52 protein-coding genes (2 of these 52 cut by a window edge) are annotated in these 57,671 nt (G+C 62.8%); 42 read left to right on the top strand and 10 right to left on the bottom strand.

Translation table 11 applies throughout. The annotated features are described in order from the left end of the window. The 7 genes from J2W46_RS23140 to J2W46_RS23110 all read left to right on the top strand — a co-directional run. A protein-coding gene (locus J2W46_RS23140; RefSeq protein WP_310356533.1) for an IclR family transcriptional regulator crosses the window boundary here: on the top strand, positions 1–698 show its 3' portion. The gene continues 205 nt to the left of window position 1, outside the view; the window shows 698 of its 903 coding nt (coding positions 206–903); its start codon lies beyond the left edge, outside the window; its stop codon occupies positions 696–698. Between the two features lie 61 nt (positions 699–759). Then, a complete protein-coding gene (locus tag J2W46_RS23135) occupies positions 760–2,034 on the top strand; it encodes a DUF3108 domain-containing protein (protein ID WP_310356531.1) in 1,275 nt (424 codons plus the stop codon). A 200-nt stretch (positions 2,035–2,234) separates the two neighbouring features. Then, positions 2,235–3,023, top strand: coding sequence for an alpha/beta fold hydrolase (locus J2W46_RS23130; protein WP_310356527.1), 789 nt, complete (start codon positions 2,235–2,237; stop codon positions 3,021–3,023). 118 nt (positions 3,024–3,141) lie between these two features. Next, on the top strand, positions 3,142–3,399 hold the full coding sequence (locus J2W46_RS23125; RefSeq protein ID WP_013337859.1) for a BTH_I0359 family protein: 258 nt from the start codon (positions 3,142–3,144) through the stop codon (positions 3,397–3,399). Between the two features lie 364 nt (positions 3,400–3,763). Then, positions 3,764–4,834, top strand: a complete 1,071-nt coding sequence (locus J2W46_RS23120) for a homocysteine S-methyltransferase family protein (protein WP_020067110.1) — start codon at positions 3,764–3,766, stop codon at positions 4,832–4,834. A 76-nt stretch (positions 4,835–4,910) separates the two neighbouring features. Next, positions 4,911–7,637, top strand: a complete 2,727-nt coding sequence (gene metH, locus J2W46_RS23115) for a methionine synthase (protein WP_310356820.1) — start codon at positions 4,911–4,913, stop codon at positions 7,635–7,637. 173 nt (positions 7,638–7,810) lie between these two features. Further along, entirely contained in the window at positions 7,811–8,017 is a 207-nt protein-coding gene (locus J2W46_RS23110; protein WP_020067112.1) for a hypothetical protein, read from the top strand. 175 nt (positions 8,018–8,192) lie between these two features. On the opposite strand, the gene J2W46_RS23105 is transcribed toward J2W46_RS23110, so the two are convergent. Then, positions 8,193–8,519, bottom strand: a complete 327-nt coding sequence (locus tag J2W46_RS23105; protein WP_020067113.1) for a DUF1840 domain-containing protein — start codon at positions 8,517–8,519, stop codon at positions 8,193–8,195. A gap of 432 nt (positions 8,520–8,951) precedes the next feature. Between J2W46_RS23105 and argS the strand changes: the two genes are divergently transcribed. From argS to J2W46_RS23075, 6 genes are all read left to right on the top strand, one after another. Continuing rightward, complete coding sequence (gene argS, locus J2W46_RS23100; RefSeq protein ID WP_310356521.1) at positions 8,952–10,754, top strand: arginine--tRNA ligase; 1,803 nt, start codon at positions 8,952–8,954, stop codon at positions 10,752–10,754. 61 nt (positions 10,755–10,815) lie between these two features. Then, positions 10,816–11,643, top strand: a complete 828-nt coding sequence (locus tag J2W46_RS23095; protein ID WP_310356518.1) for an SPOR domain-containing protein — start codon at positions 10,816–10,818, stop codon at positions 11,641–11,643. Between the two features lie 186 nt (positions 11,644–11,829). Next, positions 11,830–12,468: a thiol:disulfide interchange protein DsbA/DsbL gene (locus J2W46_RS23090; protein WP_020067117.1), complete on the top strand. Its 639-nt coding sequence runs from the start codon at positions 11,830–11,832 to the stop codon at positions 12,466–12,468. A 16-nt stretch (positions 12,469–12,484) separates the two neighbouring features. Then, positions 12,485–13,258, top strand: coding sequence for an SDR family oxidoreductase (locus J2W46_RS23085; RefSeq protein ID WP_310065880.1), 774 nt, complete (start codon positions 12,485–12,487; stop codon positions 13,256–13,258). Positions 13,259–13,261: 3 nt separating this feature from the next. Then, positions 13,262–14,080: a helical backbone metal receptor gene (locus tag J2W46_RS23080; protein ID WP_310356514.1), complete on the top strand. Its 819-nt coding sequence runs from the start codon at positions 13,262–13,264 to the stop codon at positions 14,078–14,080. A 256-nt stretch (positions 14,081–14,336) separates the two neighbouring features. Further along, entirely contained in the window at positions 14,337–15,923 is a 1,587-nt protein-coding gene (locus J2W46_RS23075) for an ABC transporter substrate-binding protein (RefSeq protein ID WP_310356511.1), read from the top strand. Between the two features lie 84 nt (positions 15,924–16,007). Here J2W46_RS23075 and J2W46_RS23070 read toward each other — a convergent pair whose 3' ends face one another. Continuing rightward, positions 16,008–17,078 carry an MBL fold metallo-hydrolase gene (locus tag J2W46_RS23070; protein WP_310356508.1) on the bottom strand — a complete coding sequence of 357 codons (1,071 nt, stop codon included), beginning with the start codon at positions 17,076–17,078 and terminating at the stop codon, positions 16,008–16,010. Positions 17,079–17,203: 125 nt separating this feature from the next. Here J2W46_RS23070 and J2W46_RS23065 point away from each other — a divergent pair, with 125 nt between their 5' ends. The 12 genes from J2W46_RS23065 to bioB all read left to right on the top strand — a co-directional run bounded on the left by J2W46_RS23065 (position 17,204) and on the right by bioB (position 31,119). After that, on the top strand, positions 17,204–17,617 hold the full coding sequence (locus J2W46_RS23065; RefSeq protein ID WP_020067122.1) for a MerR family transcriptional regulator: 414 nt from the start codon (positions 17,204–17,206) through the stop codon (positions 17,615–17,617). Positions 17,618–17,838: 221 nt separating this feature from the next. Then, positions 17,839–19,686: a bifunctional isocitrate dehydrogenase kinase/phosphatase gene (gene aceK, locus J2W46_RS23060; RefSeq protein WP_087751028.1), complete on the top strand. Its 1,848-nt coding sequence runs from the start codon at positions 17,839–17,841 to the stop codon at positions 19,684–19,686. A gap of 94 nt (positions 19,687–19,780) precedes the next feature. Then, positions 19,781–20,557, top strand: a complete 777-nt coding sequence (gene can, locus J2W46_RS23055) for a carbonate dehydratase (protein WP_020067124.1) — start codon at positions 19,781–19,783, stop codon at positions 20,555–20,557. Further along, a complete protein-coding gene (locus J2W46_RS23050) occupies positions 20,550–21,758 on the top strand; it encodes an acetyl-CoA C-acetyltransferase (RefSeq protein WP_027780079.1) in 1,209 nt (402 codons plus the stop codon). Before can ends, J2W46_RS23050 begins: the two co-directional genes overlap by 8 nt. Positions 21,759–21,804: 46 nt before the next feature. Continuing rightward, positions 21,805–22,482, top strand: coding sequence for an SDR family oxidoreductase (locus tag J2W46_RS23045; protein WP_020067126.1), 678 nt, complete (start codon positions 21,805–21,807; stop codon positions 22,480–22,482). 12 nt (positions 22,483–22,494) lie between these two features. After that, the gene (locus J2W46_RS23040) at positions 22,495–23,631 is read left to right on the top strand and encodes an acyl-CoA dehydrogenase family protein (protein ID WP_310356504.1); all 1,137 of its coding nucleotides are present in this window, start codon (positions 22,495–22,497) and stop codon (positions 23,629–23,631) included. 15 nt (positions 23,632–23,646) lie between these two features. After that, positions 23,647–24,114, top strand: a complete 468-nt coding sequence (locus J2W46_RS23035) for a YchJ family protein (RefSeq protein WP_310356817.1) — start codon at positions 23,647–23,649, stop codon at positions 24,112–24,114. Between the two features lie 651 nt (positions 24,115–24,765). Continuing rightward, positions 24,766–26,055, top strand: coding sequence for a dienelactone hydrolase family protein (locus tag J2W46_RS23030; protein WP_087751676.1), 1,290 nt, complete (start codon positions 24,766–24,768; stop codon positions 26,053–26,055). Positions 26,056–26,685: 630 nt separating this feature from the next. Then, positions 26,686–28,047 carry an adenosylmethionine--8-amino-7-oxononanoate transaminase gene (bioA, locus tag J2W46_RS23025; RefSeq protein WP_088173231.1) on the top strand — a complete coding sequence of 454 codons (1,362 nt, stop codon included), beginning with the start codon at positions 26,686–26,688 and terminating at the stop codon, positions 28,045–28,047. After that, complete coding sequence (gene bioF / locus J2W46_RS23020) at positions 28,047–29,231, top strand: 8-amino-7-oxononanoate synthase (protein ID WP_310356499.1); 1,185 nt, start codon at positions 28,047–28,049, stop codon at positions 29,229–29,231. Before bioA ends, bioF begins: the two co-directional genes overlap by 1 nt. After that, a complete protein-coding gene (gene bioD / locus J2W46_RS23015) occupies positions 29,228–29,956 on the top strand; it encodes a dethiobiotin synthase (protein ID WP_310356497.1) in 729 nt (242 codons plus the stop codon). Before bioF ends, bioD begins: the two co-directional genes overlap by 4 nt. A gap of 35 nt (positions 29,957–29,991) precedes the next feature. Further along, positions 29,992–31,119 carry a biotin synthase BioB gene (gene bioB / locus J2W46_RS23010; RefSeq protein ID WP_310356495.1) on the top strand — a complete coding sequence of 376 codons (1,128 nt, stop codon included), beginning with the start codon at positions 29,992–29,994 and terminating at the stop codon, positions 31,117–31,119. Between the two features lie 86 nt (positions 31,120–31,205). Here the strand turns inward: bioB and J2W46_RS23005 are convergent, their stop codons facing one another. Together J2W46_RS23005 and J2W46_RS23000 are read right to left on the bottom strand one after the other, a co-directional pair. Beyond that, positions 31,206–32,231, bottom strand: a complete 1,026-nt coding sequence (locus tag J2W46_RS23005; protein ID WP_310356493.1) for a sulfate ABC transporter substrate-binding protein — start codon at positions 32,229–32,231, stop codon at positions 31,206–31,208. Between the two features lie 190 nt (positions 32,232–32,421). After that, positions 32,422–33,024, bottom strand: a complete 603-nt coding sequence (locus J2W46_RS23000) for an RBBP9/YdeN family alpha/beta hydrolase (protein WP_088173236.1) — start codon at positions 33,022–33,024, stop codon at positions 32,422–32,424. 309 nt (positions 33,025–33,333) lie between these two features. On the opposite strand from J2W46_RS23000, the gene J2W46_RS22995 reads away from it, so the two are divergent. The 6 genes from J2W46_RS22995 to J2W46_RS22970 all read left to right on the top strand — a co-directional run bounded on the left by J2W46_RS22995 (position 33,334) and on the right by J2W46_RS22970 (position 37,510). Continuing rightward, positions 33,334–34,275 (top strand): 2-hydroxyacid dehydrogenase, encoded by a 942-nt coding sequence (locus tag J2W46_RS22995; protein ID WP_310356491.1) that lies wholly within the window; start codon positions 33,334–33,336, stop codon positions 34,273–34,275. A gap of 76 nt (positions 34,276–34,351) precedes the next feature. Further along, complete coding sequence (locus tag J2W46_RS22990) at positions 34,352–35,278, top strand: hydroxymethylglutaryl-CoA lyase (RefSeq protein ID WP_310356489.1); 927 nt, start codon at positions 34,352–34,354, stop codon at positions 35,276–35,278. Between the two features lie 61 nt (positions 35,279–35,339). Continuing rightward, a complete protein-coding gene (locus tag J2W46_RS22985; protein ID WP_087751682.1) occupies positions 35,340–35,861 on the top strand; it encodes a YbaK/EbsC family protein in 522 nt (173 codons plus the stop codon). Between the two features lie 4 nt (positions 35,862–35,865). Then, the gene (locus J2W46_RS22980; protein WP_020067141.1) at positions 35,866–36,093 is read left to right on the top strand and encodes a DUF1289 domain-containing protein; all 228 of its coding nucleotides are present in this window, start codon (positions 35,866–35,868) and stop codon (positions 36,091–36,093) included. Continuing rightward, positions 36,090–36,575 (top strand): MaoC family dehydratase, encoded by a 486-nt coding sequence (locus J2W46_RS22975; protein WP_087751683.1) that lies wholly within the window; start codon positions 36,090–36,092, stop codon positions 36,573–36,575. Before J2W46_RS22980 ends, J2W46_RS22975 begins: the two co-directional genes overlap by 4 nt. Before the next feature lie 5 nt (positions 36,576–36,580). Then, positions 36,581–37,510, top strand: a complete 930-nt coding sequence (locus J2W46_RS22970; protein ID WP_310356814.1) for an MBL fold metallo-hydrolase — start codon at positions 36,581–36,583, stop codon at positions 37,508–37,510. A 374-nt stretch (positions 37,511–37,884) separates the two neighbouring features. Here J2W46_RS22970 and J2W46_RS22965 read toward each other — a convergent pair whose 3' ends face one another. After that, entirely contained in the window at positions 37,885–38,784 is a 900-nt protein-coding gene (locus J2W46_RS22965) for a DMT family transporter (protein ID WP_310356485.1), read from the bottom strand. A 113-nt stretch (positions 38,785–38,897) separates the two neighbouring features. Between J2W46_RS22965 and J2W46_RS22960 the strand changes: the two genes are divergently transcribed. Next, a complete protein-coding gene (locus tag J2W46_RS22960) occupies positions 38,898–39,368 on the top strand; it encodes an Lrp/AsnC family transcriptional regulator (protein WP_020067145.1) in 471 nt (156 codons plus the stop codon). A gap of 10 nt (positions 39,369–39,378) precedes the next feature. Here J2W46_RS22960 and J2W46_RS22955 read toward each other — a convergent pair whose 3' ends face one another. Continuing rightward, positions 39,379–40,269: an alpha/beta fold hydrolase gene (locus J2W46_RS22955; protein ID WP_310356482.1), complete on the bottom strand. Its 891-nt coding sequence runs from the start codon at positions 40,267–40,269 to the stop codon at positions 39,379–39,381. 288 nt (positions 40,270–40,557) lie between these two features. Between J2W46_RS22955 and J2W46_RS22950 the strand changes: the two genes are divergently transcribed. Further along, positions 40,558–41,517: an NAD(P)H-dependent flavin oxidoreductase gene (locus J2W46_RS22950; RefSeq protein ID WP_020067147.1), complete on the top strand. Its 960-nt coding sequence runs from the start codon at positions 40,558–40,560 to the stop codon at positions 41,515–41,517. Positions 41,518–41,605: 88 nt separating this feature from the next. Here the strand turns inward: J2W46_RS22950 and icmF are convergent, their stop codons facing one another. From icmF to J2W46_RS22930, 4 genes are all read right to left on the bottom strand, one after another. Next, on the bottom strand, positions 41,606–45,004 hold the full coding sequence (gene icmF / locus J2W46_RS22945; protein ID WP_310356478.1) for a fused isobutyryl-CoA mutase/GTPase IcmF: 3,399 nt from the start codon (positions 45,002–45,004) through the stop codon (positions 41,606–41,608). A gap of 123 nt (positions 45,005–45,127) precedes the next feature. Further along, positions 45,128–46,063 carry a LysR family transcriptional regulator gene (locus J2W46_RS22940; protein ID WP_310356475.1) on the bottom strand — a complete coding sequence of 312 codons (936 nt, stop codon included), beginning with the start codon at positions 46,061–46,063 and terminating at the stop codon, positions 45,128–45,130. 206 nt (positions 46,064–46,269) lie between these two features. Then, on the bottom strand, positions 46,270–47,355 hold the full coding sequence (locus J2W46_RS22935) for a porin (RefSeq protein WP_020067150.1): 1,086 nt from the start codon (positions 47,353–47,355) through the stop codon (positions 46,270–46,272). Positions 47,356–47,934: 579 nt separating this feature from the next. Then, positions 47,935–48,390, bottom strand: coding sequence for a hypothetical protein (locus tag J2W46_RS22930; RefSeq protein ID WP_310356472.1), 456 nt, complete (start codon positions 48,388–48,390; stop codon positions 47,935–47,937). A 570-nt stretch (positions 48,391–48,960) separates the two neighbouring features. Between J2W46_RS22930 and J2W46_RS22925 the strand changes: the two genes are divergently transcribed. The 9 genes from J2W46_RS22925 to J2W46_RS22885 all read left to right on the top strand — a co-directional run. Beyond that, positions 48,961–49,986: a bile acid:sodium symporter family protein gene (locus J2W46_RS22925; protein ID WP_020067153.1), complete on the top strand. Its 1,026-nt coding sequence runs from the start codon at positions 48,961–48,963 to the stop codon at positions 49,984–49,986. A gap of 310 nt (positions 49,987–50,296) precedes the next feature. Then, positions 50,297–52,153 carry a phosphodiesterase gene (locus J2W46_RS22920; protein ID WP_310356469.1) on the top strand — a complete coding sequence of 619 codons (1,857 nt, stop codon included), beginning with the start codon at positions 50,297–50,299 and terminating at the stop codon, positions 52,151–52,153. A 259-nt stretch (positions 52,154–52,412) separates the two neighbouring features. Next, positions 52,413–53,399 (top strand): LacI family DNA-binding transcriptional regulator, encoded by a 987-nt coding sequence (locus J2W46_RS22915; RefSeq protein WP_020067155.1) that lies wholly within the window; start codon positions 52,413–52,415, stop codon positions 53,397–53,399. Beyond that, positions 53,396–54,679 (top strand): AGE family epimerase/isomerase, encoded by a 1,284-nt coding sequence (locus J2W46_RS22910; protein WP_310356466.1) that lies wholly within the window; start codon positions 53,396–53,398, stop codon positions 54,677–54,679. Before J2W46_RS22915 ends, J2W46_RS22910 begins: the two co-directional genes overlap by 4 nt. Further along, complete coding sequence (locus J2W46_RS22905) at positions 54,676–55,587, top strand: carbohydrate kinase family protein (RefSeq protein WP_020067157.1); 912 nt, start codon at positions 54,676–54,678, stop codon at positions 55,585–55,587. The genes J2W46_RS22910 and J2W46_RS22905 overlap by 4 nt, the downstream gene beginning before the upstream one ends. Positions 55,588–55,718: 131 nt before the next feature. Beyond that, positions 55,719–55,949, top strand: coding sequence for a hypothetical protein (locus J2W46_RS22900; RefSeq protein WP_020067158.1), 231 nt, complete (start codon positions 55,719–55,721; stop codon positions 55,947–55,949). A gap of 59 nt (positions 55,950–56,008) precedes the next feature. Further along, positions 56,009–56,254 (top strand): hypothetical protein, encoded by a 246-nt coding sequence (locus tag J2W46_RS22895; protein WP_020067159.1) that lies wholly within the window; start codon positions 56,009–56,011, stop codon positions 56,252–56,254. Between the two features lie 238 nt (positions 56,255–56,492). After that, a complete protein-coding gene (locus tag J2W46_RS22890) occupies positions 56,493–57,452 on the top strand; it encodes an ion channel (protein WP_310356462.1) in 960 nt (319 codons plus the stop codon). A gap of 122 nt (positions 57,453–57,574) precedes the next feature. Next, on the top strand, positions 57,575–57,671 hold the 5' end (the start) of the coding sequence (locus tag J2W46_RS22885; protein ID WP_310356459.1) for a ShlB/FhaC/HecB family hemolysin secretion/activation protein. It continues 1,619 nt past the right edge of the window; only the first 97 of its 1,716 coding nucleotides appear in the window; its start codon is at positions 57,575–57,577; its stop codon lies off the right edge, out of view.

Raw genomic sequence — 57,671 nt, 5'->3', positions numbered from 1 at the left:
GCGATCTCGCGCAGCGCGCCGGCATGAGCCCTGCGAAGGCCCACCGCTATCTGGTGAGCTTTCTACGTCTAGGCGTCGTCTCGCAAGACCCGCTCTCCGGTCGATACGAGCTGGGCGGCTTCGCGTTGCAACTCGGACTCGCGCGGCTTGCCCGCGTCGACGGCGTGAAGCTCGCGCGGATCGCGCTCGCCGAACTGCGCGACCGGCTCGACCTGACTGTGGGCATCGCCGTGTGGGGCAATCAGGGGCCGACCATGGTTCACTGGATGGAATCGAGCCATCCGGCGAAGGCGTCGTTGAAACTCGGCGACGTGATGCCGCTCCTCAGTTCCGCCACGGGCCTGCTCTTCGCGGCCTATCTGCCCGCGGGCAAGACCGGCGCAATGCTGGAGCGCGAACTGGCCGACACCCGCCGCTCGTCGCATCTGGGCGTGCCGCGTACCCGCGAGGAAGTCGAAAGGGTGCTGGCGGACGTGCGCGAACATGAAGCGGCGCGCGTCGAAGGCATGTTGCTGCCGACCATTCACGCGTTCTGCATGCCGGTGTTCGACTCGACGGGCGAACTGGCGCTCGGCCTCGTCGCGCTCGGTCACGAAGGCGCGTTCGACATTGGCTGGGGCGGCGAAATCGACACGGCGCTGCGTGAATGTGCGCAAAAGCTGTCGTACGAGCTGGGGTATAGTCCGACGCCGCGTTAAGGCTCGCCGCCGCATCCATTCATTCGCACTTTGCGCCCGCACTGCACGCATTCAATCGCCGATGGCTCTACCTTCCACCGCACGCCAGTCCGATCTGACGCTCGCTGACGAGCCGCGTGTCCGTTGGCGTACGTGGCGCTGGATCGCGGTCCTGCTCGTGGTCGGCGTTCTCCACTGGATCGCCGCGCAATGGGTCGAGCGCCACCGCGCGACGCTGAATCCATCCGGTGACGAACATGTCCCAGTGCAGGTTGCGCTTCTTAAACCGGAACGTATCGAACGCAATCCGGCTGCCACGGCCCCGGCTGCGCCCACGCCCGAGCGAAAACGCAAGCCCGTCGCCGGCAAGCCGCGCGAGCATGTGTTGACCGCGTTGCGACCGGCCGAAAAGCCCACAGTCGACGCCGCTATCGCCGCATCGGACACCGCCGCCAGCGCGCCTGTCGCAAACGTGGCATCAGCGAGCGCCGCAAACTCCACGCCCGCAAGCGCGACGGCAAGCGCAGCGCCGGTCGCGCCAGCGCCGCCGGGCGTCAAGTTCTCGGTCCCGCCGTCCGGCGAACTCCAGTACGACACGTTTTACAACGGCGTGCGAAACCAGCCGGGCACGATCCATTGGACCAGCAGCGCGCAAAGTTACGAAATGGTGGTTTCGGTGCCCTTACCTTTTGTCGGCACCTTCGTGTATTCGAGCCATGGCCGTATTGATGCATTCGGCCTCGCTCCCGAGCAATACGTGGAAAAGCGCGGTCGCCGCGTGGAAGATGTTTCCATCTTCAACCGCGCCGACAAAAAGATCGCCTTCACGCGAACACCCGCCACACTGCCATTGCCCGACGGCGCGCAAGACCGCTTCAGCATGATCATGCAACTGGCGAGCCTGGTGCGCGGCGACCCCGATGCCTACAAGCCGGGCGTGACGCGCCAGTTCTTCGTGGTAGACAGCGACAGTGGTGAAAACTGGCCAGTCGAAACTATTGGCGACGAAAGCATCCGCACCGCGCAGGGCTACCTGCAAACGCGCCATTTCAAGCGGCTGCCGCGCCGCCAGGGCGACCAGCGCCGCATCGACGTATGGCTCGCGCCTTCGCTCGGCTGGCTGCCCGCGCGACTCGTGCAGACGGAGCCGAACGGCACGCAGTTCGAACTGGTGTGGCGCGGCAAGATCAGTGTCGATAACCACGCAGGCTCGTCCGATATGTCGCCGGCTGCCTCCCCTTCAGCCGCGCCGACAGCCGCCTCCGACGCAGCGCCAGCCGCGCCGCTGGCATCTCCGCCAGGCCCGCCTGTCAATTCGACCGGTGCCGACGACACTTCCGGCAACATCAAGCCCTGATACAAAGCCCGCCGGCACCGGCGGCGATGCGGGCATGCACTCGAATAGTGCCTCGCACATACTCGCGAAACTTCCGTCTCGATGCCGACTCTGCATCATCTGATGCAACCGTTGGCGGGCCGCAGACGTATCTGCGTATATGCGCATACACGTCAGGCCTCGACCAATTCTTCCACTGCGATCCCCTTGAAGGAGCCCGCATGCAAGTGAACATCAACGGAATCGAGACGCGCTACGTGCTGAGCAATGAAGGCGGCGGCCCCTGGCTTACGTTCATTCATCAACTTGGCGGCGATCTGTCCGTGTGGGACCAGGTCGCAGGCTATTTTCGCGACGACTATACGGTTCTGCGCTACGACGTGCGGGGTCACGGCCAAACGGAATTGTCAAAAGAGCCGTTCTCGGTTGGCGATCTTGCCGGCGACCTTGCCGCGCTGCTCGATGCGCTGGGCGCCCCGAGCACGCACCTCGTAGGTATGTCGATGGGCGGCATGATCGCGCAGCAGTTCGCGCTTGACCACTCGTCCCGTGTGGACTCGCTCACCATTGCCGACAGCGTTGCCGCGAATCCGCCAGAGGCCCGCGCCACATGGGACCAACGCGCCGCCAGCGCCCGCCGGGACGGCATGGCGCCGCTTGCGGCCGCCACGCTCGAACGCTGGCTGACCGAGGATTTTCGGGTCGCGCATCCCGAAGCAGTGGAGCCGATCCACGAGGCGCTGACCCGCACGTTGCCAGAAGGCTACGCCATGGCGTGCGAAGCGCTGCGCGAGTTCGACGTACGCGGTAAGCTGGGAGCGATTCACTGTCCAACCCTGGTCGTGGCAGGGCGCCACGATACGGGCACGCGGCCTGCTGCTAGTCAGGAGATAGCAGATGCCATTGAAGGCGCTCACTTCGAATTGCTCGACGCCGCTCACCTTGCGCCAGTCGAGCAGTCTCAACGTTTTGCCGCACTGCTTGAAACGTTTCTTGAAAGGCCGGTCTAACCGGTAGGTTCGGAACTTTTACAAGCGTCAATCCGGACCCACCCCTTGAATTCCACACCATAAGCTCCACGTATGGCGCAGGAATGGCCAGGAGCCAACGGAAATAAGGAGTGTCGCCATGCAAATGATCTACAACAGCCCTAACTATTGTGTCGTCGAATTTCCGCCGCAAGAAGGCCCGCTGGCCATGAAATCGGGTGGCTACGAGATCGTCGACAAAAACATGCAGCGTGAAATTTACATTGACGGTGCAATGGCGGCGCGGTTTCGCGAGAACGTGCAAAAGCTGATCGAAGAAGAACCGTCGCTAGACGAAGTCGACGAATTCCTCGGCCAGTTCGACAGCCTGATGCATCAACCGGTAATCCTCCACTGACCTTAAGGTCACGCCGACGTTCTCGGCGGCAGGACCGTTTGTATAGTTTTCACGTATTTGGCGACATATATCGACCACGCCGTCCGGCACCGCCGGCGGCCTCTACAAGATGGTCGGCAATGATGAAAGCGGTTCAGCGGGCTCAGCCTGCTGAACCGTTTTTCTTTTTGTGGCGTGTTGCGGTGTCGTTCAGTGGGATTCGCGCGCAGTCGTGCGTTGCGCGGTGTCCCAGGCCTTTGTCCCGACCTGAATTGCGCCTCACGCGACATCCAGTCAGCGCCGCGCCGCCCGCGCCCGGCGAATTAGCCCGGCTACGGCTACAATGACTGGTTCCCGAAAAAGCCGGCGCAAGCCCTTGTCCGCCATGAACCAGCCTGCCCAAACTGCCAAGCCTGTCCGTCCCGAGCTCGCCTATACCCGTGGCACGGCGCTGCCCGCGCTGCTCAAGTCGCGCATTCTGATTCTGGACGGCGCAATGGGCACGATGATCCAGCGCTACAAGCTCGACGAAGCGCGCTATCGCGGCGAGCGTTTCAAGGACTACGGGCGCGACATCAAAGGCAACAACGAACTGCTGTCCATCACGCAGCCGCAGATCATCAGCGAGATTCACGAGCAGTATCTGGCTGCGGGCGCCGACATCATCGAGACGAACACGTTCGGCGCGACCACGGTCGCGCAGGCGGACTACGGCATGGAAGCGCTTGCAGTCGAAATGAACCTGCAGTCGGCAAAGCTCGCGCGCGCCGCATGCGACAAGTATTCGACGCCCGACAAGCCGCGCTTCGTAGCAGGCGCGATCGGACCGACGCCGAAGACCGCGAGCATTTCGCCCGACGTGAACGATCCCGGCGCACGCAACGTCACGTTCGACGAACTGCGCGCGGCCTATTACGAGCAGGCAAAGGCGCTGCTTGAAGGCGGCGCGGACCTGTTTCTCGTCGAAACGATCTTCGACACGCTCAATGCGAAGGCCGCGCTTTTCGCGCTCGACGAACTGTTCGAAAACACCGGCGAACGTTTGCCGATCATGATCTCCGGCACGGTCACCGACGCCTCGGGGCGCATTCTCTCGGGTCAGACCGTCGAGGCATTCTGGAATTCGCTGCGGCATGCAAAGCCGCTCACGTTCGGTTTGAACTGCGCGCTGGGCGCGGCGTTAATGCGCCCTTACATCGCCGAACTTGCAAAGCTCTGCGACACGTATGTGTCGTGCTATCCGAACGCGGGTTTGCCGAATCCAATGAGCGATACGGGATTCGACGAATTGCCGGCCGACACGTCCGGACTGCTCAAGGAATTCGCCGAAGCGGGTCTCGTGAACATCGCGGGCGGCTGCTGCGGTACGACGCCGGAGCACATCGCGGCGATAGCGAAGGCGCTCGCCGAAGTGAAGCCGCGCAAATGGCCGACGCAGTATCGCGACGCCGCTTGAGCGGCGTCCAGGCAGACGCAACGCAGACACACCGCAGACGCAACCGAGCCGCACCTAACGCACGCAATCGACTCGCATATACGCCATGACAGATCACACCATGCGCCTTGCCGGCCTAGAGCCGTTCAACGTCACGTCCGGGACGCTTTTCATCAACGTTGGTGAACGCACCAACGTGACAGGGTCGAAGGCGTTCGCACGAATGATCCTGAACGACCAGTTCGACGAAGCCATTGCCGTCGCGCGCCAGCAGGTGGAAAACGGCGCGCAGGTGATCGACGTGAACATGGACGAGGCGATGCTCGACTCCAAAGCGGCGATGGTCCGCTTCATGAATCTGATCGCGTCGGAGCCGGACATCGCGCGCGTGCCGATCATGATCGACTCATCGAAGTGGGAAGTGATCGAAGCGGGCCTGAAGTGCGTGCAAGGCAAGGCGATCGTCAACTCGATCTCGCTCAAGGAAGGCGAAGAAGCGTTCCGCCATCACGCGAACCTGATTCGCCGCTACGGCGCGGCCGCCGTCGTCATGGCTTTCGACGAGCAGGGCCAGGCCGACACGTTCGAGCGCAAGACGCAGATCTGCAAGCGCTCGTACGACTTCCTCGTGAACGAAGTGGGCTTTCCGCCGGAAGACATTATCTTCGACCCGAACATCTTCGCGATTGCCACCGGCATCGAGGAGCACAACAACTACGCGGTCGATTTCATCAACGCGACGCGCTGGATCAAGGAAAACCTGCCGTACGCGAAGGTGAGCGGCGGCGTGTCGAACGTGTCGTTCTCGTTTCGCGGCAACGATCCGGTGCGCGAGGCGATTCACACCGTGTTCCTGTATCACGCAATTCAGGCCGGCATGGACATGGGCATCGTCAACGCCGGGCAGCTCGGCGTGTATGCCGACCTCGATCCGGAACTGCGCGAACGCGTCGAAGACGTGGTCCTGAACCGTCGCCCGGACGGCACCGACCGCCTGCTCGAAATCGCCGACAAATTCAAGACCGGCGCGGCGAAGAAAGAAGAGAACCTGGAGTGGCGTAACCAGCCGGTCGAGAAGCGCCTGTCGCATGCGCTCGTGCACGGCATTACGAACTTCATTGTCGAAGATACCGAGGAAGTGCGCGCGAAGATCGCGGCCGCAGGCGGCCGTCCGATCAACGTGATCGAAGGCCCGCTGATGGACGGCATGAACATCGTCGGCGACCTGTTCGGTCAGGGCAAGATGTTCCTGCCGCAGGTCGTGAAGTCGGCCCGCGTAATGAAGCAGGCGGTTGCGCATCTGATCCCGTTCATCGAAGAAGAAAAGAAGCAACTTGCGGCCGCCGGCGGCGACGTGCGCGCGAAGGGCAAGATCGTCATTGCGACCGTCAAGGGCGACGTGCACGACATCGGCAAGAACATCGTGTCGGTGGTGCTTCAGTGCAATAACTTCGAAGTGGTCAACATGGGCGTGATGGTTCCATGCAACGACATTCTCGCGAAGGCGAAGGTCGAAGGCGCGGACATCATCGGGCTCTCGGGATTGATCACGCCGAGTCTCGAGGAAATGGCCTACGTCGCGTCGGAAATGCAGCGCGACGACTATTTCCGCGTGAAGAAGATTCCGCTGCTGATCGGCGGCGCGACCACCTCGCGCGTGCACACCGCAGTGAAGATCGCGCCGCATTACGAAGGCCCCGTGGTGTATGTGCCGGACGCGTCGCGTTCGGTGTCCGTCGCGTCGAGTTTGCTGTCTGACGAAGGCGCGACAAAGTATCTCGACGAATTGAAGTCCGACTACGAGCGCATTCGCAATCAGCACGCGAACAAAAAGGCGCTGCCGATGGTCTCGCTCGCCGAAGCCCGCGCGAACAAGACGCCGATCGACTGGAAAGGCTATCAGCCGGTCAAGCCGAAGTTCATCGGCCGGCGCGTGTTCAAGAACTTCGATCTGAACGAGCTGGCCAACTACATCGACTGGGGGCCGTTCTTCCAGACCTGGGACCTCGCCGGTCCTTATCCGGCGATTCTGAACGACGAGATCGTCGGCGAATCGGCGCGGCGCGTGTTTTCCGACGGCAAGTCGATGCTCGCGCGTCTGATCCAGGGTCGCTGGCTGCAGGCAAACGGCGTGATCGCGCTGCTGCCCGCCAACACGGTCAACGACGACGACATCGAAATCTACACGGACGAATCGCGCACCGAAGTCGCGCTCACCTGGCGCAACCTGCGGCAGCAAAGCGTGCGGCCGGTGGTAGACGGCGTGATGCGTCCGAACCGCTCGCTAGCCGACTTCATTGCGCCGAAAGACTCGGGCGTGGCGGACTACATCGGCATGTTCGCGGTCACGGCGGGTCTCGGCGTCGACGTGAAGGAAAAGCAGTTCGAAAAGGATCACGACGACTACAGCGCAATCATGCTGAAGGCGCTTGCCGACCGTTTCGCCGAAGCCTTTGCCGAAGCGCTGCATGCGCGGGTGCGGCGCGACCTGTGGGGTTACGCCAACACCGAAAACCTGTCCAGCGACGACCTGATCGCGGAAAAATATCGCGGCATTCGCCCGGCGCCCGGCTATCCGGCGTGCCCGGACCATCTGGTGAAGCGTGACATGTTCGAGGTGCTGCAAGCGGGCGACATCGGCATGAGCGTGACCGAATCGCTTGCCATGCTGCCGGCGGCCAGCGTCTCCGGCTTCTATCTCGCGCATCCGGACAGCACGTATTTCTCGGTGGGCAAGATCGGCCAGGACCAGCTGGAAGATTACGCACAGCGAATGTCTCTTTCGAAGGCGGATGCCGAGCGGGCGTTGGCGCCGTTGCTCTAAGCCGGTAAGAGCCGATCTGCCGGCGTGGCGGGAAACCCACTATATCCGGCGAGAAAGACTGAATATTTGCGGCAACGTAATTTTCGGCTTTGTAGACTGAGGCGGCTTGACCCGCCAGACGCGGCTAAAACGCGTCGGCTTAACTAATTGCAACCGTCGACGGAGAAAATCCTATGAAGAAGCTGGTGCTGTTATTGACTGCTGTTTCGCTTGCCGCGGGCGCTTCGGCGGCGCTCGCGCAAACTGCCGCTCCCGGCGGTTCGAGCGCGGTCAGCTCGTACTCCCCGCCCACGGTCAAACACGTCAAGAAACCGAAGAAGCAAAAAATGAAGAAAGGTGAGTCAGCTCCCGCAGCCGCTCCGGCAGCCGCCAGTCAGTAAGCAGGCTGCACGGCCATAGCGCTTTCGGCCTCGCAACGAAAAAGAGCCCGCGTCGAGCGGGCTCTTTTTTCATTCAGACATGAGGCGCGGGCCGCCGGGCATCAGGTCTACGGCAAATACAGCACGCGCATATCCCTCGCGACCCGATCGCAGTGGCGTGGCTCGCTTGCGAGAATCACAGTCCCCAGACAATGTCTGCGTTCTCTTTTTGCGCGGCGCGCAGCATGTCGAGGAACGGGTAAGCGCGCTGTGCGAGTCCGGGCGGAATCTCGTGATGCTCGTGGCCCTCTTCGCCTTCGTGGAAATGGCCGTCGTGCTCGGCGCGTTCCTGCTTGTCGAAGGTGATGGCCGCTTCGAGTTTGGTGATAGCGTCTGCGAGTTCGTCGTGAGTAATGACGCCTCGTTCACCTAGACGTTTGCCGACAATGCCGACCAGATGCTGTGCCAGATTATTGAGCATGATCACGTCTGGGCAAGCGCGACATTTGAAAGTAATCAGCATGACTGTTCCCTTTTTCGTTATGTTCGATTGACGCGCGAGCGGCGCTCAATGCAGCCGTCAGCGCGCGCTCCGTTAGCTCGCCAAAGAGACGCGGCGGCATCGGCCCTTGCTGGGCATCTGATTGAACATATTAGCACCTGCTAAAATCCGTCTGGACGGAAAAGCGCGCCTCGCGGCGCCGCGCGCACAGGTGCAAGCGGCGCAGCCAGCCCGGCCGGTTCGCGCCTGCATGCCGCCGCGCCCATGCCGTTGCAGGGCGCCGCGCAACGCGCTTATTGTGTTGCAGGCTGCGTGCCCGATGGCGCGTCCGTCATGCCGATGCGTTGACGAGCGAACCGCCGCTTTCCACGCTTCTGACGAATCGGCCGTGCCTGCCGCGCGGCCGGCGCCTCTTCCGCATCACCGGATTGCCTCACTGGACTCGCAACAAGCATGCTGCCCGCACATAAACATACTCTCGAAACACTGCTCGCCGACACGGTGAAGCAGGTAGCTCTTGCCACGCAAGGTGCGGCCGAAGCCGCGTTCGTGTCGCCCACCATCGCGCTGGAGCGACCCAAAGTCGCCGCCCACGGCGACGTCGCGTGCAATGTGGCGATGCAACTCGCCAAGCCGCTGCGCGCCAATCCGCGCCAGCTCGCACAGCAGATCGTCGACGCGCTGCTCGCGCACCCGCAAGCGCGCGGACTCATTGAAGCCGCGGAAGTCGCGGGTCCCGGCTTCATCAACCTGCGCCTCGCCGCCACGGCGAAGCAGGCCGTGATCGCCGCCGTGCTCGCCGAGAAAGAAACGTATGGCCGCTCGCAACGCGACGCCGGCAAGCACGTGCTCATCGAATTCGTGTCGGCGAACCCGACGGGACCGCTGCACGTCGGCCACGGCCGCCAGGCTGCGCTCGGCGACGCGCTGTCGAACGTGCTCGCGTCGCAAGGCTGGGACGTGCATCGCGAGTTCTACTACAACGACGCCGGCGTGCAGATCGCAACGCTCGCGCTATCCACCCAGGCGCGCGCACGCGGTCTCGCTCCGGGCGACGAAGGCTGGCCGGCTTCGGCGTACAACGGCGAGTACATTGCCGACATCGCGAAAGACTATATGAACGGCGTCACGGTATCGGCGAGCGACGGTGAACCCGTCACCGGCGCGGGCGACGTCGAAAACCTCGACGCGATCCGCCGTTTCGCGGTCGCGTACCTGCGCCGCGAGCAGGACATGGACTTGCAGGCGTTCGGCGTGAAGTTCGACCAGTACTATCTGGAGTCGTCGCTTTATACCGAAGGCCGCGTGGAGAAGACCGTGCAGGCGCTGATCGCCGCGGGCAAGACCTACGAGCAGGAAGGCGCCCTCTGGCTGCGCACGACCGACGACGGCGACGACAAAGACCGGGTCATGCGCAAAACCGACGGCACGTACACGTACTTCGTGCCTGACGTCGCGTATCACGTCGCGAAGTGGGAACGCGGCTTCACGAAGGTCATCAACATTCAGGGCTCCGATCACCACGGCACGATCGCGCGTGTGCGCGCCGGCCTGCAAGGTCTCGGCATCGGTATTCCGAAAGGCTACCCGGACTACGTGCTGCACAAGATGGTCACGGTCATGCGCAACGGCGAAGAGGTGAAGATCTCGAAGCGCGCGGGCAGCTATGTGACGGTGCGCGATCTGATCGAATGGTCGGGCGGCGCGACGCCGGGCTCCGAAGCCGCTGTCGATCTGATCGACGAAGAAACGATTCGCCGTGGCCGCGACGCTGTTCGCTTCTTCCTGATTTCGCGCAAGGCGGATACGGAGTTCGTCTTCGACATCGACCTCGCGTTGAAACAAAATGACGAAAACCCCGTGCACTACGTGCAGTATGCACATGCCCGGATCTGCTCCGTGATAGCCGAATGCAAGGCCCGCTACAGCGGCGATCAAAGTACTGACGAAAGCGCGCTTGCCGGCGTCGACCTCGCGCCGCTCACGAGCGAACGCTCAATGGCCTTGCTGAACAAGCTCGCCGAGTTCCCGGACATGCTTCAACATGCCGCCGACGAACTCGCGCCGCACGCGGTCGCGTTCTATCTGCGCGACCTCGCCGGGGAATTCCACTCGTTCTACAATGACAGAGCCGAGCGCGTGCTGGTCGACGATGCCGCCGAACGCAATGCACGCGTTGCGCTGCTGGCGGCCACGCGTCAGGTGCTCGCCAACGGTCTTGCGATCATCGGCGTCTCCGCTCCAGTCAAGATGTAAGTCCTCCGGCGCAACATGTATGCGGCCGTCGTTATAATCGGCGGCCGTTCCAGGATTCTTTTTGCAGGTAATTCGTACGATGGCAAAACCACGCCGCACAACAAAGCAATCGAAACAAACCGGGGGCACTTTTCTCGGCATCGTGCTGGGCCTGATCGTCGGCCTTGCGATCGCGGTAGTGGTGGCGCTTTATATCACCCGTGCGCCTACGCCGTTCGTCTCGAAGGTGGCGCCGCCTGCTGCATCCGATTCGAGCGCGAGCCAGGCGCAATACGATCCGAACCGTCCGCTGCAAGGCAAGACGCCGGGGCAGCCGGTGCCGCAAGCGGCACAACCCGCGCCGCCGAATACCGCGCCCGGCCAGACCAACTCGCAGACGCAGTCGGGCATGCTGGAGCAGCCTCAGATCATCGAAGTGCCGCCGACCATCGGCAATAGTCCGAACGCTAACGCGAACGGCACCGCGGTGGCTCCGAAGCCGGCTCAAGATAACGGCAGCAGCACCACCGCCGCCGCGCCCGCGAAGAAGCCGCAAGCCACCAGCGCGCCGGCAGCCACGGCTGCGGGTTCGGCGCCGAAAAGCACGTCGTCGGCCACGGCCGCAAACGGCAAACCGGGTTCGGGCGCAGCCCCGGCGCAGGGCGACGCGAACACCGGCTACTTCCTGCAAGTGGGCGCGTACAAGACCGCTGCCGACGCCGAACAGCAACGCGCGCGTCTCGCGTTCCAGGGATTCGAGTCGAAGGTCACGCAGCGCGATGCGGGCGGCGTCACGTACTATCGCGTACGTATCGGACCGTTTTCGAAGTTCGAGGACATGAACGCGAACCGTCAGCGCCTGTCGGACGCGGGCGTGGACACAGCGGTCATCCGTTTCACCAAACAATAAACAGCGAGCGATCCGCCGGCTGCGCCGCCGCCGAACTATCGGTGTGCGGCGCCTGTCACAGGAATCGCAAGCAAGATAAGCATGATTGAGCACGACGGACGATAGAACCGTCGAACGCCGATTTTAAAAACGGTGACGGGCATTTGCGTGGCGCCACTGTTTTACGCCTACCTGGGTCAACAAAACATGAAAAAACTGCTGAGCATTCTGTTCCTCTCGCTTGGGCTCGTTGCAGCCACGGCGCACGCATCGCCGACGGCGCCGGTCGCGGGCAAGGACTACACGGTGTTGCCGAGCGCGCAGCCCACCGACGTGCCCGCCGGCAAGATCGAAGTCACCGAATTCTTCTGGTACGGCTGCCCGCACTGCAACGAATTCAACCCGTACCTCGAAGCATGGGTGAAGAAGCAAGGTGCCGACGTGGTGTTCAAGCGCGTGCCAGTTGCTTTCCGCGACGACTTCATTCCGCACTCCAAGATGTATCACGCGCTCGACGCACTAGGTCTCGCCACGCAACTCACGCCGAAAGTCTTCAACGAAATCCACGTCAATAAAAACTATCTGCTGACGCCCGAAGACCAGGCCAAATTCCTCGCGAAGAACGGCGTCGATCCGAAGAAGTACATGGACGCGTACAACTCTTTCTCGACGCAAAGCGCGTTGCAGAAAGACAAGAAGCTGCTTGAGGACTACAAGATCGACGGCGTGCCGACTATCGCAGTCCAGGGCAAGTATGAAACCGGCCCGGCCGCCACCAATAGCCTGCCCGGCACCGTGCAGGTGCTCGACTACCTGGTCCAGCAGGTTCGCGCAAAGAAGATGTAAAACCCGAGGCGCCGGAATGAGTTCACCGTTGAAAGTTTTCATTACCGGCGCGTCAAGTGGAATCGGCCTCGCGCTCGCCGCCGAATATGCGCGGCGCGGCGCGATTCTCGGCCTCGTTGCCCGCCGCGGCGACGCCCTTGCTGCCTTCCAGCGGTCTCATCCGCAGAACCCCATTTCCATCTATTCCGTCGACGTCCGTGACGCCGAGGCGCTCGCCGATGCCGCCGCGCAATTCATCGCGCAGCACGGCGTGCCGGACATCGTGATCGCCAATGCAGGCGTGAGCCGCGGCGCGGTCACCGGACAAGGCGATCTGCGCACGTTCCGCGAAGTGATGGACGTCAACTACTTCGGCGTAGTTGCCACCTTCGAGCCGTTCGCGGCGCCCATGATCGCGGCCAGGCGCGGAACGCTGGTCGGCATTGCCAGCGTAGCAGGCGTGCGCGGCTTGCCCGGCTCGGGTGCGTACAGCGCGTCGAAAACCGCGGCGGCGAAGTATCTCGAAGCGCTGCGCGTCGAGATGCGTCCGCTCGGCGTTGGCGTGGTCACGATCGCGCCTGGCTATGTCCGCACGCCGATGACCGCGCACAATCCGTACAGCATGCCCTTCCTGATGGACGCCGATCGTTTTGCAGCCAAGGCCGCGCGTGCGATCGAGCGTCGCACGGCTTACGCTGTGTTCCCCTGGCAGATGCGCGTGGTGGCGATGCTGCTGCACATAGCGCCACGCTGGCTCTATGACCGCGTGTTCGAACGCGCGCCGCGCAAGCCGCGCGCCGTCGCCGAGTAAATCATGTCACTGCGTGCGGTCGATGCAACCGGCGTCGCGCACGAGAAAGCGGGTGCCGGCGCGCGCATCGTCTCGCTGGTGCCGAGCATCACCGAACTGCTGTTTGCTCTCGGCCTCGAACGGGAGATCGTCGGGCGTACCGGCTTTTGCGTGCATCCGCGCGACCAGGTTCGCAACGTGCACAAGATCGGCGGCACGAAAGCGGTGAATATCGAAACGATTCGCGCGCTGCAACCTACGCATCTGATCGTCAATATCGACGAGAACGAGCGCGACACCGTCGAGCAGTTGCGCGCGATCGTGCCGCATGTCGTCGTCACGCATCCGCAGACACCGCACGACAACCTTTCGCTCTACGCGCTGCTGGGCGCGATTTTCGATCGGGATAAAGAAGCGCAGCGTCTCGCCGCAATGCTTGAAGCGCGTCTGCGCGAGGCCGCCTCACGCGCGTTTGCTGCGCAGAACGTGCTGTATCTGATCTGGCGCGAACCATGGATGACCGTCGCGCGCGACACTTACATTTCCGCGATGCTGCGCCTCGTGAACTGGCACACGCTGCCCGACGTGCAAGGCGGAGCCGCGGGCGCGGCCCGCTATCCGGCGTTCGATTTCGACCGCTCGCCGTGGCTTGCCGGCGTCGACCGTATTCTGCTTTCAAGCGAGCCATATCGCTTCACGCAAGCGCATTGCGATGCGCTCAAAAGCGATCCGCGTATGGCCGGCAAGCGCATTGAGTTGATCGATGGCGAGATGGTGTCGTGGTACGGCGTGCGCGCTATCGACGGTATCGCTTATCTAATGAAGCAGGCCGCGTCTGAGTGAACCCGCGGCGCTGATTCCATATGAATATGCGGATTATGTTGTTGTCGTCGCAACGGCCCTTCGATAAGCTTTCGCGAAGGCCGGCGCGCGCCTGGTCCGTCAGTTGCTCACCAGGTTGATCCCGACTGATGCCGGTCATGCGGGAGCGCTGGAAACGTATCAAAATGAAGTCGACGGCCACGCCGCCGTCGCCCGTCAACGGAACATAACCAGAAACCAGACGCACTGCCTGACTGCGCTTGTTATGGGAGATCTTATGCGCTTCAAACTGCTCGCAGCCGCCGTACTGTTCACAGCGCCCGCGCTCGTGCTCGCCAAACCGCTGACCGTCTGCACCGAGTCGAGCCCCGACGGTTTCGATGTCGTGCAGTTCAACTCGCTGGTCACGACGAATGCGTCGGCTGACGTGATTTTCAATTCGCTGGTCTCATACGACGAGGCCGCAAAGAAAGTGGTGCCGTCGCTGGCCGACAAATGGGACGTGAGCGCGGACGGCCTCACCTACACGTTCCACCTGCGCCCGAACGTGCAGTTTCAGACCACCGACTACTTCAAACCGAGCCGGCCGCTGAACGCCGACGACGTCGTCTTCACGTTCGACCGCATGCTGAACGACAGTAACCCGTGGCACAAGGTGGCGGGCGCGAGCGGCTTCCCGCATGCTCAGTCGATGGGATTGCCGAAGCTCATCAAGTCGATCAGCAAGGTCGACGACAACACCGTCAAGTTCGAACTGAATGCACCGGACGCGACCTTCGTGTCGATCCTCACCATGGGCTTCGCTTCGATCTATTCCGCCGAGTACGCGGATCAGTTGCTCAAGGCCGGCAAGCAGGTCGATCTGAACTCGAAGCCTATCGGCACGGGTCCGTTCGAACTGAAGAGCTACACGAAAGACGCGGTGATCCGTTATGACGTGAATCCGTCCTACTGGGGCGCGAAACCGAAGATCGACCGTCTGATCTACGCAATTACGCCAGACGCCACAGTGCGCGCGCAGAAGGTGAAGGCGGGCGAATGCCAGATTGCGTTGTCGCCGAAGCCGCAGGATCTCGCCGACGCAAAGGGCGACAAGTCGCTCGCCATTGTGCAAACGCCTGCATTCATGACCGCGTTCGTCGCGTTGAACACGCAGAAAAAGCCGCTCGACAATCAGAAAGTGCGCGCCGCTTTGAACATGGCGTTCGACCGCACCACGTATCTGAAGACCGTCTTCGACAACACTGCGACGCCGGCGGTCAATCCGTATCCGCCGAATACGTGGAGCTATGACAAGGCAGTAAAGGCGTGGCCGTACGATCCCGCGAAGGCCAAAAAGCTGCTCGCCGACGCGGGCTATCCGAACGGTTTCGAAACGACGATCTGGGTACGCCCGAACGGCAGCGTGCTGAATCCGAATCCGAAGGCCGGCGCCGAACTGCTTCAGGCGGACTTCGCCAAGATCGGCGTGAAGGCGGACGTGAAAGTGATTGAATGGGGCGAACTGATCAAGCAGGCCAAGCAGGGCCAGCATGATTCGCTATTCATGGGCTGGGCCGGCGACAACGGCGACCCGGACAATTATCTGTCGCCGCTCTTTAGCTGCAACGCGGTGAAGTCGGGCATCAACTTCGCGCGCTTCTGCAATGAGGATCTCGACAAGCTCATCGCCGACGGCAAGTCCACGCCCGATCAGGCCAAACGCGCGAAAGCGTATCAGGCCGCGCAGCAGATCATCCACGATCAGGCGCTGTGGATTCCGCTCGGCTATCCGACTGCCGCGGCTATCACGCGAACCAACGTGAGCGGTTATCACGTGAGTCCGTTTGGACGACAGAACTTTGGAACAGTGGCCGTGCAGTAGTCACTCGCTGCGCTCTGAAACGCAAAAAAGCCCGGGTGCGAAAGCACCGGGCTTTTTTGTCGGCGTCTCAAACTTGGCGAACCATTACGCCGAAAAGCGCATCACTCCATCCGCATCCAGCCTGCGCTTTAGCGCGCCCGCCAGCCACAGCAGATGCAAGTGCGCGAGCGCCTCGCCCATCGCGAACGTCAACTGGTGGATATCGAGCTCGCGCTTGAACATTAGCGGAACGATATCTGCCGCGCTTTGCGGCTTTTGCGCACACGCCTCGCGGACTTCGGCGAGACGCGCATCGTGATGTTCGCGCAGCTGCCTCACGCGCGTACGCACGCCGCGAAACGGCTTGCCATGCGACGGCAGCGCGAGCGTGTCTTCGGGCATTGCTTCGTAGCGCGCAAGCGATTCCAGATACAGCGCGAGCGGCGAGCCCTCCGGCTCCATCGCGAAGACCGACACATTCGTCGATATGCGCGGCAAAACCATGTCGCCGGAGATCAGCACGCCGATCTCCTCGCAATGCAACGCGCAGTGCTCCGGCGAGTGACCGAAGCCCGTCACCACGCGCCACGTCTTGCCACCGATCCTGACGGCATCCGCTTCGCGCAAGCGTCGGTATTGGTCGGGGACTTCAGGCACCAGGTTCGCGTAATAGCTCTGGCGGCTGCGTAGCTTGTCGAGCGACGCCTCGTCGGTCACGCCATGCAGCGCGAAGTGGCGCGCAGCGCCCTCGCCGCCCGCGTTCGAGCCGTCGCCCGCCGCCATCACGCGAGCCTGCATGTATTCGCCGAGCGTCATCCATAGCCGGGCATCCCAGCGCTTCTTGTCACCGCCGCTGCAAATCCAGTGCGCGAGACCGACGTGGTCCGGATGGCAATGCGTGACGATCACGCGCAGCACCGGCAAACCGCCGAGCACGGACTCGAACACCGTCTCCCAGTTTTCCTTGATCGCGTCGGACGCGATTCCGCAGTCGACCACCGTCCATCCGTCCTGACCGTCGATCTGATCGCGCAGCAGCCAGAGATTGATATGGTCGAGCGCAAACGGCAGCGGCATGCGTAGCCAGAAGACGCCGGGCACGACTTCCTGCGCGTGGCCGGGTTCGGGCAATGTGTCTTTGAACGGATAGTCGAGTTGATGTTCGAGCGCATTCATTTCGGATGTCTTCCTCCACGCGTTCCGCGTACTTGCCGCAGGTTGCATTCAACCCAAGTTGACGATAACGTAAACGTCGATTCTATCGTTCAATCCGATTTTTTGCCCGGTTACTGAATGTCCCGATGAACACGCAATACACGATCACCGAGCTCGCGCGGGAGTTCGACGTCACACCGCGCGCGATCCGCTTCTACGAAGATCAGGGTTTACTCTCACCGAGCCGCGAAGGTTCGAGCGGCTTGCGGCGCGTCTATTCGGGCCGCGACCGCACGCGGCTCAAGCTCACGTTGCGCGGCAAACGACTCGGTTTCACGCTCTCCGAGATTCGCGATCTGCTGGACGTCTATGAATCGCCAACTGACACGGTGCCGCAACTGCAAGCGTTTCTCGCCACGGTCGCGCGTCATCGCGACGTGCTGGAGCGCCAACTGGAAGACCTGAACGCGACGCTCGAAGACCTCGCGCAATATGAAGCTCAGGCGCGGGCGCTGCTCGAGAACGGCACGCACAAGGCACGTGAAGCCAAACCCGCGTAAGCAGGCGGAGAACCGCCGCCCAGCAGTTTTTTTGCCGCAAGTTGAGCCGTGTAACGACGCGGAACAGGAGCATTGAGCGGAGTTAGTCGGAAAGGTCGGCGAGTGCCCTGCAACGCTCAGGTGGCGGCGGGTCATCAACCGGTTGGCGCAATGCGTCGAAGGCGCACTCGAACGATACAATCACGGGTGTCTTCACGACATGAGACGAATGCACGGTCGACATGAATCACTTCCCCAAACTGTTGTCGTCGCAAATCGGCTTTGACGTCGCGGAAACGCTGCTCGAAGGATTCAACCGGCACTACCGGATCTTTCGCGACGCGGCGATCCACGCCAAGGCGCTGTTCGAAAGCGGCGACTGGCACGGGCTGCAAAAGCTGGCCCGCGAGCGCATTACTTCATACGACGATCGCGTAGAAGAATGTGTCGCGCTGCTCGAAGACGAGTACGACGCGGAGAATATCGACAGCGAAGTGTGGCAGCAGATCAAGCTGCACTACATTGGGTTGCTGACCACGCATCGTCAGCCTGAATGCGCGGAGACGTTTTTCAATTCTGTCTGCTGCAAAATCCTGCATCGCTCGTATTTCAACAACGACTTCATCTTCGTGCGCCCGGCGATCTCGACCGAATACATCGAGAACGACGAACCCGCGGCAAAGCCTACCTACCGTGCGTACTATCCCGGCAAGGACGGCCTCGCCGCCACGCTCGAGCGCATCGTCACGAACTTCCAGCTGGAGCCGCCGTTCGAAGATCTGACGCGCGACGTCGGCTGCGTGATGCAGACCATTCACGACTCGTTCGGTACATTCGACGAAGCGCCGAACTTCCAGATTCATGTGCTTTCGTCGCTGTTCTTCCGAAACAAGTCGGCGTATATCGTCGGCAGAATTATCAACGGCGATATGCTGCTGCCGTTCGCGGTGCCGCTGCGCCACGTGCAGCCGGGCTTGCTGGCGCTGGATACCGTGCTGCTCAAGCGCGAACAGTTGCTGATCATTTTCAGCTTCTCGCACTCGTACTTCCTGGTCGATATGGAAGTGCCGTCCGCTTATGTGGAATTCCTCGGCACTATCATGCCGGGCAAACCGAAGGCCGAGATCTACACGTCAGTCGGCTTGCAGAAGCAGGGTAAGAATCTGTTCTACCGCGACTTGCTGCATCACCTGTCGCATTCGAGCGATCAGTTCATCATCGCGCCGGGCATCAAGGGACTCGTGATGCTGGTGTTCACGCTGCCCTCGTTTCCGTATGTGTTCAAACTGATCAAGGACAACTTTCCGCCGCCGAAAGAAACTACGCGCGCGAAGATCCAGGAGAAGTATCAGCTGGTGAAACGGCACGACCGCCTGGGCCGCATGGCGGACACGCTCGAATATTCGAGCGTTGCGCTGCCCCTTTCGCGACTCGACGAAGCGCTCCTGCGCGAACTGGAAAAGGAAGTGCCGTCGCTGCTCGAATACGACGGCGACAATCTCGTAATTCGCCATATGTACATCGAACGTCGCATGGTGCCGCTCAATCTGTTCCTGCAAAACGGCAGCGACAACGACGTCGATCACGGCATCAAGGAATATGGCAACGCGGTGAAAGAACTGATGCAGGCGAACATTTTCCCCGGTGACATGCTGTACAAGAACTTCGGCGTAACGCGCCACGGCCGTGTCGTGTTTTACGACTACGACGAGATCGAATATCTGACCGATTGCAACGTGCGCGCGGTGCCCGCGCCGCGTAACGAGGAAGACGAAATGTCGGGCGAGCCGTGGTACTCGGTCGGCCCGCACGACATTTTCCCGGAGACGTATGGCACTTTCCTGCTCGGCGACCCACGCGTGCGCCGCTCGTTCCTGCAGCATCACGCCGACTTCTTCGATCCCGCGCTGTGGCAAACGCATAAGGACCATCTACTGAAGGGCGAATTGCCCGATTTTTTCCCGTACGACAGCAACGTGCGCTTCTGCATCCGCTACCCGGAACGCTTTGCCGATACGGCATCCAACGCGCCGAATGCTCAGGACGCCGCGCAAGCGCCAGAGAACGAGCGCAGCGTAAGAGTCGCATAACGGCTCGCACGCCGCATGAATGACGCTCGTACGACACCGAATCTAACGTAACGACCCGGCCGCTCAAACGGTCGAATAACCGCCAAGACGCTTTATGAACACTAACGCTTCCAACCCCGCTCACCCGCTCGCTCATCTGTTCGACAACAACGACGCGTGGGTTGCCCGCAAACTGTCCGAAGATCCCGAGTACTTCTCGCGCCTTGCGCATCAGCAGACGCCCGAGTATCTATGGATCGGCTGCTCCGATTCGCGCGTACCGGCCAACCAGATCATCGGCTTGCCGCCGGGCGAAGTGTTCGTGCATAGAAACATCGCGAACGTAGTGGTGCATACGGATCTGAACTGTTTGTCGGTGATCCAGTTCGCGGTGGATCTGTTGAAGGTCAAGCACATCATGGTGGTCGGCCACTATGGCTGTTCGGGCGTGGGTGCGGCATTGCACGGCCGCCGCGTGGGTCTCGCGGATAACTGGCTGCATCACGTGCAGGACGTGCGGACGAAGCATGCCGCGCTGCTCGACGAATGGCCGCTCGGCGAGGCGCGTCACCGGCGTCTCGTCGAGCTGAACGCTTTGGAACAAGTGGTGAACGTGTGCCGCACGACCATCATCAACGATGCATGGGCGCGCGGCCAGGAACTGACCGTGCACGGTTGGGCGTACGGCGTGCACGACGGCAAGGTGCGCGACCTCGGCATGACGATCAACAACGCGGCCGCGCTCGATGAGACTTACCAGCGTTGCGTCGCCGCCGTGTCGGCAAGCCGCGCGCATCAGGCGGACAACGACGTGGTCGCCGCCGATGCGGCCCAGCTTGGCGACGTGCCGGCTATCGTCGAAGGTGTGATCAAGGAGCTAAAACATGAGTGAGACAAACATGAACGGCACAACGGCTGATCCAGTTGTAATCGTGAGCGCGGCGCGCACGCCGATGGCCGCGTTCCAAGGCGATTTCGCGTCGCTGACTGCGCCGCAACTCGGCTCGGTGGCGATCGAAGCCGCGGTTCAACGCGCGGGCCTCAAGCCCGAGCAGATCGACGAGGTAGTGATGGGCTGCGTGCTGCCGGCCGGCCTCGGCCAGGCGCCCGCACGACAGGCCGCGCTCGGCGCCGGCTTGCCGCTTGCAACCGGCAGCACCACGGTCAACAAGATGTGCGGCTCCGGAATGCGCGCGGCGATGTTCGCGCATGACATGCTGGCCGCCGGCTCAGTGGACGTGATCGTCGCGGGCGGCATGGAGAGCATGACGAATGCGCCGTACCTGTTGCCGAAGGCGCGCGGCGGCATGCGCATGGGTCACGGCCAGGTGATCGACCACATGTTCTACGACGGCCTCGAAGACGCGTACGAAAAAGGCCGCCTGATGGGCACGTTCGCGGAAGAATGCGCGGCTTCGTTCGACTTCACGCGCGACGCGCAGGACGCATTCGCCGTGGAATCGCTGAACCGCGCGAAGCGCGCGAACGAAGATGGTTCGTTCGCGTGGGAAATCGCGCCGGTGAAGGTTGAGAGCCGCAAAGGCGAAGTCACCATCGACCGTGACGAACAGCCGTTCAAGGCGAACCTCGAAAAGATTCCGACGCTCAAGCCGGCATTCAGCAAAACCGGCACGGTCACGGCAGCGAACTCGTCGTCGATTTCGGACGGCGCCGCGGCTCTCGTGATGATGCGCGAATCGACGGCCAAGCGTCTCGGCGTCACGCCGATTGCGCGCGTGGTCGGCCACTCGACTTTCGCGCAGGAGCCGGCGAAATTCACCACTGCGCCGGTCGGCGCGATTCGCAAGCTGTTCGAGAAGAACGGCTGGCGCGCCGACGAAGTCGATCTGTACGAAGTCAACGAAGCGTTCGCCGTGGTGACCATGGCGGCGATGAAAGAGCACAAGCTGCCGCACGACAAGGTCAACGTGCACGGCGGCGCATGCGCGCTCGGCCATCCGATCGGCGCATCGGGCGCACGCATTCTCGTCACGCTGATCGGCGCGCTGAAACAGCGCGGCGGCAAGCGCGGCGTCGCGACGCTGTGCATCGGCGGCGGCGAAGCGACTGCAATGGGTATCGAACTGATTTGACGCGTAGTACGCACGTTCAAGCGTGTCACTTGGTCTGAGGTGAATCATGAAGACAGTGTTGATCGTCGGTGCATCGCGCGGCATCGGCCAGGAGTTTGTCCGGCAGTACAAACATAGTGGCTGGCGGGTGCTCGCCACCGCGCGCGACGGCGCTGCGCTCGACACCCTCACTCAGCTTGGCGCGCAAACCTATTCCGTCGACGTGACCGAGCCGGAGGATATCGCCGCGCTCGGCTGGAAGCTCGATGGCGAGCATGTGGACCTTGCCATCGTCGTGTCGGGCGTGTACGGCCCGCGCACCGAAGGCATCGAAACCATCACCGCCGAAGACTTCGACCATGTCATGCACACCAACGTGCGCGGCCCGATGCAACTGATGCCGATCCTGCTGCCGCTCGTCGAAGAATCAGGCGGCGTGCTCGCGGTGATTTCGAGCAAGATGGGCAGCATCGGTGAAACGAGCGGCACGAGCGGCTGGCTGTATCGCGTGAGCAAGGCGGCGTTGAACGACGCGCTCAAACTCGCGTCGCTCGACGCGCAGCGCGCCACGTGTGTGTCATTGCATCCCGGCTGGGTGCAAACCGACATGGGCGGCGCGCAGGCGGCGATCGACCCCACGCGCAGCGTCGCCGGCATGCGCGAGGTGCTCAAGCAGGCCGCCGCGTCGCGCGAAGCGTTCAATGGCCGCTTTTATCAATACGACGGCACGCCGCTGGAATGGTGAGGAGACACGCTCATGGTGCTTGATCAGGACCATCTGATGGTCCGCGACGCGCTGCGCACATTCGTGCGCGAAGCAGTCACGCCGTACGCGGCGACGTGGGATCGCGAGCGCACGTTCCCGAAGGACGTTCACCGTCAACTCGCGGAACTTGGCGCATACGGCGTGCTGGTGCCAGAAACCTACGGCGGCGCCGGCATGGACGCGCTCGCGCTCGCGCTGATTCTCGAAGAAATCGCCGCGGGCGACGGCGGGACATCCACGGCGATCTCCGTGAACAATTGCCCCGTATGCAGCATCCTGCTGACTTACGGCAACGACGCGCAAAAGCGTGACTGGCTCACGCCGCTCGCGCGCGGCGAAATGCTCGGCGCATTCTGTCTGACCGAACCGCAAGCCGGCTCCGACGCATCGGCGCTGCGCACCACCGCCACACGCGACAAAGACGGCGACGCCTACGTGCTGAATGGCGTCAAGCAGTTCATCACGAGCGGCAAAAACGGCGACGTTGCGATCGTGATGGCCGTCACCGACAAGGCGGGGGGCAAGCGCGGCATCAGCGCGTTTATCGTGCCGACCGACAGCAAGGGTTACGTGGTCGCGCGAGTCGAAGACAAGCTCGGCCAGCATTCGTCGGACACTGCGCAAATCATCTTCGAAGACTGCCGCGTGCCGGCCGCGAATCTAATCGGCGCGGAAGGCGAGGGTTATCGCATCGCGCTGTCGGGGCTCGAAGGCGGGCGCATCGGCATCGCTGCGCAAAGCGTCGGCATGGCCCGCGCCGCGTACGAGGCCGCGCTGACCTATGCAAGAGAGCGTGAGAGCTTCGGTCAGCCGCTTTTTTCGCACCAGGCGGTGCAATTCCGCCTCGCCGACATGGCGACGCAACTGGAAGCCGCGCGTCAGTTGATCTGGCACGCGGCGTCGCTGAAGGACGCCGGTCAGCCGTGTCTCACAGAAGCCGCCATGGCGAAACTGTTTGCGTCGGAAGCTGCCGAGCGGATCTGTTCGGCGGCGCTGCAGATCCACGGCGGCTACGGGTATCTCAGCGACTTTCCAGTCGAGCGGATTTATCGCGACGTACGCGTGTGCCAGATCTACGAAGGCACGAGCGACATTCAGAAAATATTGATCGCGCGCGGTCTCGGCTAGGGTTCGATGAGTTTGATGACTTCGATGAGTTCGAAAAACAGTCACAAGTCGTCCGCGCAGCGGCCCGCCGACTGCCCATGCGGCGGCGCGGTTCCGGGCCAGGCGAGCGCCGCAAGAGCGCCGCGCTTCGAGCAGTGCTGCGGTCGTTACATCGACGGCGGCAAGGTCGCGCCGCGCGCACTGGAACTGATGCGCTCGCGTTACAGCGCTTATGTTGTCGGCGCAACGAACTATTTGCGCGCGACCTGGGCGCCGCAAACCTGCCCCGCCGATCTGGACGCCGACGTGTCGGCACCCGACGCTCCTCGCTGGCTCGGACTGCAAATCAAGACGTTCGCGGAGATCGATCCGCGTCACGCGACGGTCGAATTCGTCGCCAGATACAAGGTTGCGGGTCGCGCGCACAGACTGCACGAGCTGAGCCGCTTCATTTGCAACGACGAAGGACGCTGGCTCTACGTCGACGGCGATGTAAGCGAGTAGCTTTCAGCGCCTTTCTATTATCTGGCCGCGCGGCTGCGGATAATGCGGCGCCATCGCATATGGCCCCATAGAAGCGTCGTTTTCTTCCGTTGGCTCGGCGCCACAGGCCTCGCCTTACCTTTGCTCACCTGGCGCGCTGCGGTGCCGCGCAACGGCTTGCCAGCGCCTGCTCAAGGACCCTCAAGGACCCTCAAGGACCCGCCTGCCCCCGCCCCCAGCGCGCCCCGCGCCGAGTCCACCCGGGCCAAACAAGCCCTCGCGCGATGCAGCAATTTTTTCGTCGCGGGTTCTCCTTGATTGCACAAAACAAAATTGTCGTGCCAGGATGAGGTCGTTGCTTCGTGACGCCGCGATGCGAGGACCAGTTGGTAAGGGTTCCGCAAGCCGCGCCGGCGCTCGGCCGATAACCAGATAGAAACGGTTACGGCTGCGGCGCCCGGCGGCAGACGTGGCGTTCATCATCGGCGCGTGGGGTCGCGTCGGCCGTTGGGTTTATCCCGTGCGATCTCGATTGACGTGCGTGCGCTTCGCGCAATGCGTACGTGAGCATCTTTTTGTTTGTCGCAAACGTGCACGAAAGGCGAATGTCGGCCGCGTGTTTCGATGAACGGACATGAGATGTCCAGGCAGTCTTTTCAGGCAGGTGCGTGAATGGTGTTGAGCAAGGTCCTTACGAAGTGTGCGGTGATTTGTGCAGCGGCCACGTGCGCTGTCGCAGTCGCGCAGGCGAATCCGCTCGCGGACGCCCAGCCTGGACCCCTCGCCCGCGCGCAGGTGCCGCGCATCGCGCTCCAGGACGACGTTTATCTGCCCACCGCGCGCCTGAACCAACAGATTATCCGCATACCCGTCGATGCCGACGGTGACATCACGCTTCAGACAACGGTCTACAAGCCGGACGGCGCAGGCCCGTTCCCGATGATCGTCTTCAATCACGGCAAGATTCCCGGCGATCCGCGTATGCAGGAGCGCAGCGACCCGCTGCCGCTCGCGCGCGAATTCGTGCGCCGCGGCTATGTGGTCGTAGCACCGAACCGCCAGGGTTTTGGCCAGTCGGGGGGCGTCTACCATCAGGACGGTTGCGACGTCGAACGCAACGGCATGTCGCAGGCCGGCGACGTTGCGGCCGCCGTCGACTACATGTCGAAGCAGCCCTACGTCGACGCGTCACACATCGTGGTGGCCGGCACGTCACACGGCGGTCTCGCGACATTGGCCTACGGCACCGAGGCCGCACCGGGCGTGCGCGCGCTGATCAACTTTTCGGGCGGCTTGCGGCAGGACGCGTGCGGCGACTGGCAGGGCAACCTGACGCGCGCATTCGGCGCGTATGGCGACAAAACGAAAGTGCCGTCGCTGTGGATGTACGGCGACAACGACTCAGTGTGGAATGCGCCACTCGTGGCCGGAATGTACTCGGCGTACGTAGCGCACGGCGCAAGCGCAAAGATGGTCGACTACGGCAGCTACAAGAACGACGCACATCGGCTCGTCGGCGACCGCGACGGCGTACATGTGTGGTGGCCGGCCGTCGAGGCCTTCCTCGCCCGCGTCGGCATGCCCACGGGCGTGCAGTACCGGGTATCGGATCCTTCGGCCCCCAAAGCGAGCGGCTTTGCTTCAGTAGATGCCGTAGACGCGGTGCCCTATGTCGACGAAGCTGGACGCAACGGCTATCGCAACTTCCTGCATCAGTATCCGAGCCGCGCATTTGCAGTGTCCGACACGGGTGCATGGTCGTGGGCCGAAGGCGGCGACGATCCGATGTCGGTCGCGATTGCTAATTGCCAGAAACAGAGTTCCGCGCCGTGCCGGTTGTATGCCGTCGATAGTTCTGTCGTCTGGGGCGATCAAGGTTCGCGGACGGCGGATAGTGGTGCTACCGGCGGGTCTGGATCTTCTGCCGACGAAGCGCGGCGGGCTATTGCCAGTCGCGAGTGATGTTGCGATTGGGTTCTGGTTCAAATGCGCAGCGGTTTAGGGCATAGGTAGGGTATCGGTTTTTAGATACCGCCAATCTTCACTAGCCGTCTGCCTGTTCTTTGCTGCCCCTCCATTGAATTTCTTAGAGGCCCGCTTGGTGGGCCTTTCTTGCATTCCACTGTGCTGCCAACCCAGCGAATTGGCTGCACTTTCCATCGCGAAGATCGAACTTCCAGGCTGCCGTCTCACCACGACGACTCCGTCTGATTTCGGTCCGTCATGCTCAACATCTGCCAGCCTCAAGTCTTCTCCGATCGCCCGTGACCCGATAGTCACATCTCTCCGCTCGTCCCCCTTCCCCCGAATCTCGCCCACTACCCCCAATTACTTTGCCGTCGTCAACTCCGGCGATTTGCGAGCTTCAGATTCAAACGCAAATCACCTGTCGCGAACACCACTGAACCCCGCAGCGGCCAGCGAAAAGCACGGTCAAAGGCCTAGTGCAAAGGCCGAGATAAACCGCTAATCTCGACCCCGCACGCTCGCCCGAGGGCTGCGCGCAGCGTCGCCAACGCGCACGCGCCGCGCCCGGAAAAACCATAAAAACCAATCACGGCAGCAGCAAGAAAAGCTTCTCTGGAGTACCTCTTGGAAAATTCAGCAACACCGTCAATATCGACCGAAGACTGGGTGGCCCGCAGCCTGCGCGCGGTCTGGCACCCCTGCACGCAGATGAAGCACCACGAGCGCCTTCCGCTTGTGCCGGTCTCGCGCGGTCAAGGCGCGTGGCTGTACGACCGCGCCGGCCATCGTTATCTGGATGCGATCAGTTCGTGGTGGGTCAATCTCTTCGGCCACGCAAACCCGCGCATCAACGCGGCGCTCAAGGACCAGCTCGATACGCTCGAGCACGCCATGCTCGCCGGTTGCACGCACGAACCCGCGATCGAACTCGCGGAGCGCCTCGGTGCGCTCACACACGGCACGCTGGGTCACGCGTTCTTCGCGTCGGACGGCGCATCGGCAGTCGAAATTGCGCTCAAGATGAGCTTCCACTCGTGGCGAAATCGCGGTTTCGCCGACAAGCAGGAATTCGTCTGCATCGCGAACAGCTACCACGGCGAGACCATCGGCGCGCTCGGCGTGACCGACGTCGCGCTGTTCAAAGACGCCTATGACCCGCTGATCCGCAACGCGCACGTCGTCGCGTCACCCGACGCGCGTCTTGCGAAGCCAGGTGAAACGGCTGGGGACGTCGCACGTCGCGCGCTCGACCACGTACGCGCGCTCTTCGAAGCCCGCGCCACGAAGATCGCAGCGCTGATCGTCGAGCCGCTCGTGCAGTGCGCAGCCGGCATGGCCATGCACGACGCTTCGTATATCGCCGGCCTACGCGCGCTGTGCGATCAATATGGCGTGCATCTAATAGCTGATGAAATCGCCGTTGGCTGCGGACGCACGGGCACCTTCTTCGCGTGCGAACAGGCTGGCATCTGGCCGGACTTTCTGTGCCTCTCCAAAGGGATAAGCGGTGGCTATCTGCCGCTTTCCATCGTGCTCTCGCGCGACGAAATCTTCGAAGCCTTCTATCACGACGACACCGCTCGCGGCTTCTTGCACTCGCATTCGTACACCGGCAATCCGCTCGCGTGCCGCGCAGCGCTCGCCACGCTCGATCTATTCGCGACCGACAACGTGCTCGCAGCCAACGCGCAAAAGTCGGCAAAGCTGATGGCCGCGCTCGCTCCGCTCGCAGAGCATGAACAGGTGCGAAACCTGCGGCAATGCGGCACCATCGTCGCCTTCGATGCGGCAATCGAAAACCCTCAGCATGCCAAAACATTTTCGCGCCGCTTCTTCGAAAACGCGTTGCAACGTGAACTGCTGCTGCGCCCCATTTCGACCACGGTTTATCTGATGCCTCCATACATTCTCGACGACAACGAACTCGCGCTGCTCGCCTCGCGCACTCGCGAAACGTTCGAAGCAACGCTCGCGCAGGTCTGCTAATGCATCTTCTCGACAGACTCTCAGAGGGGCTGAAGGAAATCGACGAACGCGGCCTGCGCCGTCGACGCCGCACGGCCGACACGCCCTGCGCCGCGCACATGACGGTCGACGGCCGCGAGATTATCGGCTTTGCGAGCAATGACTATCTCGGGCTCGCCGCGCATCCGCAACTGATCGCCGCCATTGCCGAAGGCGCGCAACGCTACGGCGCGGGCAGCGGCGGTTCGCATCTGCTCGGCGGCCACTCGCGCGCGCATGCGCAGCTCGAAGACGACCTTGCTGAATTCGTCGGGGGATTCGTGGATACGCCGCGTGCGCTCTACTTCAGCACCGGCTACATGGCGAATCTGGCGACGCTCACCGCGCTCGCGGGCCGCGGCACGACGCTCTTCTCCGACGCACTGAATCACGCGTCGCTGATCGACGGCGCCCGACTGTCGCGAGCAGATGTGCAGATCTATCCGCACTGCGATATGGAAGCGCTGAGCGCGATGCTCGACGCGTCGGACGCGGATGTGAAAGCAATCGTCTCCGACACGGTGTTCAGCATGGACGGCGACATTGCACCGCTGCCGCGCCTGCTCGAACTCGCGGAACAGCATGGCGCATGGCTGATCGTCGACGACGCGCATGGTTTCGGCTTGCTCGGTCCGCAAGGCCGCGGCGCCGTCGCAGACGCCGCGTTGCGCTCGCCGAATCTGATTTCCATCGGCACGCTCGGCAAGGCGGCGGGCGTGTCGGGCGCGTTCGTCGCCGCGCACGAGACGGTGATCGAATGGCTCGTACAGCGCGCGCGTCCTTATATTTTCACCACGGCATCCGTGCCCGCAGCGGCGCATGCGGTTTCGGCGAGTCTGCGCATTATCGGCGGCAACGAAGGCGATGAACGCCGCGCGCATTTGCGGCAATTGATCGAACGCACGCGCGCGATGCTCAAAAGCACGCCGTGGATTCCGGTCGATTCGCACACTGCCGTGCAGCCGCTCGTGATCGGCGCGAACGAGGCGACGCTGGATATTGCGGCCTCGCTCGACCGCGCCGGTTTGTGGGTTCCCGCAATCCGTCCGCCGACCGTGCCCACCGGCACATCGCGCTTGCGCATATCGTTGTCGGCCGCGCATTCGCATGCGGATCTCGACCGGCTGGAAGCCGGCTTGCAACAGGCAGGAGCGCAAGCCATATGACCGCCACGAACTCTGCCCTGTCGCTATTCGTCACCGGCACCGATACTGAAATCGGCAAGACGTTCGTCTCTTGCGCACTGTTGCGCGGTTTCGCGCGCGAAGGTCTGCAAGCCGCCGCGATGAAGCCGATCGCTGCGGGCGCGTTCGAACTGAACGGCGAACTGCATAACGAAGACGCGGATCAGCTCGACGCCGCTTCGACCGTGCTGCTGCCGCCCGAGATGCGCACGCCGTATCTGCTGAAGGAACCCGCTGCGCCACATATCGCGGCTGCGCTGGAGAACGTCGCCCTCGATATCGACCATATCGTCGCTTGCCATGCGCAGGCGTTGACGCGCGCCGACGTGGTGGTAGTGGAAGGTGTCGGCGGTTTCCGCGTACCGTTGACCGCCACACATGACACTGCCGATCTCGCCGTCGCGCTGAAGCTGCCTGTCGTGCTGGTGGTCGGCATGCGACTCGGCTGCATCAGCCACGCGTTGCTCACCGCTGAGGCCATCGCCGCGCGCGGGCTCACGCTTGCTGGCTGGGTAGCCAATCGCGTCGACCCGGACATGACTTTCCCCGACGAAAACATCGCGTCGATCCGCGAACATCTCGCGCGTGAACACGGCGCGCCGTTGCTCGGCATTGTGCCGCATCTGCGTCCAACGGCGCCGGAACTCGCGGCTGATCAACTCGACATCAACCGGCTATTGCAGACGCTGCGTGACGCGCAGCGCTGAATCAACCAACACATCCATTCATGAGGATTGAACCCATGACGCAACTGAACATCGCCCCCGCGCGTGCTGAAACGGCCGCGAATAACGCCAATGCCAATGCCAATGCAAACGCCAACGCCAATGCCAATGTCGATGCAGCGGGCAAGCAGCTCGCGCGCTGGCGCGTTGCCGATATCGTCGCGTTGTATGAACTGCCGTTCAACGACCTGATGTTTCGCGCGCAGCAAACGCATCGCGAGCATTTCGATGCGAACACGGTGCAACTGTCGACACTGCTTTCCATCAAGACCGGCGGCTGCGAAGAAGATTGCGCGTACTGCCCGCAGTCCGTGCATCACGATACGGGCCTGCAAGCGGACAAGCTGATGCCGGTCGACGAAGTGCTCGCCGCCGCGAAGGCCGCCAAGGAAAACGGTGCGACGCGCTTCTGCATGGGCGCCGCGTGGCGCAATCCGAAAGACCGGCACCTCGAGCCGATCAAGGACATGATTCGCGGCGTGAAGGCGATGGGTCTGGAAACCTGCGTGACGCTCGGCATGCTCGAAGCGCATCAGGCGCAGCAACTGCGCGAAGCAGGCCTCGACTACTACAACCACAACCTGGACACGTCGCCGGAGTTCTACGGCCAGATCATTTCGACGCGCACTTATCAGGACCGTCTCGACACGCTCGAACGCGTGCGCGACGCCGGCATCAACGTGTGCTGCGGCGGCATCGTCGGACTGGGCGAGTCGCGCCGCGAACGTGCTGGCCTCATTGCACAACTGGCGAACATGGAACCGTATCCGGAATCGGTGCCCATCAACAATCTGGTGCAAGTGGAAGGCACGCCGCTGACAGGCACTGAATCGATCGATCCGTTCGAATTCGTTCGGACGATTGCGATTGCGCGCATCACCATGCCGCGCGCGATGGTGCGCCTCTCGGCCGGTCGCGAGCAGATGGACGAAGCGTTGCAGGCAATGTGCTTCCTCGCAGGCGCGAATTCGATTTTCTACGGCGATCAGCTGCTCACCACGAGCAATCCGCAAGCGGAAGCGGACCGCAAGCTACTCGAACGCCTCGGCATTCGCGCCGAAGCCGCGCAGCACATGCCGCTCGACAAAAGCGGCTGCGAGCATGGTTGCGAACATGAGCAACCGGCACAGGCCGCGACGAACTAAGTACACTGACCGCGCGCTATAAATGCTGCGCAATGAAAAAGGCCGCTTCAATATGAAGCGGCCTTTTTTATCTTCAGTCCGAATAGTTACCTCTTGTCGACGATGATCTGATCGAACGTTCCGCCGTCCGAGAAATGCGTTTGCTGCGCTTTCTGCCAGCTGCCGAACATTTCTTCGACGGTGAACGTCTTGATCGGCTTGAATTCGGCGGCGTGCTTCGCGAGCACGTTCTTGTCACGCGGACGCAGATGATGTTGCGCGATGATCTCCTGCGCGGCCGGCGACCACAGATAGTCCAGGTAAGCCTGCGCCTCCTTGCGCGTGCCGCGCTTGTCGACCACCTTGTCGACGATCGACACCGGCGGCGCCGCAAGCAGGCTCACCGACGGATAGACCGCTTCGAAATTGCCCGCGCCCACGCCGGTATTCATCAGCGCGACTTCGTTTTCGAATGTCACCAGCACATCGCCGATGCCGCGCTGCGTGAACGTCGTCGTTGCGCCGCGGCCGCCCGTGTCGAGCACCGGCACGTTCTTGAAGATCGCTTTTTCGAAGTCGAGCGCCTGTGCGTCGCTGCCGCCATGCTGCTTGCGATATCCCCATGCGGCCAGATACGTATAACGCCCGTTGCCCGAAGTTTTCGGATTCGCGATCACCACTTGCACGCCGGGCTTCGCCAGATCATCCCAGTCCTTGATGTGCTTCGGATTGCCCTTGCGCACGAGGAACACCATCGTGGTCGTGTACGGTGCGCTGTCGTCCGGCAGACGCGTACGCCAGTTGGCGGGGACCAGTTGGCCCTTTTCCGCGAGCAGGTCGATGTCGTTCGGCTGGTTCATCGTCACGACGTCCGCCTGCAAACCTTGCAATACCGACAACGCCTGCGCGCTCGACGCGCCATGCGACTGGCGAATCGATACGCTCTCGCCGCTCTTCTGTTTGTACGCGGCGATGAAGCCGGCATTGATGTCCTTGTACAACTCGCGCGTCACGTCGTACGACACGTTCATCAACGACGTCTCCGCGTGCGCTGCCGACACGCTACCGAGCGCAAGCGCGGCTGCCGTAAAACCGGCCGCCAGCCAGCGCGTTGTCCCCGTCCTGTATGCCATGTTGTCCCCGCTATCGATGATAAAACCTGTGGCCGCGCAATTGCGCAGCGTGAAGCGGGATTCTAGCGGATCGCCTGTGCGCGCCGAGGCCGAAGTCGGGGCGCGCGATGGTCGTCGCATGCCGGGCATCGAGCGGCGCACGATGAGAAGCCGAACAGGTCTGCCGAACAAACGGGCCAGAACCAGCGCGTCAAACCAGCGCCTGCTGCCCAACCTCGAACGCTTCGTCGCGAAAGCGCAGCGGCGCCGCGCAATGCACCAATGTGTCGACGAAATACTTCGCCCTCGGCCACGGACCGAACCCGGCTGCGGTGTTGATGTGCCCTGCGTCGCCGAGATTGACGAACGCACTGCCGAAGCGCTGCGCGAGTTCGCGAGCGCCGGCGAGCGGCATCCACGGATCGGTTTCACTGCCGATCAGAATGGACGGAACGCCGACACGCCTAGCCTCGAACGGTCCCGCGAAAGCGAATTTCTGCGGGCTTGCGGGCGCAACGAACAGCACGCCCACTACCTCGTTGGCATACGACGCCTGCTGCAACGCGTGCGCAGCCGCGAGGCAGCCGAAGCTATGCGCGGCGAGCACGAACGGCCCCCGTTCACGCGCGAGCAGTTCGCGCAGCGAGTTCGCCCAACCTGCGACGTCCGGTGCATCCCAGTCGGCCTGCTCGACGCGCAACGACCGCGCGAACTGACGCTCAAGCCAGGTTTGCCAATGTGCGCCCTCGCTGCCGTGCAATCCGGGAACGGTCACGAGCCGCGGCGGCCACGGCGCTGTGGTGCATGAAAGCATGTCTGTCCCTCGCTACGGGAAACCGGGAGGTCATTGTCCCGCCGCGCGACGCGTGGACGAACCAAGTTTTTGTGCTTTGTTTATGGAGTGGATCGCAGCAACGGGCGGCGCATTGGCCCGCAACGCGCACGGTCGTGCGCAACCGCGCGGGATTGCCGGCGAAAAAGTAGAATGAAGCCTATCCATAAAAGGAGGAGCCCTCATGTTGCCAGCGTCGTGCGCCGCGCCGCAGCCGCCGGAAGCTTCGCAGCCACGCTACCGCGCCTCTCGCGCGAAGCGGCGCGATCGCGCACTCAAAGGCGAGGCCGCATGAAAATCCTCTTTTACATGCCGAACGCCGAAGCCGCCGCCTGGCTGCACGACTTCGCCCGTGCGCTGCCGGAGGCCGATCTGCGCGAATGGCAGCCCGGCGACACCGCGCCCGCCGATTTTGCCGTCGTATGGCGCCCGCCTCGCGACATGCTGGCCGGCCGCACCGATCTGCGGGCGATCTTCAATCTGGGTGCGGGCGTCGACGCGATCCTCGCGCTCGAACGCGAGCAGCCCGGCACGTTGCCCGCTAACGCGCAGTTGATCCGTCTCGAGGACAGCGGCATGGCGCCGCAAATGGCCGAATACGTAACGCACGCGGTGCTGCGCTATCTGCGGCGTTTCGACGAATATCAGACGCTGCAACGCGAGGGTCGCTGGCAAGTACTCGATCCGCATCCGCGCGAGACGTTCACGGTGGGTGTGCTCGGACTCGGCGTGCTCGGCGCACATGTCGCACAAGCTGTCGCCGCGTTCGGCATGCCGGTGCGCGGTTATAGCCGTAGCGCGCGGCAGGTCGAAGGCATCACGACGTTTGCTGGCGCGGCGCAATTCGACGCGTTTCTCGACGGCGTGAAGGTGCTCGTGAATCTGCTGCCGCATACGCCGGATACCGCCGACGTGCTCGGCGCGCGCACGTTTTCGCGGCTTGAACGTGGCGCGTATCTGATCAACGTTGCACGCGGTGCGCATCTCGTGGAAGCAGATCTGCTCGACGCGCTGGCAAGCGGTCAATTGGCCGCGGCCACGCTCGACGTGTTCCGCGAGGAACCGTTGCCCGCCGATCACCCGTTCTGGCAGGAGCCGCGCATCACCATTACGCCGCACATCTCCGCGCTAACGTTGCGCGAAGAAAGCGTCGCGCAGATCGCGGAAAAAATGCTGGCGCTGGAGCGTGGGGAAGCGGTCGGGGGCGTGGTGGACATCGAACGCGGATATTGAAATCGTCGAATTGCATGAGCAGGAGCAGGTGCCAAACCGCCAACTCCAATCGACTACTGTGTATGAGGAGACAATCATGGCCGTACCGAAGCAAGTGAAGATCGTCGAAGTGGGCCCGCGCGACGGCCTCCAGAACGAGAAGGAGTTCGTCCCGACCGCCACGAAGATCGAACTGATCAACCGGCTCTCCGCAGCGGGTTTTCGCAACGTCGAAGCGGCGTCGTTCGTGTCGCCCAAATGGGTGCCGCAGATGGCCGACGGCGCGGAAGTCATGTCCGGCATCGAGCGCCGCCCCGGCACCATCTATTCGGTGCTCACGCCTAACCTGCGCGGCTTCGAAGGCGCGCTTGCCTCACGCGCGGACGAGATCGTGATCTTCGGCGCCGCGAGCGAAGCGTTCTCGCAGAAGAACATCAACTGCAGCATCGCGGAAAGTATCGAACGATTCGCGCCGGTCGCGCAGGCAGCCAAGGAGCACGGCCTCCGCATTCGCGGCAGCGTGTCGTGTGCGCTCGGTTGTCCGTATCAAGGCGAGGTGCCGGTCGCGTCGGTGGTCGACGTGGTGCAGCGCTTTGCAGCGCTCGGCTGCGACGAAATCGACATCGCCGATACGATCGGCGTGGGCACGCCGAAGCGCACGCGCGAAGTCTTCGAAGCGGTGACGCAAGTGTTTCCGCGCGAGCGTCTGTCCGGGCACTTTCACGACACGTATGGCCAGGCGCTGGCCAACATCTACGCGGCGCTGCAGGAAGGCATCGAAATCTATCACGCGTCGGTAGCGGGGCTCGGCGGCTGTCCGTATGCGAAGGGCGCAACCGGCAACGTCGCGACCGAAGACGTGCTGTATCTGATGAACGGCCTCGGTATCGAGACCGGCATCGACCTTCCTCAAGTCGTGGCAATCGGCGATTTTATTTCCACGTCGATCGGTCGGCCGAACGTTTCGCGCGCGGGCAAGGCGCTGCTCGCGAAGGCGCGCAGTGAAGCGGCCAACTGCGTTTGAGCCTACGTCGAAGATCTCGCTCAAGACATTGCCGGACACCAGACTATCAGGACCTGACACGATGACGGACCACGCTTCTCTCGACCCGGACGATCTCACCGCATTACCGGACTCCGCACGCCGCGTTGCACTGCTGCTGCGCGAGCGCGGACACAGTGGCCGGATCGTCATGCTGCCGGAGACCGGCAAGACTTCAGCCGAAGCCGCCGCCGGCCTTGGCTGTTCAGTCGCGCAGATCGCAAAGTCGATCCTGTTTCGCCGTCGCGAAGACGATGCGCCGGTGCTGGTGGTGGCAAGCGGCGCGAATCGCGTGGATGAAAAGAAGGTGGCGGCGCAGGTCGGCGACATCGGCCGCGCCGACGCGAAGTTCGTCCGCGAAAAGACCGGCTATGCGATTGGCGGCGTGTGTCCGGTCGGTCATGCGGTCGAGCCGGTCACGCTGATCGATGAAGACCTGCTCGCGCTGGACAGCCTGTGGGCGGCCGCCGGACACCCGCATGCGGTGTTCAATCTTAGCGCCCAGGAACTGGTTGCATTGACGGGCGCGCCGGTGGTCGACGTGGCGTTGCGCGAAACGGCCTGACGCGATGACAGCGGTAATCAACAAAGCAACAGATGCTGGCGGCGTGCCGTCGCCATGTATCAACGTGTGCCGGATGAATGCGTCGACTGGATGGTGCGAAGGTTGCCTGCGTACCATCGACGAAATCGCCGGCTGGTCGATCTACGACGATCACGAGAAGCGCGCCGTATGGAACGAACTGGAGGCCCGGCGCGCCCGGTTGATCGCAGGCCAGGCAAAGGTGCAGCCATGAACGCGCCGCCGCGCATTGTCACCATCGGCGAGACGTTCAGCTCGACGCTCACGTTGTCGGTGGATTCGGTGAAGTCGTTCGCAACGCTCGTCAACGACATGAACCCGCTGCATCACGACGAAGCCTATGCGGCGCAAAGCCGCTTCGGCGGTCTCATCGCGTCGGGCACGCAGCCCACCGCGCACTTCATGGCGCTGCTCGCGACGCATTTTTCGACCCACGCGCAGCCGCTCGGACTCGACTTCGATATCAAGCTGAAGAAGGCCGCGCACGCGGGCGACACGCTCACCATGACCTGGCGCGTGCGCGACGCTTACTGGAAGCCGAGCCTGAACGGAGATCTGACGCACCTCGAGGGCTCGGTCAAGAACCAGCGCGGTGAGGTTGCAGTGGTCGGCACGTCGACCATTCTCGTGATGCCGAAAGCCGAGGCATCCGTGAGCGCAGGCGTAGCAGCCGACTCGGGCACGGGCACGCTATGAACGGATTGCCCGCATTGCCTGCATCGATCCGCGTCTTCGAGCGCGGCTGGCTTTCGTCGAACAACGTGCTGCTCGTCGACGACGACTGCGCTGCCATCGTGGACACCGGTTACGCGACGCATGCGCAGCAAACATTGGCCCTCGTCCAGCAGGCGCTCGGCGAGCGGCCGCTCGATCTGATCGTCAACACACATCTGCATTCCGACCATTGCGGCGGCAATGCGCTGCTGCAGTCTTCGTGGCCGTGCCGCACGCTCATCCCCGCTTCCGAAACCGGCGCCGTGAGCGAATGGGACGAGACGCGTCTGAGCTTCCGTGCGACCGCGCAGACCTGCGAGCGCTTCGGCTTCACAGGCACCATCGCACCGGGCGCAACGCTGCGCCTGGGCGCACTCGACTGGCAGGTGCTCGGCGCGCCCGGCCACGATCCTCATTCGCTGATGCTGTACTGCGCTGACGAACGCGTCCTGATCAGCGCCGACGCGCTGTGGGAAAACGGCTTCGGCGTCATCTTTCCGGAACTCGAAGGCGAAAGCGGCTTCGCGGAGGAGCAGGCGGTGCTCGAAGCCATTGCAGCGCTCGACGTGCGCCTTGTGATTCCCGGCCATGGGGCACCGTTCACGAACGTGGGACAGGCGCTGGACCGGGCTTTCTCCCGCGTGGCGTGGTTGCGCGCCGACCCGGCACGCAATGCGAAGAATGCGCTCAAGGTGCTGATCGTCTTCAAGCTGCTCGACGTCCGCGCGATGAGCTTTGCGACGCTGCTGCAAATGCTCGACGACGCAGCGGTCATGCGTGCGGCCGCCTCAATGCTGAAGCCGCGTGGTGAATGGCCCGCACTCGTCAAAACGCTTGTCGATGAACTGGCTGCCGGAAACGGACCGCTGATGGTGGATGGCGAGCAGATCGTCGCGCGCGCGGCGCAACGGGCGTAAGTGCCTACGTTGCTTGAAGTGATCGAAGTCCGGCCACTGGTAGCCGGAGCATGCGCGTTGGCAAGCGCGCCAGCTTTGGCGCGTCAAAAACCGCCGCCACAAAAAGAAAGCCGCTCGACCTATAAAGGCGAGCGGCGGAAATTCTGTCGGACGTGATCAGCGTCTGGTCGAATGATACGCGCGCGCGATTTTTGACCGCATCAGTGATTTCCCTACAGACGCTTGACGCCGGCCGTTGACCCGCATGCGGTCTGAAAGCAACGGCAGCCGCGCCGAGCCTGGCGAGATTGGTCCGCTGATATGACCAAACGTCGGCGCATATGGTTTGCAATCCATAGCATTGCGGCTTGCCGCGTTGGCCGGACGCGCGGCGCTCAGACGGACGGCACGCGCCTTTGCGGCACGATGCGCCAGCCAAGATTGACGCCCGCAGCCGCAACGAGGATCAGCACCGCGCCCAGAACCTGAATCCATGCTAATGCCTGACCAAACGCAACGCGATCGGCGATGATCGCCACCACCGGATAAATGAATGACAGCGCACCGGTCATGGAGGTTGGCAGCTTCTGGATGGCACCGTACAGCAACACATACATGAGGCCGGTGTTCACGACGCCCAGCACGATCAGTTCGACCCATTGCGCGCCAGTGGCGGGTAGCGCGTCGAAACGCACGAACGGCGCCAGCATGACCACGCCGAGCAAGACCTGGATCAGCGCGATCAGATGCGGCGGCGTGCCCTTCAGGCGCTTCGTGATAATCGAGGAAACCGCATACATTGCCGCCGCGCCCACCGCATAGGCGATACCCACCAGATATTGCCCCGGCACCGCCAGTACGGCCGGTTCGACCTTGACGACAAACACGAGCCCGATAAATGCGATCAGCAGCCACACGACCGTGGACGCGCTGATGCGCTCGCGAAACACCAGCGCGCCGAGCGCCACCAGCATGAACGGCTGCGTGTTGTAGACGGCCGTCGCCATCGAGATCGACGCGCGCGAGTAAGCGGCGAACAGCAGCACCCAGTTCGCAACAATCGCCGCGCCGCCGAGCAGCGCGAGCCCGAGCATCTTCCACGAGAACAGCTTGCGCCTGAAGAAACCGAGCACGGCGCACACCAGCGCGAGCGTTGCGCCGCCGAAAATGCAGCGGAAAAACACGACGTTGAACGGACTCTGCTGCGACGACACCACCAGCCAGCCGATCGTGCCCGACATCAGCATTGCGATGCTCATCTCCGCCGCGCCGCGCCGGATTTCGTTTGAAGCCATGATCCGATCCTCGATTCAATTCTGCCTGACGAGCAGTGTAGATAATCCGCTGTCACGAATACATGGCTAAACTTAAGCCATATCGCGATCAAACCTAACAATCGAAGGCCGTCATGTCAAAACGCCTTGCACAGCCCGCGCCTGCAGCGCTCGACGAAACCGACCGCGCGCTCCTCGCCGCGCTCGCCGAAGACGCACGCCGACCAGTCAGCGAACTTGCTCGCCTCGTCGGACTATCGGCGCCGAGTACGGCCGAGCGCATCCGACGGCTGGAAGCGCAAGGCGTGATCGAACGCTTCACCGTCCAGCTCGATCCGCGCGCGTTGGGCTTCACGCTGCAAGCCATCGTGCGCGTGAAGCCTTTACCCGGCCAGTTGCATCTGGTGGAAGAAGTGATCCGGCGAATTCCGGAGTTTGTGGAATGCGACAAAGTGACGGGCGACGATTGCTTCATCTGCCGCCTCTATCTGCATTCGATCGAGCACCTCGACGAGATTCTGTCGAAGGTCGCCGAGCGGGCGGAGACCAGCAGCGCGATCGTCAAATCGACGCCCATCGCGCGGCGCCTGCCGCCGCTCGTTTAAGCGAGCAACGCTACTTTTCGAGCGCTTCGAAGAAGGACAGCATTTCGGCGACCAGTTCGTCAGGCGCCTCTTCGGGTATGTAGTGGCCGCAAGACAGCGAACGGCCGCTCACGTCGCGCGCCACGTGACGCCATTCGTCCAGCGCGTCGAAACACTTTTCAATCACGCCCTTGTCGCCCCACAACACGCGCAACGGACAGGCGATCTTCTGTCCGCGCTCGATATCCGCGCGGTCGTGCTCAAGGTCGATACTCGCCGACGCGCGGTAGTCCTCGCACATTGCATGCACCGCACCGGGTTGCGCGAGCGCCGAGCGGTAGGCGTCGAGCGAGGCCGGGTCGAACGGCGCGAGACCTGCGTGACGGCTTCCCATGACCGCATCGACGTAAGCAGCCGGGTTTGCGCCGATCAGCGTTTCGGGCAGCGGCTCCGGTTGAATCAGGAAGAACCAGTGGAAATAATGCGTGGCGAAGGTGCGGTCTGTCGCTTCATACATGGCCAGTGTCGGTGCGATGTCGAGCAGCATCAGACGGTCGACGGCGTCCGGATGATCGAGCGCCATGCGATGCGCGACGCGCGCGCCGCGGTCATGCGCGCAGACGAGAAAGCGCTCGAACCCGAAGTGCTGCATCACTGCGACCTGATCGGCGGCCATGGTGCGTTTCGAATACGGCGCATGCGTGGCGTCGCTCTGCGGTTTTGCCGAGGCGCCATAGCCGCGAAGATCGGTGGCAATGACCGTAAAGTGCTGAGCCAGCTGATCCGCGCAGCGCGCCCAGATCAGATGCGATTGCGGATGACCGTGCAGCAGTAGAAGCGGCGGCCCCGCTCCGCCCTTTACTCCGAAGATATCTGCATCGCCCGCGGCGACGCGAAAGGGCGTGAAATTCTCGAAGGCCATGGCCGGCGTCTCTCGTCGTTTGAAGTCAGTGCATTGTAAAAGCTCAATGTGTCCGGACCGGGTGGGACACCCCACGCAAAGCATAGAACCCGAACACTCATTCGAACCGTTCTAAACGAACCGGCGAACGAAAAGCACACGCTTGCCCTATAATCGAACGATCGTTCTTAAACGTTCAAGTGGCCTGTGCGCGGGCTGTCAGCTTCGCCACGGTGCAAGCCGCATGCCGCTACACTCATCAACAGCCGGGCGCTTTGCGCACCGGTAGTCAATCAGGAGACCCGCACTATGGCATTGCCCGCCGTTCTACAAAATCTGGCGTTGCCTGTCGTCGCCTCGCCGATGTTCATCGTCAGCTATCCGGAGCTCGTGCTGGCGCAGTGCAAGGCCGGCATCGTCGGTTCGTTCCCCGCGTTGAATGCGCGCCCTGCCGAACTACTCGACGAATGGCTCACGCAATTGCAGGCGCAACTCGCCGAACATAAGGCGGCAAATCCCGACTCGGTGATCGGACCGATTGCCGTCAACCAGATCGTCCATCAGTCGAATACGCGGCTCGAACACGACGTGCGGGTCTGCGTCGAGCACAAGGTGCCCATCTTCATTACGAGCTTGCGCGCGCCGGCGCGCGAGATTGTCGATGCAGTGCACAGCTACGGCGGAATCGTGCTGCATGACGTGATCAATCTGCGGCACGCGCAGAAGGCGCTGGAAGCGGGCGTGGACGGTCTGATTCTGGTTGCGTCGGGCGCGGGCGGGCATGCGGGAACTACTTCGCCGTTCGCGCTGGTCGGCGAAGTGCGGCGCATTTTCGACGGCCCGATCGTGCTGTCGGGATCGATTGCGAACGGCGGCTCGATTCTCGCCGCTCAAGCCATGGGCGCCGACCTTGCGTACATGGGAACGCGTTTCATCGCGACGAAAGAGGCGCATGCGGTGGACAGCTACAAGCAGGCTATCGTCAACTCCACCGCGTCGGACATCATCTACACGAACCTGTTCACCGGTGTGCACGGCAATTACATTCGCGAGAGCATCGTCAACGCCGGGCTCGATCCGGACGCGCTGCCCGAATCGGACAAAACCAAGATGAACTTCGCGAACGACAAGGCGAAGGCGTGGAAAGACATCTGGGGCGCGGGCCAGGGCGTCGGCCTGATGGACGACGTGCCGAGCGTGGGCGAACTGGTCGAGCGTCTGTCGAAGGAATACGACGACGCAAAGGCGCGACTCGGTATCCGGCGCTGACTCCGCCCAAGGGTTGCGGGCGGTTGCGGGGGTGGCTGCAGGCGCCCGCCGACGGTCGCGGCAGCCCGCCTGCAGTCCGCCGCTTCCGCTACATATTCCGACGATACTGCCCGCCCACTTCGAACAGCGCGTGCGTGATTTGCCCAAGCGAGCAGACGCGCACCACATCCATCAGCACCGCAAAGACGTTTTCGTCGTCGATCACCGCGCGTTGCAGCCGCTCGAGCGCGGCCGGCGCGGCATCGCGATGCCGCGCCTGGAAATCGCGCAGACGTTTTAACTGGCTTTGTTTCTCTTCTTCTGTGGAGCGGGCGAGCGCAATTGGCGCCGGCGCTTCGTGCGGCTTCGCGCTCACAAACGTGTTCACGCCGACAATCGGATACGAGCCGTCATGCTTGCGATGCTCGTACAGCATCGACTCGTCCTGAATGCGCCCGCGCTGATAACCGGTCTCCATTGCGCCGAGCACGCCGCCGCGCTCGGTCAGCCGGTCAAATTCGGCGAGCACCGCTTCTTCGACGAGGTCGGTCAGTTCGTCGATCACGAAGCTGCCCTGATTCGGATTCTGGTTCTTCGCCAGCCCCCATTCGCGGTTGATGATCAACTGGATCGCCACCGCGCGTCGAACCGACTCCTCGGTGGGTGTGGTGATCGCTTCGTCGAATGCATTCGTGTGCAGCGAGTTGCAGTTGTCGTAAATGGCGATCAGCGCTTGCAGCGTGGTGCGGATATCGTTGAAGTCGATCTCTTGCGCATGCAAGCTACGGCCCGAGGTCTGCACGTGATACTTGAGCTTCTGGCTGCGTTCGTTCGCGCCGTATCGCTCGCGCATCGCGATCGCCCACACGCGCCGGGCAACGCGGCCGAGCACCGTATATTCCGGGTCCATGCCGTTGGAAAAGAAGAACGACAGATTCGGCGCGAAGTCGTCAATCGACATGCCGCGCGCCAGATATGCCTCGACATACGTGAAGCCGTTAGCGAGCGTGTAGGCGAGTTGCGAGATCGGATTCGCGCCGGCTTCGGCAATGTGATAGCCGGAGATCGACACCGAATAGAAGTTGCGCACGCGGTGTTCGACAAAATACGCCTGAATATCGCCCATCACCTTGAGGCTAAACTCGGTCGAAAAAATGCAGGTGTTCTGGCCTTGGTCCTCTTTCAGAATGTCGGCCTGTACCGTGCCGCGTACGTTCTCCAACGCCATGCGGCGCGTCTCGGCGAGTTCGTCCTCGCTCAGTGCACGGCCCAGTTGCTGTGCCTGGCGTGCGATCTGCTGATCGATCGCGACGTTGAAGAACATGGCGAGTATGGTCGGCGCCGGGCCGTTGATCGTCATCGACACCGACGTCTGCGGCGCGCACAGATCGAAGCCGTCGTAGAGCGCATGCATGTCGTCGAGCGTCGCGACCGATACGCCCGAGTTGCCCACCTTGCCGTAGATGTCGGGGCGCTCGCCCGGCTCTTCGCCGTAGAGCGTGACCGAGTCGAACGCGGTCGAAAGACGCTTGGCCGGCATGCCTTCGGACAGCAGCTTGAACCGCCGGTTGGTGCGCGAGGGATCGCCTTCTCCGGCGAACATTCGCGTCGGGTCTTCGTTCTCGCGGCGGAAAGGGAAGACGCCTGCAGTGAACGGAAAGTAACCCGGCAGATTGTCGAGCATCAGCCAGCGCAAAATCTCGCCGTGGTCGACGAATTTCGGCAGCGCGACTTTGCGCAGTTGTGTGCCTGATAAGGTCGTGGCCGTGAGCGCGGTGCGTATCTCGCGGTCACGAATGCGTACCACATGATCATCGCCCGAGTAGGCGGCGACAGTTTGCGGCCACGCGTCGAGCAGTTTGCGCTCGTGCTCGCCGAGCGCTGTGGTGCGTTGCTCGATGAGCGCGTCGAGCGAGGCTTGCGAGGCTTGCGCATCGTGCTGGTCTGCGCTGGCTTCCCCGAGCATCCGGCGCGCTTCGACGAGTTGCCAGCGCTCGCGAGCAACGCCGGCTTGCTGATCGACCCGCTCGCGATAAGCGTGGATGGTCTGTGCGATTTCCGCGAGATAGCGTACGCGCGCAGGCGGCACGATCGCATGACGGCCGCTCGAAAAGCGCACGTCGGCGGCAACCGACAAACGGCCGCCTCCTGAGCGCAGGCCGTGTTTGCGCAGCGCTTCGGCGATGTACTGGTAAAGCGCGGTCACGCCGTCGTCGTTGAAGTGCGAAGCGATCGTGCCGAACACCGGCATTGCCTCGGGCGATTTCGCAAAGTCGGCGCGGTTGCGCTGCACCTGTTTCGCGACATCGCGCAACGCATCTGGCGCGCCTTTGCGGTCGAACTTGTTGATCGCGACGGCGTCGGCGAAGTCGAGCATGTCGATCTTCTCCAACTGGCTGGCCGCGCCGAATTCGGGCGTCATGACATACAGCGATTCGTCGACGAACGGCACGATGGCCGCGTCGCCCTGACCGATCCCTGACGTTTCCACGATGATCAGGTCGAAGCCAGCCGCCTTGCAGAGCATCAGCGCGTCGGGCAGCGCGTCGGAGATTTCGCTCGACGCCTCGCGCGTCGCCATGGAGCGCATATAGACGCGTGCTCCGCCGCCCCAGTCGCCGATTGCGTTCATGCGGATGCGATCGCCGAGCAGCGCGCCGCCGGACTTGCGGCGCGACGGGTCGATGGCGAGCACGGCGATGGTCAGCGTGTCGCCGTAATCGAGCCGGAAGCGGCGGATGAGTTCGTCGGTAAGCGACGATTTGCCCGCGCCGCCCGTGCCGGTAATGCCGAGCACGGGAACTTGCACTGCCTGAGTAAGAGCGGAGAGCTCCGCGCGCTTCGACGACGCGACGCCGCCCGTCTCGAATGCACTGATCAGTTGAGCGAGCCGGCGGAACACGAGCGAACTCGCGTCGAGCGAACCGGCGCTGCTTGCTTCGCCCCTTGCCTGCGCGCTCGAACGCAGGTGCAACAGAGGTTGACCAGTCACGCTGGCGAGCCATTCGCCGACTGCGCCGGTCCGCGCTGTGGCGTCCTCGCGGGCCGCTGCCGAGCAGCGCGCGATCATGTCGTCGATCATTCCTTGCAGGCCAAGCCGCTGGCCGTCGTGCGGCGAATAGATCTTTTCGACCCCGTAGTTTTCCAGCGCGACGATTTCGTCGGATACGATCACCCCGCCGCCGCCGCCGAACACCTTGATGCGCTCACCGCCGCGCGCTCGCAGCAGATCGACCAGGTAGCGGAAGTATTCGTTATGGCCGCCCTGGTAGCTCGACACCGCGACGCCGTCCGCGTCTTCCTGGAGCGCGGCGGTCGCGACTTCATCGACGGAGCGGTTATGGCCTAGATGGATGACTTCGACGCCGCTCGCTTGCAGGATGCGACGCATGATGTTGATCGACGCATCGTGGCCGTCGAACAGGGCTGCGGCGGTGACGAAGCGCAAGCGCCGACCGGCGGGCAGCTCGTGGCTGGCGGCGCGCTGCGGCGTGGACAAATCAGTCATGTCTCCCCCAGATCGTTACGCTGTTTGCGTGTGTGGGTGCTGGCAACCAGTATAACGAAACGGATGGGCGCGGCTCCGGCGGTTTGCGGCGTGGGGCGCTTGCCAACAAGCTTTGCCAAAGCGCTATCTCACGGCCAGCGCCTCGATCTGTTCGAGCGACGGCCACAGCGACTCGTTCGCAAACCGCTCCGCGAGGAAGTCCACGAACGAGCGCACCTTCGCGGACAAATGGCGCCGGCTCGCGTACACGACATGAATCGGCAACTCGCGAGGCGGCACTTCATCGACGAGCACAGGCACGAGACGCCCTTCTGCCAGATCGGCGCCGATCACTTCGGTGCCGAGCAGCGCGATGCCCGCACCGTGCAGCACCATCACGCGCTGCGCCTCGAGATGATTGACGATCAGATTGCCGGACAGGCGCACGCGCGCGGCTTCGTCGGTGGCTTGCAGGACGTCGAGCGCCGACACGCCCGTGTATTGCAGAATGTTGTGGCGCGCGAGATCGGCGACCGTCTTCGGCGTGCCGCGCCGGCGCAGATACTCCGGGGACGCGCACAGCAGCAGATGCGCCATCGCGATCTGCCGCGCGATCAGCGACGACGACTTGAGGCCGCTCGGCGAAGCGCGGATCGCAACGTCGAAGCCTTCGTCGATCAGCTCGACCACGCGGTCCGACAACGTGATGTCGACGGTGACTTGCGGATACTGCGCGGCGTAGTCGGCGACGGCGGCCATCACGTGACTCAGCCCGAATGCCGACAGCGACGACACCCGCAAGCGCCCTTGCGGCACGACGCTCGCCGCCCCGACAACCTGCTCCGCTTCCTCGAGTTCGGTGAGCACCTGACTCAGGCGCTCGTAGTATTCGCGGCCCGCCTCGGTCGGCGCGACGCGGCGCGTGGTGCGGTTCAGCAGGCGCGCGCCGAGTTGCTGTTCGAGATGCATCACATGCTTGCTCGCCATTGCCGCGGACATCTCCATCCGTTCAGCCGCGCCCACGAAGCTGCCCACCTCGACCACTTGCCGGAACACTTTCATGCTGACGAGGGTGTCCATCCGAATCGCTCGCTATAGGAATTAATCGGCGTTATTTTGCCCGGTTTATCAAAGAGCCGATGGCGAAACGACTGGCCTGAGTCGCATCAGAAGTCGGAAAGACCAAAGCCCGTGTTCCGTGAGGAACGCGGGCTTTGGAGGTTGTGAGCATGGGGTCGGCGCGCGGCAGTCGCCGCCCGCCGGCCAGTTCAGCTACGCGGCGACGCCTAGAACTTCGCGCGCAAGCCGACGCCGTACGTATTGCCGCTCGACTGGCTGCTGATGTGGTCGTACAGGTAAGCCGCGTACACGTCGGTGCGCTTGGACAGCGGGTAGTCGTAGCCGATCGCCGCGGTCTGGCGCGTCTGGTCGAAGCCGCCGCCGTCGCGCGAATAAGCGTACGAAGCCATCACCGAGCCCGGACCCGCCGGCACCGTGACGCCGCCCTGCGCGGTGTTCACGTGCCAGCTCGTCAGCGTCTGGTCGTTGTGCGTGTACATGTACTGGCCGAACAGCTTCACGTACTTGAGGTCATACGAGACGCCGACTTGCGCGACGCTCTGCGCCTTCAGGCCCGGCACGCCCGAGGAATCGAAGCTGCCCAGGTCTCCCGGCGTGTTGTTGAAGTTCACGTACTGATAGACCGCGGTCGCGGCAAACGGGCCGTGGAAATACAGAACCTGGCCGCTCCACTTCTTCGCGCCGTTCTGCGTCGTGTTACCCAGCGCGTACATTGCGCTCGCCGAAAGGCCGTTGAAGTTCGGCGACTGATATTGGACCGCGTTATTCCAGCCCGAGTCGCCGGTCACGCCTTGATCGGTCGAGTAAGTCGGGAACGTGCCGAGCCCGAGATACACGTGGTAGACCATCGGCGAGAAGACGTAGGAGTCGATGAACGGGTTGAACAGGATCGTCGACACGAACAGTTCGGTGGTCAGCCGACCAGCGGTAACCGTGCCGTACGGCGATTCGATACCGACGTACGCGTTACGCGAAAACATCGTGTCGCCGGTGAAGCGGCCGTACTGGCCGTTCTGCGCGCGGAAGAAGCCTTCCAGCGTAAAGATCGCCTTGTAGCCGTTGCCCAGATCCTCAGCCCCTTTCAAGCCCCAGTAGGACGTCGACATCCCGCCGCCGGACACCTGCACAGACGTCTTGCCGCCGGGAAATTTCTGCGCGCCGACCCATTCGTCCACCTGACCGTAGAGTTGCACGCTCGACTGCGCAAAAGCAGACGATGCACTGGCCAGCAAAGCGGCACACGCGGTTGCCTTAAGGGTGGTCTTCAGCGCACGGCTGATGCCTGTTTTCATGGATTCTCCAGTCTTTGTCAAAAGGGGTGTGGCTGTGCGAAAGGGCAAGCTCGCGCGAACCATTGTTGTTGTCCGTTCGATCGTCGAGCCAATCTGGGCGGGGACCATCTTTGCGGACCATTTTTATGAACAAAAATATCGCTGGTTATTGCGGGTATATCGGTCTGATTAGTTTTGTCGCTTATCGGCCTGCTACAGACCTTCACGCTCACATGCTCGCGGCACCGCCACAGACACGTCGGGCCGCCCGAAGCTGCGCGCGCTATGCGCAAGGCGCCCGATAACGCTTCAAATGACATGCTGATGACGCGCCGCCGCATAACCGCCCAAATTTGACGACGGGAGACGGTCTGCTGCCGAGTGTTTTCAAAAAAGTGTGGCGTCGAAACGTCACATTGCGCGCGTGGTTTTGAGGTGAGTTAAAGCGGAATGCGCGCACTAAGCCAATTGAAAGGCGCGTGAATTAAGAGAGCTTGGGGCAACGGGTGTTGCCAAGGAGCGGATGCGGTGGGAACCGGCGCCGGGGATCTGCTGGGGAGATTAATTCAACGTAGAGCCTAGGCGGGCCGCGTTCCGAGCCTAGTTCCGGTAGGGAGAACTCTCGGGCGGGCGGCTGTCGTCGCCCTGGCGCTGTACGGCGCGCAGTGCACCGCGTTCTTCGTTATAGCGCGCGACGTCGGCCCGGATCGATCCCGAGCGAACCGGCGCGTTGGGCTGCGGCCGCTGTCCGGGGCGCGACTCTGCGCTAACCGGTTGAATGACACCGATGTACGGTATGCCGCCGCGGCCGTCGCCTGGATAGGCGCCCGGTCCGGCGACGCGATGCATGCCCGCGCCCGGAGCGCCGGAGGCGTCGAGGCTACGCTCGACGTTGCGGCCAACGTCGCGGTTCACGTAATTGCCGTGACCATACCTGTCAGCACCGAAGCTCGCGCCACCGTGCGGCATGCCCGGCCCTTTTGCATAGGCGAACGAGCACAGCGCGACGATTACCGCGCCCCACGCCAGGTGCTTCGTTCTCGACAACCCGTCCACCAGTGACTCACTTGCCCGAAGACTTGCCTGAAGCCCACCGTTCGAGCTGCGATGGACTTGTTGAGGGACTGGCGCGGGCGCTGCGGACAGGTCGCAGCGCAGAGCATCCCGACGGCCTTTGATCGGTAATTTATGGTCACCGGCAGAGGGTGTCGAGCCAAAAAGTGTTAGGCCTCGCCTGCTCTTGTAACACGTTGTTACTGCGACGTTTTTCTACGACACAACCCTTGCTAAAACCGCCTTAACAGCAGCAGTAGATCGAGGGAACACCTTCGCGAAAGGCGAAAAAGCAACGATGCAAACTGTCGCCGAATCGCGATGAATAAGTGGGCGGCGCAGACTCACTGGAGCACGCATCTCCGAGGTGTGCGCACTCAACGACCGGTGGTTCACAACCGCAATCGTCGCTCGAGCGAAAATGCACCGGACTCATCAATCAATTCGGCAAATGAATTTGCCGTTTCAATCGGTTTAGACGGACAATAGGGGTTTTCCATAGCACCGACGCCACAGCGCTTTCGCGCACGCGCCTTGCGTGCAATCCCGCATCACCGATTTCGAGAATCCGACATGGCCCGCCCGAAACTGCTTCCCGATAACTTCACCCTGTGCCTGGTCGGCACGGTGATACTGGCCAGCCTGCTGCCGGTTCACGGTCAGGCCGCCGCAGGGTTCGACTGGGTGACGAACATTGCGGTCGGCCTGCTGTTCTTCCTACACGGCGCGAAGCTTTCTCGGGAAGCGATTGTTGCGGGCGCGACGCATTGGCGTCTGCATCTGGTCGTACTGCTCAGCACGTTCGCGCTGTTTCCGCTGCTCGGCCTCGCGCTTAAACCGCTCCTGTCGCCACTTGTCACGCCTGCGCTCTACGCCGGGATCCTCTTCCTCTGCACGCTGCCGTCGACGGTTCAGTCCTCTATCGCCTTCACGTCCATCGCCAAAGGCAACGTTCCGGCCGCGGTTTGCAGTGCGTCGGCCTCGAGCCTGCTCGGCATCTTCATCACCCCCGCACTCGTCAGTGTCCTCGTCACGAACCAGGCGGCGGGCGGTAGCTCTCCTTGGCACACCGTGGGCAATATCGTGTTGCAGTTGCTGGTCCCGTTCGTGGCGGGACAACTGCTGCGCCCGCTGATCGGCAAGTGGATCGAGCGGCATCGCGGCGTGCTGAAGTTCGTCGATCAAGGTTCCATTCTGCTGGTCGTGTATGGCGCGTTCAGCGAGTCCGTGACGGAAGGCCTGTGGCATCAGATCCCGCTCTCCGCTTTGGGCGGTGTGCTGCTCATCAGCGTGGTGCTGCTCGCGCTCGCGCTGGGCATGACGATTTTCGTGAGCAAGCGGCTCGGCTTCAGTCGCGCGGACCAGATCACCATCATCTTCTGCGGCTCGAAGAAAAGTCTCGCCGCCGGCGTGCCCATGGCCAAAGTCATCTTTGCCTCGCAGGCGGTCGGCGCGGTCGTTCTCCCGCTCATGCTGTTCCACCAGATCCAGTTGATGGTCTGCGCCGCGCTCGCGCAACGGTGGGGCGCTCGCGACACCAGCGGAGAAACCCGCGCCGCCTCGCGCGAGCGAGCTGCTGCCGCCGTCGCCCGCCGTTGAATACGCGCGCAATGCAAATAGGACATTCATAAGCGCCCTCCCTGAGCGTCGTTTTCCAAAAGCCGCCTTGCGCGGCTTTTTGTTATTTCACGCTCATCGGCGACGGTTGTCGCCTCGGCCGGATGGCATAGGCGTATTCTCGGGCGCCTCCTGGTCAACTCCTTACAGCGCATCAGCCCGCGCACAACCGCGCGCGACGACTCACCACGGCGCAAACGCACCACACCAGTGCAACGCTTCACTAAAAGTTCACTTAATTCTCCGCAGCGCAGGTCGATAAGCCGAATGTCCATCGCTACGTCAACCTGCCATGCAACTTCGCTCGCCCTCCGGAATCGCTGCGCCGCGCATCGAGGACCTGATTGCCCGGCGTGATCTGTCCGCCGTATTCCAGCCGATCATCGACTTCGAGGACGGCGCGATTCTCGGCTACGAAGGCCTGATTCGCGGGCCGGCCGGCACATCGCTCGAGACGCCATTCGCGCTCTTCTCGCAAGCGCTCGTGGAAGGCTGCACGATCGAACTCGAACAGGCCGCCGCGCGCGCCTGTATCGACGCGTTTGCGAGACTCGGCTACGACGGCAAGCTGTTCCTGAACTTCAGCGCAGGCGCGCTCCGGCGTCTGGCCGCCGTACCCGACGACACACTCGCGCTGCTGCGCCATCGCGGCGTCGATCCACAGCGCATCGTGGTCGAGTTGACGGAGCAGAGCATGATCCCCGACGTCGGGAGTTTCCTGCCGGTGATCGCTTCGTTACGCACGGCAGGCGCGCAGTTCGCACTCGACGATTACGGCACCGCGAACGCGAGCATGAATCTGTGGGTGCGACTCCAACCGGACGTCGTGAAAATCGACCGCTTCTTCATTCACGACATCGCGTGCGATCCCCTGAAGTTCGAGGCCGTTCGCGCAATGCAGCACTTCGCGAGCGCAAGCGGCGCGCGCCTCGTCGCCGAAGGCATCGAGAACGAGGCGGATCTGATCGTCGTGCGCGACATGGGAATCGGCTGCGGGCAAGGCTTTTTCTTTGGCCGTCCGCATGCGCAGCCGGCAAGCAAAGTCACTGACGACGCCCGCGACGCCTTGCGCGCAGGCCACATCGCCGTGTTTCCCGAGGCGACCCGCACGCTCGGCGGCGCGTCGCCGTCGGGCGGCATGGCTTCGGAGAAGATGCTCGTGCACGCGCCCGCGTTGCCGCGCCAGGCAACCAATAACGACGTGCTGGAACTCTTCAACCGTCTGCCCGATCTGCACGCGGTCGCCGTGGTCGAGCATGACGAACCGGTTGCGCTGATCAACCGCCGCAGCTTCATGGACCGTTACGCGTTGCCGTATCACCGCGAATTGTTCGGCAAGCGGCCATGTCTGCTATTCGCGAACGCCTCGCCCGTGGTGATAGAGAAATCGATGACCGTCGAGCAGATGGCCAAGCTCCTCGCAAGCGACGATCAGCGCTATCTCGCCGATGGCTTCGTCATCACCGAAAACGGCAAGTACGCGGGACTCGGCACTGGCGAGAACCTCGTGCGCGCGGTAACCGAGGTGCGCATCGAAGCGGCGCGTTACGCTAACCCGCTGACGTTCCTGCCGGGCAACATCCCGATCAGTTCGCACATCGCGCGGCTCGTCGGCAATCACGCCGGCTTCTATGCCTGCTACGTGGACCTGAACCACTTCAAGCCATTCAACGATCAGTACGGCTACTGGCAAGGCGACGAGGTCCTGAAGTTCGCCGCTGCGGTGCTCGCCGACGTCTGCGATCCGACGCGCGACTTTCTCGGTCACGTGGGCGGCGACGACTTCCTTATCCTGTTCCAGAGCGACGACTGGCGCGAGCGCGTGCTGCGCGCGATTCACGTGTTCAACGAGGGCGCGCAGCGCTTCTACGCGCCAACGGACCGTCTGGCCGGCGGCATTCACGGCGAAGACCGGCGCGGCAACCCGACCTTCTTCGGCTTCGTCACGATGGCCATTGGTTGCGTGCGCGTGGAGCCGGAGCCGGCTGGCGGCGCGTCGCTCTATAACAGCGAGGAAATCGCCACGGTCGCGGCGCTGGCCAAGCGGCGCGCGAAGCTCGAACCAAGCGGATTCGTGCTGATCGACGCCGAAGAAAGCGTGGCCTTGTTGCGTGGGCAGTCAGAAGCCGCGGCGACGTCCGCCGATTGACGACGTTGCGCCGGCCGTTTTGAAACACCGCATTCCGAAGCTCGGCTAACGCCATTGCGCACGCTCGGGACACACCGGGTCGCGCGAAAAGTGCACGTGTTTAGCAATTTTACTAAACAACAAAATACAAAAAATACCAACAACTACGGGTATTTACGAGTGCTATTGGCGACCCTACAAAGCTGTTTGACGGCCGTTTTACTATACAATCGCCCGGACCCAAACATGTGCGGCCGCTCTGTCACGGCCGCCTGCTTCGATGGCGATAACCATCCGCGACGTCGCGCGTGCGGCCAGCGTGTCGATCGGCACCGTCTCACGCGCACTGAAAAACCAGCCGGGCCTGTCCGAGGCCACACGCGTGCGCGTGGTCGAGGCCGCGCGCGAACTCGGCTATGACGCGGGCCAATTGCGTCCGCGCATCCGCCGTCTAACGTTTCTGCTGCACCGCCAGCACAACAACTTCGCCGTCAGCCCATTCTTTTCGCACGTCTTGCATGGCGTGGAAGACGCCTGCCGGGAGCGCGGAATCGTGCCGTCGGTGCTGACCGCCGGGCCGACCGAAGACGTCATCCAGCAGATGCGCCTGCATGCGCCCGACGCCGTAGCGATCGCCGGCTTCGTCGAACCGGAGACGCTTGCCACGCTCGTCGCCATGCAGCGTCCGCTCGTGCTGATCGATCTTTGGGCGCCGGGATTGCGTTCGGTGAATCTCGACAACGCGGCCGGCGCCGCGCTTGCGATGCGGCATCTGTTCGAACAGGGGCGCAAGCGGGTGGCGTTCATCGGCGGATCGCTCGCGCACTTCAGCATTGCGCAGCGCGCGCTCGGTTATCGGCGTGCTTTTTTCGAAGCCGGACTTTTATTCGACCCGTCGCTCGAAGTCACGATCGACGCCGGACTCGATCCCGACAGCGGCGCGGCCCGGGCGATGCAGCAACTTCTCGATGCGCCCGGCCCACGCCCAGACGCCGTGTTCGCCTACAACGACGCTGCCGCGCTCGCGGCGCTGCGCGCCTGTTTCGCGCGCGGCGTGCGTGTGCCGGAGGACATCGCCATTATCGGCTTCGACGACATTCCCGCCGCCGCTCACGCCACGCCGCCGCTGTCCACCATTGCGGTCGACAAGGAAGCGCTCGGCCGCCGCGGCGTCGAGTTGCTGCTCGAAGACGCGCCGGCCGAAACAGAAGTCCGCGTGCCCGTTCATCTCATTGCCCGTGCCAGTACTTTGGTGAAAACGCCATGACGCTATCCGCTACGCCTCTTTCCGCCAACGGCGCGCCTGCCGTGCCGGCCGTCGCCAGCTTTCGCAGCCGCGAGTTTCTGCTCTCCCATGTCGAAGACACGCTGCGCTTTTACGCGCCCAATGTGTTCGATTCGAGCGGCGGCTTTTTCCATTTCTTCCGCGACGACGGTTCTGTCTACGACAAAACCACGCGGCATCTGGTGAGCAGCTGCCGCTACGTCTTCAACTACGCGATGGCGTATCGGCAGTTCGGCGACCCGAAACATCTGGAATACGCGCGCCACGGCCTGCAATTTCTGCGCGACGCGCATTGGGACGGGCAGCACGAAGGTTACGACTGGGAAATCGAATGGAGCGACGGCAGGAAGCGCACGCTCGACGCCACGCGCCACTGCTATGGCCTCGCGTTCGTGCTGCTCGCGTACTCGCATGCGGCGATGGCTGGCATCGAGGAAGCCAAGCCGATGATCGGCGCGACATTCGAGTTGATGGAGCATCGCTTCTGGGACGCCGCCGCCGGTCTCTACGCCGACGAGGCATCGCCCGAATGGCGTGTGAGTTCGTATCGCGGGCAAAACGCGAACATGCACACCACCGAGGCCTTGCTCGCCGCGCACGAAGCGACCGGCCATCTCGTGTATCTGGACCGCGCCGAGCGCGTGGCGTCGAACATCACGCTGCGTCAGGCAAAGCTGTCGCAAGGGCTCGTGTGGGAGCACTTTCACGCGGACTGGTCGGTCGACTGGCACTACAACGAGGAAGACAGCTCGAACATTTTCCGTCCGTGGGGTTTCCAGCCCGGCCATCAAACGGAATGGGCGAAGCTGCTGCTGATTCTGGAGCGCTATCGGCCGCTGCCCTGGCTCCTGCCGCGCGCAATTGAACTGTTCGACGCCGCGATGACGCACGCATGGGACGAAGACCATGGCGGCCTGTATTACGGCTTCGGCCCCGACGGCACCGTGTGCGACCACGACAAATACTTCTGGGTGCAGGCGGAAACTTTCGCGACCGCCGCGCTGCTCGGCAAGCGCACCGGCAACGAGCGCTTCTGGGACTGGTACGACGAGATCTGGCGCTATAGCTGGGCGCACTTCGTCGATCACAAATACGGCGCGTGGTATCGCATCCTCACCTGCGACAACCGCAAATACAGCGACGAAAAGAGTCCGGCCGGCAAGACCGACTATCACACCATGGGCGCATGCTACGAGGTGCTGACGCATGCGCTGGCCGACGGCTCAACCGCCGCGGCCGTCTCCACGGAGCACGCAAAATGAGCCACGTGTCCAACGAACTGCCCGTCTTCGTTTCGGCGGGCGATATCCTCACCGATCTCGTGCGCACGGGCGCCTCGCAATGGCTTTCGCGTCCGGGCGGCGCGGGCTGGAACGTGGCGCGTTGCGTCGCTCGGCTCGGCTTGCCGACCGCCTGCGCGGGCTCGCTCGGCGTGGACAATTTCTCCGACGAACTGTGGGACGCGAGCGTCGCGGCGGGGCTCGACATGCGCTTCATGCAGCGCGTGGAGCGCCCGCCTTTGCTCGCGATCGTTCATCGCACGCATCCGCCTGCTTACTTTTTCATGGGCGAGAACGGCGCCGATCTCGCCTTCGATCCCGCGCATCTGCCAGCAGGCTGGATGCAGCAGGTGAAGTGGGCGCACTTCGGCTGCATCAGTCTCGTGCGACAACCGCTCGGCGACACGCTCGCCGCGTTGGCCGCCGAACTGCGCTCGCGCGGCGTGAAGATCAGTTTCGACCCGAACTACCGGAATCTGATGGAGCACGGGTACGAGCCCACGCTACGCAAAATGGCTGCGCTCGCCGACCTCATCAAGGTATCGGACGAAGACCTGCGCCTGCTCTTCAAGACCGACGACGAAGCGCATGCGCTTGCCCAGTTGCGCGCGATGAATCCGGCCGCCACCGTACTCGTCACCCGTGGACCGGAAACGGCTGTGCTGATCGACGGCGCGGCGACTTTCGAGGCGCGACCGCCGCGCGTCGAGGTGGTGGATACGGTCGGCGCCGGCGATGCGTCCATCGGCGGCTTGCTGTTCAGTCTGATGACCGCTTCGCAGCGCGCGTGGCCGGAGCATCTGGCGTTCGCATTGGCGGCCGGCGCGGCAGCCTGCCGGCACGCGGGCGCGCATGCGCCGTCGCTCGACGAAGTCGTCGCGCTGCTGTAACGCGCGGGCGTTATCTTTGCGGTTGGACAGGCGCGCGTCGTCGCGAGGCGCCGCGCCATGGGGCTTCAGCCGAAGCGCCATTGCCGTGCTAGGATGAAATCACCGGAACCTTTGGAACAAGGAGCGACGCCATGGAGGACATCACCTACACCAAAGGCATCTACACGGCCACTGCAACGGTGAGAGAGGTCGGCGCGGACACCTGGCAGGGCGTAGTCACACTCGCGCGCGACGAAGGCGAGGCGAGCCAGGACCAGGAAACCACGGTCTATGAAGTCGAAGCTACCTCGTCCACACCGGGCGAGGCGCTGGAAGAGGCGAAGGCGCTCGCTCATCGCATACTCGGGGAAATCGAACTCTAGGCAGACCGGCGCGACGCATCTCGCGGCGCGCCACCTGAACGCAATGGTCGGAGGCGATCATGGTTGAGCAGCTCTTCCTCTACGGCGTGTACTCGATTCACGTCCGCCCAATCGAACTCAGCGGCGCGCGCTGGGACTCGGAATACGAAATCAGGCATCGGGAGAAAGCGGTCAAACCGTGGACGACCATCGGCGGCGACAACGGTTACGCCGACGAAGCACAAGCCATCGCTGCGGCACACCAGCAAGCCGTCGACGACATCGAGCACGGCGCAGGCATTCCGAAGCCGCGAGCATTTCCTTAAAGCAGAGCGCAGGTCGTCCGTGCCGGCGTTAGCGCTTGCGTCACCGCTAGCAGGCATCGCACACAGCATTTGAACGCGGCATTCACGCGATTCCAAATGCTGCGGAAGCGCCCCGCCGCACCGCCACGGCGCAGAAAACGCACGCCTTCTTTCGCTCCAGTTCGACGCGCTGAAGATCGCGCTCCGCGAGCGAGGCCGCGTGCTACGCTTGCGCCGTTTTCATCTCCACGAGTACGCGATGGCTACTGAACCGTCGGACCGTTTTGCCCGCATCGGACGCGAGAAAGTCAGCGCAGAAAATAGCCCTTCGCGCGGCAGCCGCGAACTGCGCCTCGACGACCGCGTGGTGATCGCGCACGGCATGCCGACGCGATTCTGGCAGGACCTTTATCACCGCGCGCTGGTGGTGCGCTGGCCGATGTTTTTCGTCAGCCTCGCGGTGATCTTCCTGTTGCTGAACACCACATTCGCCGCGCTCTATATGCTCGGCAACGCGTCCATTGCCAACCAGTATCCGCCGGGCTTCGGCGGCGCGTTTTTCTTCAGCGTCGAAACGCTGGCCACGGTCGGTTATGGCGACATGCATCCGCAAACGGTGTACGCGCACTGGATCGCGACGCTTGAAATCTTCGTGGGTATGTCGAGCATTGCGTTGGCAACGGGGCTGATTTTCGCGCGCTTCTCGCGTCCGCACGCGAAGATCATGTTCGCCCGCTACGCAATCATCCGGCCGCTCGACGGTCACATGACCTTGATGGTCCGCTCAGCCAACGGGCGTCAGAACGTGATCGCCGAAGCACATGCACGGCTGCGCATTATGCGTCGCGAAACGACTCCAGAAGGTTATACGCTGCGCAAGCTTTACGACCTCACACTCGTGCGCGACCAGCATCCGGTCTTCAAGCTCGGCTGGAGCATCATGCATGTGATCGACGAAACAAGTCCGCTTTTCGGCGAGACCGCCGAGACGCTAAAAGCAAGCGACACGTCGCTGCTGCTCACGCTTGAAGGCGTCGACGAATCGACGTCGCAGACCATGCAGGCGCGCCACATGTGGACATGCGATCAGATCTACTGGCAGCACCGTTTTGTCGACATCATGAGCGAACGGGACGGCGTGAGCCATATCGACTATTCGCATTTTGACGAGATCGTGCCGCTGGATGAAGCGCCTGTTGCGACGGGTATTCGTTCATAAAAACAGCGTATCTGTTAAAAATATAAAAACCGAAAAAGAGATAAGCATTTCGGAATCCTTTCGCTAGATTTTCAGATTCATACTGTCTATGCTGCGCGGCTTCGTTGCCCAAGAACGCCGCCATGCAGCATCGCCGTAAAGCCACTTTCGCCGCCGCTTCACTCGCCCTCTACGGGCTGCCGTCGTTCGCCCAAAGCAACGCATCGCTGATCAACGTCC

Origin of the sequence: Paraburkholderia strydomiana (genome assembly GCF_031456815.1) — a bacterium.
Classification (GTDB): Bacteria; Pseudomonadota; Gammaproteobacteria; order Burkholderiales; family Burkholderiaceae; genus Paraburkholderia; species Paraburkholderia caledonica.
The sequence above is the reverse complement of the archived record's forward strand: the minus strand, read 5'-3'. Positions and strand labels throughout refer to the sequence as shown.

Coding starts and splice junctions, on each gene's coding strand:
- J2W46_RS23135 (WP_310356531.1), top strand. CDS start 760: ATGGCTCTACCTTCCACCGCACGCCAGTCCGATCTGACGCTCGCTGAC.
- J2W46_RS23130 (WP_310356527.1), top strand. CDS start 2,235: ATGCAAGTGAACATCAACGGAATCGAGACGCGCTACGTGCTGAGCAAT.
- J2W46_RS23125 (WP_013337859.1), top strand. CDS start 3,142: ATGCAAATGATCTACAACAGCCCTAACTATTGTGTCGTCGAATTTCCG.
- J2W46_RS23120 (WP_020067110.1), top strand. CDS start 3,764: ATGAACCAGCCTGCCCAAACTGCCAAGCCTGTCCGTCCCGAGCTCGCC.
- J2W46_RS23110 (WP_020067112.1), top strand. CDS start 7,811: ATGAAGAAGCTGGTGCTGTTATTGACTGCTGTTTCGCTTGCCGCGGGC.
- J2W46_RS23105 (WP_020067113.1), bottom strand. CDS start 8,519: ATGCTGATTACTTTCAAATGTCGCGCTTGCCCAGACGTGATCATGCTC.
- argS (WP_310356521.1), top strand. CDS start 8,952: ATGCTGCCCGCACATAAACATACTCTCGAAACACTGCTCGCCGACACG.
- J2W46_RS23090 (WP_020067117.1), top strand. CDS start 11,830: ATGAAAAAACTGCTGAGCATTCTGTTCCTCTCGCTTGGGCTCGTTGCA.
- J2W46_RS23085 (WP_310065880.1), top strand. CDS start 12,485: ATGAGTTCACCGTTGAAAGTTTTCATTACCGGCGCGTCAAGTGGAATC.
- J2W46_RS23080 (WP_310356514.1), top strand. CDS start 13,262: ATGTCACTGCGTGCGGTCGATGCAACCGGCGTCGCGCACGAGAAAGCG.
- J2W46_RS23075 (WP_310356511.1), top strand. CDS start 14,337: ATGCGCTTCAAACTGCTCGCAGCCGCCGTACTGTTCACAGCGCCCGCG.
- J2W46_RS23070 (WP_310356508.1), bottom strand. CDS start 17,078: ATGAATGCGCTCGAACATCAACTCGACTATCCGTTCAAAGACACATTG.
- J2W46_RS23065 (WP_020067122.1), top strand. CDS start 17,204: ATGAACACGCAATACACGATCACCGAGCTCGCGCGGGAGTTCGACGTC.
- aceK (WP_087751028.1), top strand. CDS start 17,839: ATGAATCACTTCCCCAAACTGTTGTCGTCGCAAATCGGCTTTGACGTC.
- can (WP_020067124.1), top strand. CDS start 19,781: ATGAACACTAACGCTTCCAACCCCGCTCACCCGCTCGCTCATCTGTTC.
- J2W46_RS23050 (WP_027780079.1), top strand. CDS start 20,550: ATGAGTGAGACAAACATGAACGGCACAACGGCTGATCCAGTTGTAATC.
- J2W46_RS23045 (WP_020067126.1), top strand. CDS start 21,805: ATGAAGACAGTGTTGATCGTCGGTGCATCGCGCGGCATCGGCCAGGAG.
- J2W46_RS23040 (WP_310356504.1), top strand. CDS start 22,495: ATGGTGCTTGATCAGGACCATCTGATGGTCCGCGACGCGCTGCGCACA.
- J2W46_RS23035 (WP_310356817.1), top strand. CDS start 23,647: ATGACTTCGATGAGTTCGAAAAACAGTCACAAGTCGTCCGCGCAGCGG.
- J2W46_RS23030 (WP_087751676.1), top strand. CDS start 24,766: ATGGTGTTGAGCAAGGTCCTTACGAAGTGTGCGGTGATTTGTGCAGCG.
- bioF (WP_310356499.1), top strand. CDS start 28,047: ATGCATCTTCTCGACAGACTCTCAGAGGGGCTGAAGGAAATCGACGAA.
- bioD (WP_310356497.1), top strand. CDS start 29,228: ATGACCGCCACGAACTCTGCCCTGTCGCTATTCGTCACCGGCACCGAT.
- bioB (WP_310356495.1), top strand. CDS start 29,992: ATGACGCAACTGAACATCGCCCCCGCGCGTGCTGAAACGGCCGCGAAT.
- J2W46_RS23005 (WP_310356493.1), bottom strand. CDS start 32,231: ATGGCATACAGGACGGGGACAACGCGCTGGCTGGCGGCCGGTTTTACG.
- J2W46_RS23000 (WP_088173236.1), bottom strand. CDS start 33,024: ATGCTTTCATGCACCACAGCGCCGTGGCCGCCGCGGCTCGTGACCGTT.
- J2W46_RS22995 (WP_310356491.1), top strand. CDS start 33,334: ATGAAAATCCTCTTTTACATGCCGAACGCCGAAGCCGCCGCCTGGCTG.
- J2W46_RS22990 (WP_310356489.1), top strand. CDS start 34,352: ATGGCCGTACCGAAGCAAGTGAAGATCGTCGAAGTGGGCCCGCGCGAC.
- J2W46_RS22985 (WP_087751682.1), top strand. CDS start 35,340: ATGACGGACCACGCTTCTCTCGACCCGGACGATCTCACCGCATTACCG.
- J2W46_RS22980 (WP_020067141.1), top strand. CDS start 35,866: ATGACAGCGGTAATCAACAAAGCAACAGATGCTGGCGGCGTGCCGTCG.
- J2W46_RS22975 (WP_087751683.1), top strand. CDS start 36,090: ATGAACGCGCCGCCGCGCATTGTCACCATCGGCGAGACGTTCAGCTCG.
- J2W46_RS22965 (WP_310356485.1), bottom strand. CDS start 38,784: ATGGCTTCAAACGAAATCCGGCGCGGCGCGGCGGAGATGAGCATCGCA.
- J2W46_RS22960 (WP_020067145.1), top strand. CDS start 38,898: ATGTCAAAACGCCTTGCACAGCCCGCGCCTGCAGCGCTCGACGAAACC.
- J2W46_RS22955 (WP_310356482.1), bottom strand. CDS start 40,269: ATGGCCTTCGAGAATTTCACGCCCTTTCGCGTCGCCGCGGGCGATGCA.
- J2W46_RS22950 (WP_020067147.1), top strand. CDS start 40,558: ATGGCATTGCCCGCCGTTCTACAAAATCTGGCGTTGCCTGTCGTCGCC.
- icmF (WP_310356478.1), bottom strand. CDS start 45,004: ATGACTGATTTGTCCACGCCGCAGCGCGCCGCCAGCCACGAGCTGCCC.
- J2W46_RS22940 (WP_310356475.1), bottom strand. CDS start 46,063: ATGGACACCCTCGTCAGCATGAAAGTGTTCCGGCAAGTGGTCGAGGTG.
- J2W46_RS22935 (WP_020067150.1), bottom strand. CDS start 47,355: ATGAAAACAGGCATCAGCCGTGCGCTGAAGACCACCCTTAAGGCAACC.
- J2W46_RS22925 (WP_020067153.1), top strand. CDS start 48,961: ATGGCCCGCCCGAAACTGCTTCCCGATAACTTCACCCTGTGCCTGGTC.
- J2W46_RS22920 (WP_310356469.1), top strand. CDS start 50,297: ATGCAACTTCGCTCGCCCTCCGGAATCGCTGCGCCGCGCATCGAGGAC.
- J2W46_RS22915 (WP_020067155.1), top strand. CDS start 52,413: ATGGCGATAACCATCCGCGACGTCGCGCGTGCGGCCAGCGTGTCGATC.
- J2W46_RS22910 (WP_310356466.1), top strand. CDS start 53,396: ATGACGCTATCCGCTACGCCTCTTTCCGCCAACGGCGCGCCTGCCGTG.
- J2W46_RS22905 (WP_020067157.1), top strand. CDS start 54,676: ATGAGCCACGTGTCCAACGAACTGCCCGTCTTCGTTTCGGCGGGCGAT.
- J2W46_RS22900 (WP_020067158.1), top strand. CDS start 55,719: ATGGAGGACATCACCTACACCAAAGGCATCTACACGGCCACTGCAACG.
- J2W46_RS22895 (WP_020067159.1), top strand. CDS start 56,009: ATGGTTGAGCAGCTCTTCCTCTACGGCGTGTACTCGATTCACGTCCGC.
- J2W46_RS22890 (WP_310356462.1), top strand. CDS start 56,493: ATGGCTACTGAACCGTCGGACCGTTTTGCCCGCATCGGACGCGAGAAA.